The sequence below is a fragment of the Providencia sp. PROV197 genome (assembly GCF_028479625.1).
Taxonomy (GTDB): Bacteria; Pseudomonadota; Gammaproteobacteria; order Enterobacterales; family Enterobacteriaceae; genus Providencia; species Providencia vermicola.
The window spans coordinates 1-57,671 of record NZ_JAMPNZ010000011.1 but is presented as its reverse complement, the minus strand read 5'-3'; the positions used below and the strand labels follow the sequence as shown (position 1 = coordinate 57,671).

The 57,671-nt window shown below is 43.5% G+C and carries 50 protein-coding genes and 1 pseudogene (1 of these 51 running past the window's edge); 37 read left to right on the top strand and 14 right to left on the bottom strand.

Going from position 1 to position 57,671, the window contains the following annotated elements; all coding sequences use genetic code 11:
• The 4 genes from PR808_RS05775 to PR808_RS05760 all read left to right on the top strand — a co-directional run.
• Positions 1–281: the 3' portion of a Tex family protein gene (locus PR808_RS05775; protein WP_206084994.1), read on the top strand. It extends 2,050 nt beyond the left edge of the window; 281 of the gene's 2,331 nt are visible here — the last part of the coding sequence; its start codon lies off the left edge, out of view; the stop codon is at positions 279–281.
• Between the two features lie 364 nt (positions 282–645).
• The gene (gene feoA, locus PR808_RS05770; protein WP_047756225.1) at positions 646–876 is read left to right on the top strand and encodes a ferrous iron transporter A; all 231 of its coding nucleotides are present in this window, start codon (positions 646–648) and stop codon (positions 874–876) included.
• Positions 877–905: 29 nt separating this feature from the next.
• The gene (gene feoB / locus PR808_RS05765; protein ID WP_206085001.1) at positions 906–3,224 is read left to right on the top strand and encodes a Fe(2+) transporter permease subunit FeoB; all 2,319 of its coding nucleotides are present in this window, start codon (positions 906–908) and stop codon (positions 3,222–3,224) included.
• Positions 3,225–3,234: 10 nt separating this feature from the next.
• Positions 3,235–3,468, top strand: a complete 234-nt coding sequence (locus PR808_RS05760; protein ID WP_206085003.1) for a FeoC-like transcriptional regulator — start codon at positions 3,235–3,237, stop codon at positions 3,466–3,468.
• Between the two features lie 26 nt (positions 3,469–3,494).
• Here PR808_RS05760 and bioH read toward each other — a convergent pair whose 3' ends face one another.
• Positions 3,495–4,271, bottom strand: coding sequence for a pimeloyl-ACP methyl ester esterase BioH (bioH, locus tag PR808_RS05755; protein ID WP_206085009.1), 777 nt, complete (start codon positions 4,269–4,271; stop codon positions 3,495–3,497).
• 47 nt (positions 4,272–4,318) lie between these two features.
• On the opposite strand from bioH, the gene PR808_RS05750 reads away from it, so the two are divergent.
• The 7 genes from PR808_RS05750 to PR808_RS05720 all read left to right on the top strand — a co-directional run bounded on the left by PR808_RS05750 (position 4,319) and on the right by PR808_RS05720 (position 11,352).
• Positions 4,319–5,002 carry a DNA utilization protein GntX gene (locus PR808_RS05750; protein ID WP_272538914.1) on the top strand — a complete coding sequence of 228 codons (684 nt, stop codon included), beginning with the start codon at positions 4,319–4,321 and terminating at the stop codon, positions 5,000–5,002.
• 63 nt (positions 5,003–5,065) lie between these two features.
• The gene (gene nfuA / locus PR808_RS05745) at positions 5,066–5,644 is read left to right on the top strand and encodes a Fe-S biogenesis protein NfuA (protein ID WP_206085013.1); all 579 of its coding nucleotides are present in this window, start codon (positions 5,066–5,068) and stop codon (positions 5,642–5,644) included.
• 87 nt (positions 5,645–5,731) lie between these two features.
• Positions 5,732–6,055 (top strand): thiosulfate sulfurtransferase GlpE, encoded by a 324-nt coding sequence (gene glpE, locus PR808_RS05740; protein ID WP_047756248.1) that lies wholly within the window; start codon positions 5,732–5,734, stop codon positions 6,053–6,055.
• A 16-nt stretch (positions 6,056–6,071) separates the two neighbouring features.
• A complete protein-coding gene (glpG, locus tag PR808_RS05735) occupies positions 6,072–6,920 on the top strand; it encodes a rhomboid family intramembrane serine protease GlpG (protein ID WP_272538913.1) in 849 nt (282 codons plus the stop codon).
• A 28-nt stretch (positions 6,921–6,948) separates the two neighbouring features.
• A complete protein-coding gene (locus PR808_RS05730) occupies positions 6,949–7,707 on the top strand; it encodes a DeoR/GlpR family transcriptional regulator (RefSeq protein ID WP_225820094.1) in 759 nt (252 codons plus the stop codon).
• Positions 7,708–7,998: 291 nt separating this feature from the next.
• Positions 7,999–9,489, top strand: coding sequence for a glycerol-3-phosphate dehydrogenase (gene glpD, locus PR808_RS05725; protein ID WP_272538912.1), 1,491 nt, complete (start codon positions 7,999–8,001; stop codon positions 9,487–9,489).
• A 291-nt stretch (positions 9,490–9,780) separates the two neighbouring features.
• The gene (locus PR808_RS05720; RefSeq protein WP_272538911.1) at positions 9,781–11,352 is read left to right on the top strand and encodes an ATP-binding cassette domain-containing protein; all 1,572 of its coding nucleotides are present in this window, start codon (positions 9,781–9,783) and stop codon (positions 11,350–11,352) included.
• Between the two features lie 35 nt (positions 11,353–11,387).
• Here the strand turns inward: PR808_RS05720 and PR808_RS05715 are convergent, their stop codons facing one another.
• The 3 genes from PR808_RS05715 to PR808_RS05705 are packed head-to-tail and all read right to left on the bottom strand — an operon-like array spanning position 11,388 to position 12,798.
• On the bottom strand, positions 11,388–11,909 hold the full coding sequence (locus PR808_RS05715) for a DUF2569 family protein (RefSeq protein ID WP_272538910.1): 522 nt from the start codon (positions 11,907–11,909) through the stop codon (positions 11,388–11,390).
• Positions 11,910–12,272, bottom strand: coding sequence for a DUF488 domain-containing protein (locus PR808_RS05710; protein WP_206085024.1), 363 nt, complete (start codon positions 12,270–12,272; stop codon positions 11,910–11,912).
• Between the two features lie 22 nt (positions 12,273–12,294).
• Positions 12,295–12,798 (bottom strand): DUF2569 domain-containing protein, encoded by a 504-nt coding sequence (locus PR808_RS05705; protein ID WP_206085026.1) that lies wholly within the window; start codon positions 12,796–12,798, stop codon positions 12,295–12,297.
• Positions 12,799–12,947: 149 nt separating this feature from the next.
• Here PR808_RS05705 and PR808_RS05700 point away from each other — a divergent pair, with 149 nt between their 5' ends.
• Positions 12,948–13,847, top strand: coding sequence for a DNA-3-methyladenine glycosylase family protein (locus tag PR808_RS05700; RefSeq protein ID WP_272538909.1), 900 nt, complete (start codon positions 12,948–12,950; stop codon positions 13,845–13,847).
• Positions 13,848–13,912: 65 nt separating this feature from the next.
• Here the strand turns inward: PR808_RS05700 and poxB are convergent, their stop codons facing one another.
• Both poxB and PR808_RS05690 read right to left on the bottom strand, forming a co-directional pair.
• Positions 13,913–15,637: a ubiquinone-dependent pyruvate dehydrogenase gene (poxB, locus tag PR808_RS05695; protein ID WP_206085035.1), complete on the bottom strand. Its 1,725-nt coding sequence runs from the start codon at positions 15,635–15,637 to the stop codon at positions 13,913–13,915.
• 328 nt (positions 15,638–15,965) lie between these two features.
• Entirely contained in the window at positions 15,966–17,036 is a 1,071-nt protein-coding gene (locus PR808_RS05690; RefSeq protein ID WP_272538908.1) for a 3-oxoacyl-[acyl-carrier-protein] synthase III C-terminal domain-containing protein, read from the bottom strand.
• Between the two features lie 383 nt (positions 17,037–17,419).
• On the opposite strand from PR808_RS05690, the gene proP reads away from it, so the two are divergent.
• Genes proP through PR808_RS05675 form a run of 3 tightly spaced genes read left to right on the top strand, consistent with a single transcriptional unit; the run spans position 17,420 to position 20,751 of the window.
• Complete coding sequence (gene proP, locus PR808_RS05685; RefSeq protein ID WP_206085039.1) at positions 17,420–18,922, top strand: glycine betaine/L-proline transporter ProP; 1,503 nt, start codon at positions 17,420–17,422, stop codon at positions 18,920–18,922.
• Positions 18,923–18,939: 17 nt separating this feature from the next.
• Positions 18,940–20,379, top strand: a complete 1,440-nt coding sequence (phrB, locus tag PR808_RS05680; protein ID WP_206085041.1) for a deoxyribodipyrimidine photo-lyase — start codon at positions 18,940–18,942, stop codon at positions 20,377–20,379.
• 60 nt (positions 20,380–20,439) lie between these two features.
• Positions 20,440–20,751 (top strand): monooxygenase, encoded by a 312-nt coding sequence (locus tag PR808_RS05675; protein WP_272538907.1) that lies wholly within the window; start codon positions 20,440–20,442, stop codon positions 20,749–20,751.
• Between the two features lie 4 nt (positions 20,752–20,755).
• Here the strand turns inward: PR808_RS05675 and PR808_RS05670 are convergent, their stop codons facing one another.
• A complete protein-coding gene (locus tag PR808_RS05670) occupies positions 20,756–21,565 on the bottom strand; it encodes a class I SAM-dependent methyltransferase (RefSeq protein WP_272516279.1) in 810 nt (269 codons plus the stop codon).
• Positions 21,566–21,613: 48 nt separating this feature from the next.
• Positions 21,614–23,677 (bottom strand): phenylacetic acid degradation bifunctional protein PaaZ, encoded by a 2,064-nt coding sequence (gene paaZ, locus PR808_RS05665; protein WP_272538906.1) that lies wholly within the window; start codon positions 23,675–23,677, stop codon positions 21,614–21,616.
• Positions 23,678–23,999: 322 nt separating this feature from the next.
• On the opposite strand from paaZ, the gene paaA reads away from it, so the two are divergent.
• From paaA to paaY, 13 genes are all read left to right on the top strand, one after another.
• On the top strand, positions 24,000–24,938 hold the full coding sequence (gene paaA / locus PR808_RS05660) for a 1,2-phenylacetyl-CoA epoxidase subunit PaaA (protein WP_206085054.1): 939 nt from the start codon (positions 24,000–24,002) through the stop codon (positions 24,936–24,938).
• A 33-nt stretch (positions 24,939–24,971) separates the two neighbouring features.
• Positions 24,972–25,259 (top strand): 1,2-phenylacetyl-CoA epoxidase subunit PaaB, encoded by a 288-nt coding sequence (gene paaB, locus PR808_RS05655; RefSeq protein WP_225820082.1) that lies wholly within the window; start codon positions 24,972–24,974, stop codon positions 25,257–25,259.
• Positions 25,260–25,269: 10 nt separating this feature from the next.
• On the top strand, positions 25,270–26,028 hold the full coding sequence (paaC, locus tag PR808_RS05650; RefSeq protein WP_272538905.1) for a 1,2-phenylacetyl-CoA epoxidase subunit PaaC: 759 nt from the start codon (positions 25,270–25,272) through the stop codon (positions 26,026–26,028).
• A 4-nt stretch (positions 26,029–26,032) separates the two neighbouring features.
• Complete coding sequence (paaD, locus tag PR808_RS05645; protein WP_206085071.1) at positions 26,033–26,542, top strand: 1,2-phenylacetyl-CoA epoxidase subunit PaaD; 510 nt, start codon at positions 26,033–26,035, stop codon at positions 26,540–26,542.
• 10 nt (positions 26,543–26,552) lie between these two features.
• Positions 26,553–27,611 (top strand): 1,2-phenylacetyl-CoA epoxidase subunit PaaE, encoded by a 1,059-nt coding sequence (paaE, locus tag PR808_RS05640; RefSeq protein ID WP_206085080.1) that lies wholly within the window; start codon positions 26,553–26,555, stop codon positions 27,609–27,611.
• A gap of 8 nt (positions 27,612–27,619) precedes the next feature.
• Positions 27,620–28,393: a 2,3-dehydroadipyl-CoA hydratase PaaF gene (gene paaF, locus PR808_RS05635; protein ID WP_206085082.1), complete on the top strand. Its 774-nt coding sequence runs from the start codon at positions 27,620–27,622 to the stop codon at positions 28,391–28,393.
• A gap of 2 nt (positions 28,394–28,395) precedes the next feature.
• Positions 28,396–29,190, top strand: a complete 795-nt coding sequence (gene paaG, locus PR808_RS05630; protein ID WP_206085086.1) for a 2-(1,2-epoxy-1,2-dihydrophenyl)acetyl-CoA isomerase PaaG — start codon at positions 28,396–28,398, stop codon at positions 29,188–29,190.
• Positions 29,191–29,192: 2 nt separating this feature from the next.
• Positions 29,193–30,743 carry a 3-hydroxyacyl-CoA dehydrogenase gene (locus PR808_RS05625; protein WP_272538904.1) on the top strand — a complete coding sequence of 517 codons (1,551 nt, stop codon included), beginning with the start codon at positions 29,193–29,195 and terminating at the stop codon, positions 30,741–30,743.
• Positions 30,740–31,183 carry a hydroxyphenylacetyl-CoA thioesterase PaaI gene (paaI, locus tag PR808_RS05620; protein WP_206085090.1) on the top strand — a complete coding sequence of 148 codons (444 nt, stop codon included), beginning with the start codon at positions 30,740–30,742 and terminating at the stop codon, positions 31,181–31,183. The genes PR808_RS05625 and paaI overlap by 4 nt, the downstream gene beginning before the upstream one ends.
• A complete protein-coding gene (gene pcaF, locus PR808_RS05615; protein ID WP_206085092.1) occupies positions 31,176–32,378 on the top strand; it encodes a 3-oxoadipyl-CoA thiolase in 1,203 nt (400 codons plus the stop codon). Before paaI ends, pcaF begins: the two co-directional genes overlap by 8 nt.
• A gap of 114 nt (positions 32,379–32,492) precedes the next feature.
• On the top strand, positions 32,493–33,803 hold the full coding sequence (gene paaK, locus PR808_RS05610) for a phenylacetate--CoA ligase PaaK (protein WP_206085099.1): 1,311 nt from the start codon (positions 32,493–32,495) through the stop codon (positions 33,801–33,803).
• Positions 33,804–33,953: 150 nt separating this feature from the next.
• Entirely contained in the window at positions 33,954–34,892 is a 939-nt protein-coding gene (gene paaX / locus PR808_RS05605) for a phenylacetic acid degradation operon negative regulatory protein PaaX (protein ID WP_272538903.1), read from the top strand.
• Between the two features lie 21 nt (positions 34,893–34,913).
• Positions 34,914–35,507 carry a phenylacetic acid degradation protein PaaY gene (paaY, locus tag PR808_RS05600; RefSeq protein ID WP_206085106.1) on the top strand — a complete coding sequence of 198 codons (594 nt, stop codon included), beginning with the start codon at positions 34,914–34,916 and terminating at the stop codon, positions 35,505–35,507.
• Between the two features lie 44 nt (positions 35,508–35,551).
• Here the strand turns inward: paaY and PR808_RS05595 are convergent, their stop codons facing one another.
• From PR808_RS05595 to PR808_RS05575, 5 genes and pseudogenes are all read right to left on the bottom strand, one after another.
• Positions 35,552–37,075: a DHA2 family efflux MFS transporter permease subunit gene (locus PR808_RS05595; RefSeq protein ID WP_206085107.1), complete on the bottom strand. Its 1,524-nt coding sequence runs from the start codon at positions 37,073–37,075 to the stop codon at positions 35,552–35,554.
• A gap of 16 nt (positions 37,076–37,091) precedes the next feature.
• Positions 37,092–38,264: a multidrug efflux MFS transporter periplasmic adaptor subunit EmrA gene (gene emrA, locus PR808_RS05590; protein WP_272538902.1), complete on the bottom strand. Its 1,173-nt coding sequence runs from the start codon at positions 38,262–38,264 to the stop codon at positions 37,092–37,094.
• Positions 38,265–38,913: 649 nt separating this feature from the next.
• A pseudogene (locus PR808_RS05585) lies at positions 38,914–39,139 on the bottom strand (type II toxin-antitoxin system Phd/YefM family antitoxin).
• Between the two features lie 108 nt (positions 39,140–39,247).
• Positions 39,248–42,334 (bottom strand): efflux RND transporter permease subunit, encoded by a 3,087-nt coding sequence (locus PR808_RS05580; protein ID WP_272538901.1) that lies wholly within the window; start codon positions 42,332–42,334, stop codon positions 39,248–39,250.
• Positions 42,331–43,413, bottom strand: a complete 1,083-nt coding sequence (locus PR808_RS05575; protein WP_272538900.1) for an efflux RND transporter periplasmic adaptor subunit — start codon at positions 43,411–43,413, stop codon at positions 42,331–42,333. Before PR808_RS05575 ends, PR808_RS05580 begins: the two co-directional genes overlap by 4 nt.
• Before the next feature lie 262 nt (positions 43,414–43,675).
• Here PR808_RS05575 and PR808_RS05570 point away from each other — a divergent pair, with 262 nt between their 5' ends.
• On the top strand, positions 43,676–45,724 hold the full coding sequence (locus PR808_RS05570) for a TonB-dependent receptor domain-containing protein (RefSeq protein WP_272538899.1): 2,049 nt from the start codon (positions 43,676–43,678) through the stop codon (positions 45,722–45,724).
• 152 nt (positions 45,725–45,876) lie between these two features.
• The gene (locus PR808_RS05565) at positions 45,877–46,734 is read left to right on the top strand and encodes an alpha/beta hydrolase (RefSeq protein ID WP_272538898.1); all 858 of its coding nucleotides are present in this window, start codon (positions 45,877–45,879) and stop codon (positions 46,732–46,734) included.
• 259 nt (positions 46,735–46,993) lie between these two features.
• Here the strand turns inward: PR808_RS05565 and PR808_RS05560 are convergent, their stop codons facing one another.
• Positions 46,994–47,929, bottom strand: coding sequence for a LysR substrate-binding domain-containing protein (locus PR808_RS05560; RefSeq protein WP_206085112.1), 936 nt, complete (start codon positions 47,927–47,929; stop codon positions 46,994–46,996).
• A gap of 600 nt (positions 47,930–48,529) precedes the next feature.
• Here PR808_RS05560 and PR808_RS05555 point away from each other — a divergent pair.
• The 7 genes from PR808_RS05555 to PR808_RS05525 all read left to right on the top strand — a co-directional run bounded on the left by PR808_RS05555 (position 48,530) and on the right by PR808_RS05525 (position 57,539).
• Positions 48,530–49,135, top strand: coding sequence for an ankyrin repeat domain-containing protein (locus PR808_RS05555; protein WP_206085113.1), 606 nt, complete (start codon positions 48,530–48,532; stop codon positions 49,133–49,135).
• Positions 49,136–49,283: 148 nt separating this feature from the next.
• Positions 49,284–50,207 carry a DUF2877 domain-containing protein gene (locus PR808_RS05550; protein WP_272538897.1) on the top strand — a complete coding sequence of 308 codons (924 nt, stop codon included), beginning with the start codon at positions 49,284–49,286 and terminating at the stop codon, positions 50,205–50,207.
• On the top strand, positions 50,197–51,747 hold the full coding sequence (fdrA, locus tag PR808_RS05545; RefSeq protein ID WP_272538896.1) for an acyl-CoA synthetase FdrA: 1,551 nt from the start codon (positions 50,197–50,199) through the stop codon (positions 51,745–51,747). The genes PR808_RS05550 and fdrA overlap by 11 nt, the downstream gene beginning before the upstream one ends.
• On the top strand, positions 51,747–53,162 hold the full coding sequence (locus PR808_RS05540) for a DUF1116 domain-containing protein (RefSeq protein WP_206085116.1): 1,416 nt from the start codon (positions 51,747–51,749) through the stop codon (positions 53,160–53,162). The genes fdrA and PR808_RS05540 overlap by 1 nt, the downstream gene beginning before the upstream one ends.
• Before the next feature lie 275 nt (positions 53,163–53,437).
• The gene (locus tag PR808_RS05535) at positions 53,438–55,000 is read left to right on the top strand and encodes a xanthine permease (RefSeq protein WP_206085117.1); all 1,563 of its coding nucleotides are present in this window, start codon (positions 53,438–53,440) and stop codon (positions 54,998–55,000) included.
• A 74-nt stretch (positions 55,001–55,074) separates the two neighbouring features.
• Positions 55,075–56,025 carry a carbamate kinase family protein gene (locus PR808_RS05530; RefSeq protein ID WP_206085118.1) on the top strand — a complete coding sequence of 317 codons (951 nt, stop codon included), beginning with the start codon at positions 55,075–55,077 and terminating at the stop codon, positions 56,023–56,025.
• A 125-nt stretch (positions 56,026–56,150) separates the two neighbouring features.
• Complete coding sequence (locus tag PR808_RS05525) at positions 56,151–57,539, top strand: amidohydrolase family protein (RefSeq protein WP_272538895.1); 1,389 nt, start codon at positions 56,151–56,153, stop codon at positions 57,537–57,539.
• The last annotated feature ends 132 nt before the right edge of the window (positions 57,540–57,671 follow it).

Here is a 57,671-nt window from a genome sequence, read left to right as displayed (position 1 = left end):
ATAGTTACGTCGAAGACCCACACAAAGTGGTGAAAGCGGGCGATATTGTGAAAGTGAAAGTGTTAGATGTGGATATTGCCCGCAAGCGTATTGCCCTCACCATGCGTTTGGACGAACAAGCAGGGGATTCTCACAGCGCACCTCGCAAAGCGGCACCAGCACAAGATAAAAACGCACGTAAAGCCCCTGCACCTCGTGGCAACTCACGCCAAAACGTGAATTCATCAGGTAACAGTGCTATGAGCGATGCGCTTGCCGCTGCGTTTGGCAAAAAAAAGTAGTCTGATTAAGCTAAATACCCCAATAAATTCATTGGGGTATTTAGTATTTTCTAGAAATATCTTCACTGCTAAATTAATAAACAAATCCAATATATTGTTCAAAAATCAACCCAGCCAATTCTTTTCGCCTTATTCCATCGCTATCTAAAAAACACCGCTAACTCCATGCTTCGTTGATCCACATCAAGTCAAATTGACGAAAAAAGAGGCTAAATATAACAAAAGGTGGATGATTATGATTCTCATTGTTAATTAGATTTATTTTTGTTTTACTCTGCGTTTTGCTTGTGGACACAAACTTTTCTAACAATAATTATCCGTATCATTATGAATTGAATCGTTAGGAAGATAATAGGAAGACACTATGGCTATACTTCCTCAATGCAGTTACAAAATTCTGGGCTTCTCCCCCGAAATAAGCCCTGCATACCGACAAAAATTATTGTCTCTCGGTTTATTACCGGGCTCCGTTTTTAAAGTGGTGCGTTTAGCGCCTTTTGGCGATCCTGTACAAATCGAAACTCACCGCGTCAGCTTAGTGCTACGCAAAAAGGACCTCGCCCTACTAAACCTTGATGAAGCGCCTACCGCTTAAGTCTTCTTTTTTGATTATTGGCAAACACTATGAAACGATTGACTATCGGCTTAATTGGTAACCCCAATGCAGGTAAAACAACCCTTTTTAACCAGCTAACAGGGTCAAGACAGCGCGTCGGTAACTGGGCTGGCGTCACCGTTGAGCGCAAGGTTGGCCGCTTTCACACGGATGACCACAAAATTGAGCTTGTCGACCTCCCTGGCACCTACTCGCTCACGACCATCTCGGAACAAACTTCCCTCGACGAACAAATCGCCTGCTACTTTATTTTAAGTGGCGAAGCTGACATGTTGATTAACGTCGTCGATGCGTCGAACCTAGAACGTAATCTCTATCTCACATTACAACTCGTTGAGTTAGGCGTCCCCTGTATTGTCGCCTTGAATATGTTGGACATCGCCCAAAGCCAACATATTGATATCGATATTGCTAAACTGGAAAAACAGCTGGGCTGCCCTGTGATCCCAATGGTTTCAACCCGTGCAACAGGTATCGATAAACTGAAAAAAACCATTGATACTCATCCAAAAAATAACCAAAAAGCCCTTGTTGAATATCCACCACAGCTATTACAAGCTGTTGATTCATTGTCTGAACAAATTTCAGCTCAACAATTTAGCCACCAACAACGCCGCTGGTTAGCCCTGCAAATTCTAGAAGGGGATATTTATAGTCGCCAACGTGCTGAAATTTCAGAAACGCAATTACAAGCCACTCGTCAGCAACTCACTGAAACATTAAATGAAGAACCTGAACTTCTGATTGCTGATGCGCGTTATCAATCTATTGCGACCATTTGCCAAGCGGCGATCAACAATAGTGCCGCTGAACCTAACCGACTGACGCAATCACTGGATAAATTTATCCTCAACCGTTGGCTAGGCGTCCCCATTTTCTTGTTTGTGATGTACCTGATGTTCGTCCTTGCCATCAATATTGGTGGGGCACTTCAGCCGTTCTTTGAAGGGGCCTCTGAGGCAATATTTATCCATGGTATTCAGTGGGTTGGTGCCTACTTTAGTTTCCCTGATTGGCTCACTATCTTCTTGGCTCAAGGTGTTGGTGGCGGTATTAATACCGTTCTGCCATTGGTACCGCAAATCGGGATGATGTACCTGTTCCTTTCCATCCTTGAAGACTCAGGCTATATGGCACGAGCCGCTTTCGTGATGGACAGATTGATGCAGGCGCTGGGCCTACCGGGCAAATCGTTTGTTCCATTAATCGTCGGCTTTGGTTGCAACGTCCCATCGATTATGGGCGCTCGTACCCTTGATGCCCCACGTGAAAGGCTGATTACCGTTCTGATGGCGCCGTTTATGTCTTGCGGCGCAAGGCTGGCAATCTTCGCGGTATTTGCCGCAGCTTTCTTTGGTAAAAATGGCGCGAGTGTCGTGTTCTCCCTGTATATTTTAGGGATTGTGGTCGCTATCCTCACGGGGCTTTTACTCAAACATACCCTCATGCGTGGTGAAGCATCGCCATTCGTGATGGAACTACCCGTGTATCACGTGCCGCACGTCAAAACGTTGTTAATTCAAACGTGGCAGCGCTTAAAAGGCTTCGTGGTGCGTGCAGGTAAAGTCATTGTTGTGGCGAGTATCTTTATCGGCGCACTCAATAGTTTCTCGTTCTCAGGTAAACCTGTTGATAACATTAATGACTCAGCTCTAGCTTCAGTCAGTAAAGTGATCACCCCTGCATTGCAGCCAATCGGTGTTCACGCCGACAACTGGCAAGCAACCGTGGGCTTGATTACGGGAGCGATGGCAAAAGAAGTGGTTGTTGGGACGTTGAATACCCTCTACACCGCCGAAGCGATTACCTCGGAACCGTTCGATGCAGAGTCCTTCAACTTATGGAATGAGCTGGAAGATGCAGTATCTGAAACATGGGATAGCTTAAAAGAAACCTTTACCCTAAGCGCGTTATCGAACCCAATCGAAGCTAGCAAAGGGGATGGCGAAATGGAATCAGGCTCAATGGGCACTATGGCCGCGAAATTTGGCTCAGGTATCGCCGCCTATAGCTACCTGATTTTTGTCTTACTGTATGTGCCTTGTGTGTCGGTCATGGGGGCAATTGCTCGCGAAACGAACAAAAGCTGGATGAGTTTCTCCATCTTCTGGGGACTGAATGTGGCCTATAGCCTGTCAGCACTGTTTTACCAAACCGCAACTTTCAGTGAGCACCCACAAAGTAGCTTAATGACTATTGTGGCTGTTGTGGTGTTTAATATTGCCCTGTTCATGTTCCTACGTCGCATGCGTAGCCGCGTGACGTTGAATATTAAAAGCAAAACCGCACAGCAGTGCTCTGGCTGCTCTAGCAATACCTGCCACTAAGGACTAAACGATGATCAGCTTGCTACAAGTGAGAGATTTGATTGCTTTATACGGGCAAGCTGACATCGCGTTACTTAGCGAGCAACTCAACACCCCAACGCCAATGATAAAAGCGATGGTGGAAAAGTTGGAAAGCTTAGGAAAAATTGAGCAGGTGGATATAAGCGCCTGCTTAACGGGCTCCAGCTGCAAAGGCTGCCCAGAAAGCACCGACTGCGCCCATTTTGTTTATAAGATGAAATAAGCCACAACCTCAGCGGCTTACTCGCTTTACTCTTCCAATCGGCTTTGAAAATCCAGTAAATATTCACAAAACTCATCGGGGTGCGAAATAAACGGTGCATGGGCACTATTGCGCATAATCACGGATGGAGAGTTTGGATAAAGCGCATCCAACATAGGCACTATTTTTCGCGGCACTAAACCATCAAGGTAACCATAAATCCGTAAGAACGGCACAGGTAAACTCTTCAATTCTTCACGTAAATCTTCTGTTCGCAATGATTCAAGCCCCGCATTTAACGTTTCCACCGTTGGAATAGGTTGTTCAAGCACCACTGATTTTAAAGTGCGCGCATCGGTGCGGGCGCTTTCGGTACCTAAAGTTTGCAACGCTAAAAAGCGCTCAACGGTTCGATGAAAATCCGCGGCAAGCTGTTGTTCAAAGCCCAATAATACTTCAGGCCGAATACCCGCCCAATCCTCATTGGCTCTAAAGCAAGGGGAGGATGCAACGGTAATCAGCCCTTGAACTTCATGAGGGTGATCCAGTGCAATTCGACTGGCAACTAGTCCACCCAGCGACCACCCTAACCAAATGGCGTTTTTCGGGGCGTGTTCCCACAAAATATCTGCCATGGATTGAATGTTCATTGGTGCAAAATCTTGGCTCCGCCCATAACCTGGCAAGTCAACGAGATGAACACGAAAATGCGGCGCGATTCGCACAATAATTGTTTGCCAAACTTGCGCATTCAACCCCCACCCGTGCAGCAACACAAGATCTTGTTTTCCTTCGCCGACGGTCTGCCAATATAGCTTTGCCATGGTTACACTCTCTTTATTCAATCAACATTTTTTAACGGAATATCATCATGCTATCAATGGAAGGGGCATGTTGGCTATGCCATCAATCACTCAATTTAAGCTGCCAAGGTATTTGCAGTTTTTGCCTGAAAAGCTTACCGACTATGCCAAAGTGCTGCCCACGCTGTGCACTGCCCAGTGAACTCGATACACTGCAATGCGGTCGTTGCTTAAAACAGCCCCCTGCTTGGCAACGTTTAATTACCGCCGCACCCTATCAAGCTCCATTACGTAAGCTTATTCATCACTTTAAGTTTAATCAACAATCGCAGCTCGCTTTTGCTTTAGCGCGCATTTTTGTTTTATTTTGGCTACAGGGTTACCGCGAAAATACATGGCAAAAACCCGACCTCATTATGACCATTCCCTTGCATCGTCATCGATTATGGTGGCGAGGATTTGACCACATGGCATTAATAGGCGAAAATTTATCCAGATGGTTAAATATCCCCTATTCGCAAAATTCATTACTCCGTAGTCGTGATACACTGGCGCAGATTACATTAAAACGTGAACATCGCCGAAAAAACCTAAAGGGAGCATTTACCTTAGAAACTACGGTTTCTGGCCTACATGTCGCCATTCTCGATGATGTTATTACGACAGGTTCGACAATGAATACAGCCGCACAATTGTTGATTTGTGCGGGAGCGCGCACTGTTGATGCGTGGTCACTCTGTCGCACCTTGTAGGAAAGGGGTAAATGGGCGTATTATAACCAACTAAAGCAGTCAACTATTATTGAGCAAATGATTATGATTAATATTACTGAAGCAGCACAGGCTCATTTTGCCAAGTTGTTGGAAAGTCAAGAGCCAGGAACCCAAATCCGTGTATTTGTCATCAACCCAGGTACACCAACAGCTGAGTGTGGCGTTTCATACTGCCCGCCAGGTGCCGTTGAAGCAACAGATAAGGAACTGAAGTTCGAAAAATTATCTGCTTATGTTGATGAAATTAGCGCGCCTTTCTTAGAAGAAGCCGAAATTGATTTCGTTACCGACCAACTGGGTTCACAACTGACGCTTAAAGCACCAAACGCAAAAATGCGCAAAGTCTCTGATGATGCACCATTAATCGAGCGCGTTGAGTACGTTTTACAGTCACAAATTAACCCACAATTAGCCAGCCACGGCGGCCGTGTTTCCCTAATGGAAATTACCGATGAAGGCTTTGCTATCCTGCAATTTGGTGGTGGTTGTAACGGTTGTTCTATGGTCGATGTCACCTTAAAAGAAGGTATCGAAAAAGAATTACTGAAAATGTTTGATGGTGAGTTAAAAGGCGTTAAAGACCTGACTGAACACCAACGTGGCGAGCACTCTTTCTACTAATTGCCACTGATATCTGGCACCTGTTTTTCTTCTTACAGGTGCCGTATTCGTTTTTTATGGGGTTTTCCCCGCTATATTCGGTATTTTATGGACCATTTTGAGACACTAACACCAGAGCAAGCTTATCAACATTGGTTGGAAAGCTCTGCCGTACTTGTTGATGTACGTGATCCACAAAGCTTCCGCGCAGGTCATGCTAGCGGTGCTTATCACCTCACCAATGAGTCGCTGAGTCAATTTTTAGAACAAACAGATTATGAACAACCCGTTATGGTAATGTGCTACCACGGGCACAGCAGCCAAGGCGCAGCACAATACCTGATAAACATCGGCTATGAATCTGTTTACAGCATTAATGGCGGGTTTGAAGCCTGGTTAAGGGAATATCCACAAGCCGTCACGGCGCTCTAGACGAGAAAACGCATTCATGATCCACATCACTTCCTTTGCTAACCCAAGAATGGCGCAAGCATTTGTTGACTATATGGCAGGGCAAAATATCCATTTAAGCCTTAAACCCTCCCAAGAACAAGCGCTGTATGAACTTTGGTTGGAAGATGACCAATTTCTTAATCAAGTCCGTCAAGAGCTTGATACTTTCCTGCAAAACCCAAATGACCCGCGCTACCTTGCTGCTAGCTGGCAAACAGGTAATACCGATGCGCAATTTCAATACCGCAATTTTCTCACTTGGGGTTACCTGAAAGAACAATCAGGGCCACTCACAATTGCTGTTATTCTGCTATCGATTATTGTATATCTTTGGGTAGAAATGACCGATGCTCGTGAAGTATTACGTTACTTAGCGTGGCCAATTGGAGACCAACAATCAGAACTTTGGCGTTGGATAAGCCCCGCCTTTGTGCATTTTTCACTGTCACATATTGGGTTTAACCTTGCGCTATGGTGGTTTTTAGCTGGTCAAGTTGAACGCAAGCTGGGAACAGGAAAGCTCTTTACTATTTTATTAGTCTCCGCCCTGTTTAGTAACTGGGGACAATCGCTGTTTAGCGAAAACAACTTTGGGGGCTTATCGGGTGTCGTTTATGCCCTAGTTAGCTACGTTTGGCTAACAGGTGAGCGCAACCCAGAAAGCGGCGTGAATGTTCCCCGAGGGTTAATGATTTTCTCAATTATCTGGCTCTTTTTTGGTTACTTCGATATTTTAGGGATGCATATTGCGAATGCCGCACACACTTCAGGGTTAATTATCGGCTTATTGATGGGAGTGTGGGATAATAGGCACAGCTTTATTAAACACCAGAGTTCCAGATAATACATTTTAATAATTAGAGGCTAACGCTGTGAAACAAACCCAGAGACATGATGCAATCGTTGAACTTGTGCGTCTTCAGGGATATGTCAGTACTGAAGAACTTGTCGAGCATTTTGAGGTTAGCCCTCAAACCATCCGACGAGACCTCAATGACCTCGCTGAACAAAATAAAATTCAGCGGCACCACGGTGGCGCAGCACTGCCTTCAAGCTCCGTAAACGCGGCATATCATGACCGCAAAATCATGTGGTCAGATGAAAAAGCCCGTATTGCGCAGCATGTCGCGAGCCAAATTCCTGATGGTGCGACGCTATTTATTGATATCGGAACCACGCCTGAAGCTGTGGCCCATGCGTTGGTTAACCATAAAAACCTGCGTGTTGTTACCAATAACCTAAACGTCGCCACGTTACTCATGCCAAAAGAAGACTTCCGCTTAATTTTAGCGGGGGGTGAAGTACGCTCGCGTGATGGTGGTATTGTGGGTGAAGCGACCCTCGATTTTATCTCTCAATTCAGGTTAGATTACGGCATTTTGGGCATTAGCGGCATTGATATGGACGGCTCGCTACTGGAGTTCGATTATCATGAAGTGCGTACAAAACGCGCCATTATTGAAAATTCACGTTGCGTGATGTTAGTCACCGATCACTCTAAGTTCGGCCGTAATGCAATGGTCAATCTCGGTAATATGAACTTAATCGACTATTTATTTACCGACAAACAGCCGCCAGACAGCATTCTCAAAGTGATTGAGCAACATAACGTTCAATTAGAGCTTTGTTAATCAATACGTTATTCTCATGGTGGTAGTGCTAACTACCACCACTCTTAATGATATCCCTTTTCTACTTTAACTTTCTAACTGTTATTTCCTTTTTCTTTTTCGCTCAAAAATGTTTTTTCCTGCCTATATACCATTATTTTATTTGTGGTTATTGAAAAAAAATTGTTACCAATATCACGCAGTTGTTATTTTTCTTATTAATAATAGTTGGCATCACTATTCATTTTGACTACAATCAAATGAGCGAAAACGAACATTATTGAAAGCGTTTCGAACATCTCAGGGGGATGCATGGAAACTAAAGACTTGATTGTCATCGGCGGCGGGATCAACGGCGCTGGTATTGCAGCTGACGCTGCAGGTCGTGGATTATCGGTATTGCTGCTCGAAGCTCAAGACTTAGCGAGTGCAACCTCATCAGCGAGTTCAAAGCTGATCCATGGTGGCTTACGCTACCTAGAACATTATGAATTCAGATTAGTCAGTGAAGCACTGGCTGAGCGCGAAGTCTTATTACGACTGGCACCGCACATTGCGTTTCCAATGCGCTTTCGTTTACCGCACCAACCTCATTTACGCCCTGCGTGGATGATCCGTATCGGTCTGTTCCTTTATGACCATTTAGGTAAACGTGTGAGCCTACCAAGCAGTAAAAGCTTAAAATTCGGCCAAAACTCTGTGCTGAAACCTGAATTAACCAAAGGGTTTGAGTACTCAGATTGTTGGGTTGATGATGCGCGTTTGGTTGTTCTAAACGCTCAAGAAGTGGTACGTAAGCATGGTGAAGTTCGCACTCGCACAAAAGTGACTCGTGCTTATCGTGAAAATGGCTTATGGGTTGTTGAAGCACAAGACTTACGTACAGGCGAAACTCTCACTTGGAAAGCGAAAGGACTGGTGAATGCAACGGGTCCATGGGTGAAAGAATTCTTCGACGATGGCTTGAAATTAAAATCGCCATACGGCATTCGCTTAATTAAAGGTAGCCATATCGTTGTTCCACGCGCTCACGATGAACCACAAGCTTACATCCTGCAAAACGAGGATAACCGTATTGTCTTTGTTATTCCGTGGATGGATGAGTTCTCAATCATCGGTACAACAGATGTGGAATACAAAGGCGATCCAAAAGACGTCAAAATTGATGACAAAGAAGTCAGCTATTTACTCAAAGTGTACAACGATCACTTCAAAAAACAGTTAACCGTTGAAGACGTGGTATGGGATTACTCAGGCGTTCGCCCACTGTGTGATGATGAGTCTGACTCACCGCAAGCAATTACCCGTGACTACACATTAGATATTCACGATGAGCAAGGCCAAGCACCGTTACTGTCTGTATTCGGCGGTAAATTAACCACTTATCGTAAACTAGCTGAAGCTGCTGTGAATAAGCTCGCCACTTATTACCCGAACGCAGGTAGCCCGTGGACGAAAAATGGTCAATTACCAGGTGGTGATATCGAAGGTTGCGACCGTGATGGCTATGCTCGCGTATTACGCCAACATTATCAATGGCTTCCTGAAGGGATCGCGCTGCGTTATGCAAGAACTTACGGCAGTAACAGCAAGCTGATTTTGGATGGCGCAAACTCGCTCAGTGATCTCGGCGAATCATTCGGTGCCAACGTCTATGAAGCCGAACTACGTTACTTAGTGGAAAATGAGTGGGTAACAGAATTGGATGATGCTATCTGGCGTCGTACTAAATTGGGCATGTGGCTGAATGATTCAGAAAAACAGCGCATTGCACAATGGTTGTCAGAGCACACCTCTGCATAATCGTAAAAATCTCGTTGTTAGTACAAAGCCAGTCAACTTGAATTGACTGGCTTTTTTATATTTTAAGTCTATATGTTGCTTAAATTGATTTTCTTTGTCTATAATATGCACGGCTTTTATCCCATCACTTAACTTAGCAGGTACTCCCTACGATGAATTAAGCACTGCCAGAAAATATTTTCCAATACCACCTTGGTATTCATTTTTCTGTTCCTGGCAGGCAACGCTATTCATCGACGCTTCTTGATAAGTCAACGACGTTGTCTGCACTCTTTATTTTTGGAGGTGCCTATGACAATTGCGTGTCACTTTTCACAACTGAATATCGAATTTAACCAAACGGCCCTGTTCCCCCCTCTAAGCGGGACATTCTCTTGTCAAAAAAATGCCTTAATTGGCCATAATGGTCGAGGTAAATCCGTACTCATGCAGTTACTGGCTCAAGTATTCGTGCCAACACAAGGTGATGTACATTGGAATATGCCTTTTATCCATGTTAATCAACTCACCCGCTTAACAGGAGAAACTCTCGTCGATGCCTTAGGTATTACCTCGCTCTATCATGCCTTTTCTCGTATTGAAGCGGGTAATGGAACTCAACCCGATTTTGAGTTAGTCGACGACAAATGGCATTTACCGTCTCAATGGCAAAATTTGCTAGATTCCGCACGGTTGCCCGTTTCGATGGAAACCCCTATCGCCCATCTCAGTGGTGGCGAGCGCACGCGCCTTGCTCTATGTCGTGCCTTTTTACAGCAAGATAGCTTTCTACTGCTTGATGAACCAGATAACCACTTAGACACCAGAAGCCGTCAATGGCTAAGCCAAAAACTGACTGAGCACAGAGCAGGTAGCCTTGTTATCTCTCATAACAGAGCATTGCTGGGTGAAATGGCAACGATTTTTGAACTCACCGAGAAAGGTTTACAAGAATATGGGGGAAATTATGCGTTATATGACACGCAGAAGAATTTCGAAATCGCGGCGATTGATGCCCAAGCTGCGCGTTTAGAAAAACGTATTAACCAAGAAAAAAAGCAACTACAAACCACGTTACAAAAAGCCGCTCAACGGAAAAAACAAGGAGAAAAAATCCGTTATGGTGGCTCTCAGTCCTTACTGCTACTCGATATGCAGAAAAACCGTGCGGAAAAAAGGCAGTCTAATGTTGCCGACCGCCATCAACGGGTGATGGATAATTTGCAAGGACAACAACAAGAACACCAAGAGAAAATACACCATATCAAGCAGCAAAAAATGGTCATTGCCTACCAGTGTGAGGGGAAAAAAGTGACGATTTTCGCTTCCGATCTTTGCTTGCCCTATGGCCATTTATCACCTCTATCATTCACCGTATACAGTGGGGAGCATTGGCATATTCAAGGTGATAATGGTTGTGGTAAATCCACCTTACTTAAAGTACTTGCAGGGCACCTGAAAGCCCAATCGGGCGAATCCCGCCTAAGTGGATGTTTTTGCTATTTAGACCAACACCTAAACTTACTCGATAAAACGCTACCCGTTGGCGAGGCACTCCACCAACACCAGCCCATATTTACGGTTGAACAATGGCGGACACAACTAGGCATGTTACGGATTCGAGGCGATAAATCCTTGCTACCACTACAACAACTGAGTGGGGGCGAACAGCTCAAAGCCACATTATTAGCGCTGACCCATAGCCCGAATCCACCTGCGATTTTGTTACTCGACGAGCCAGATAACCATCTGGATTTAGAATCGAAGCAATTACTGGAGGATGTATTAAACAATTACCAAGGTACATTGCTATTGGTTTCCCATGATAACGCCTTTATTGAGCGCTGCAATATTACCCATACATTGAATCTTTCTAACGAATAGAATAATTAACCACCTTCGAAAGAGGTGGTTAATTATTAGCGAATAAACGTGTTTTTAACGCGGTTAGAAACTAAAAAATACGGAATCCATAACACACAATAGAAGCTGCCATTAATCGCAGTGATAACGTTTGAGTAATTAATTTCCATACCGAATGTATAAGGGAATACAAAGCGGGCAACAAACACCATCAAGGTATATAGCAACATGGTTATGATAAACAACCACTTCGCACTTTTTTTCCATTTAACTGCTGCAATAAAAGTCCACAATAGTAATGCAATGATAACCCCATAACCCGTTTGCAATAGGTAATAACCCATTGAAAAACCAGGCACATAAAAGTCAGAGCCCACTTGTGTAGCAAGCGGCCAAACCGTTTTTACTTGAGAGACTTCTTGCATTAACATCATGACCATTTTATACAACATATAAAACAGCCCAATAACTGGCCAAATCAACCAACCACCGAGTCCTTCAAGCATTTTTTTCGGGGCCTGCGGGACGACTTGAGCGACAACCTGCTCTAATTGAACCGTGGATTGAGAATTCTCCATTTAACAAACCTTTGTATTCTGTATTTTTTCTTCAATGTATTTTTTGAGTACAGTCGCTTGATTATGTTCTGTATTTTTTGCGCTATACAATAATGTCACATGACCTTGCTCCGCCTGCTCAACTAACCTTTGCCAAGCCTCGGTGTTATTCAATTCTTCGCAATAGCGCTGCACAAATTGCTCGAATTGATCGGTATGTTGATGGAACCATTTTCGTAACTCATTAGAGGGAGCCACTTCTTTATTCCACTCATCACACTGTAAATCGATTTTTTTAATCCCTCGAGGCCATAGCCTATCGACTAAGACACGATAGCCATCATTCTTAGTCACAGGGTCATACACTCTTTTGCAATAAATCATCACTTCACCTCAATGACGGTATTTAATTCACAAAAGTATTTTTTACCCGCTTAGAAACCAAAAAATACGGTATCCAAATTGCGCAGCCAATCAGGGCACGAAAAATGTCGCGAATATCCGATGCTTCAACCTCTAAATCTAATAATGTTCCTGCCAATATAATATCTGAAATAGTCAGCACTAAAGCAAATAGCTGGAAGAAAATGTAAATTTTGATCGTGAGCTTTTTCTTCGTAAAAAAGACGTAACACAAGAAAAGCAATAAAGTATATAAAATCGCATTCCCTAAAAGCTCAAAATAGATAAGTTCTTTAAATAAGGGTATAAATGTATCGGATTGGGAGTTCGTTAACTCATCCCAATACTCAATAACCTGGATATTTTGCCCGTAAATTGCAAATGGAAGAATAATAACGGATAGCACGATCCCTAACATGGGTAAAATCAGCCAACCACCTATCCCTGTTAGTTCAGGCTTAGGAGAGGCTGGAGGGTTATGAGATGAACTGCGATCTTCAGTTTTCATTTCACTTCCTTATTCGCTGTAAACACCATGTCAGTGACGAAATAATCCATCTTACTAAGATAACATATTTGTTCACTAAAATATGAGTTACCTAATGCACCAATACACAATATATTTGGATTAAAGAAAAATCTTATCAGGCCATCATAATGCAAACATTCACTGTTAATTTACCTCTTCCACAACCTTATCGCTCTGCGGATTTTTTTGCCTTCCATTTAAGAGACCAACAAAATGTGGCAGAGATTGTTGTCGACAATTGTTTGCAAAAAGGCCTAATTTGGCAAAATCATCCCGCCAACATTCAGCTAGCCATTGAAAACCAGCATGCAACAATTTCTTTGGATATTGATTCTTCGAATATTTCCCCAACTGAAACAGAACTCAGCACCCTTGGGAAACACTTATTGGGTTTACATCAACCCGTTAATGAATTTGAAATGCACTACCTAACAGACCCAGTGCTTGGTCAACTCATTGAAAAACAAAAGGGATTAAGAATTTATCAATCCTCTAATGCTTTCGAGGCTTTAGTATGGGCGATTATTGGGCAACAAATTAGTGTCCATGCCGCTATCGCTATCCGTCGGCGCTTTATACAAGCCGTGGGCACACAGCACTCATCAGGAATTTGGTGTTTTCCTGATATCCAACAAGTGGGTTTAGTCAGTGATGATACACTCAGACAAACAGGGTTTTCATTAGGGAAAATTGTTGCTCTTAGAGCGTTATGTGAAGCAATTAAAACCCAACAGATTGATTTATCTGTACAAGTGACCCATGACAATGCCGATGTGGTAACAGAACAACTGCTCAAAATTAAAGGAATTGGCCCTTGGACGGTCAGTTATGCACTCTTGCGGGGCTTTAATTATCTCAATGGCTCTTTGCATGGCGATGTCGCGGTAAGGCGTAATTTACAAACCTTATTAAACAGCCAAGAACAACCGACCGCGAAAGAGACAGAGAAATGGTTAGCGCAATATTCCCCATGGCGGGCACTTGTCGCTGCTCATTTGTGGCGTAGTCAATCTGCAGCAGGCTATTAATTTATGGTCGATAAAAAGAAAGCCCAATCAATTGATTAGGCTTCTTTATGAACGAACAACAGGTATTAACGTAGCCAGTTAGTTTTCACCAATTGCACCACTTCATCACCGCGCCCGCTCATAATGGCTTTTAGCATATATAAGCTAAAACCTTTGGCTTCCTGAGCAGCAATTTCTGGTGGCATTGAAAGCTCTTGTTTTGCAGTTAAGACATCCACCACCACAGGGCCATCATGGGCAAAAGCCTCTTTAAGTGCGCTGTCGAGATCTTCACTTTTTTCCACACGAATACCTTTGATACCTGCAGCGTTCGCAATTGCAGCAAAATTCGGATTATGCAAATCTGTTCCTGCTGTTAAGAAACCCGCGACTTTCATTTCCATTGCTACAAAGCCCAATACCCCATTATTATGAATAATGATTTTTACTGGCAATTGCATTTGTGAAAGAGAAATAAAATCCCCCATTAACATGCTAAATCCACCATCACCACACATGGCAACCACTTGGCGTGTTTTATCAACAGCCTGCGCACCAATTGCTTGTGGCATCGCATTCGCCATAGAACCATGATTAAACGAGCCAATTAAACGGCGCTTACCATTCATTTTCAAATAGCGTGCTGCCCAGACCGTTGGCGTACCCACATCACAAGTGAAGATTGCATCATCATCGGCCAGTTCACTAATTTTAGTTGCCAAGTACTGTGGATGGATGAGCCCTTCATGCCCTGGTTTTGCGAGATCATCTAACCCTTTACGCGCTTCCTCATAATGCTTCAATGCGTTCTCAAGGTGCTTTTTATCTTGTTTAGTTTGTAGATGCGGCTGCAAGGCATCCAGAGTTGCTTTAATATCACCAATCAGCCCCATATCGATATGGCAATGAGAACCTAAGCTCCCTGCATTAATATCAACTTGAATAATTTTTGCATCATTTGGGTAGAAAGGACGATATGGAAATTGCGTTCCGAGTAAAACAACCGTATCGGCGTTCATCATTGCATGGTAACCCGATGAAAAGCCGATTAAACCTGTCATTCCCACGCTGTACGGGTTATCCCACTCAATATGTTCTTTACCGCGCAGTGCATGAACTACAGGTGCTTTTAGCGTTTCTGCCAGTTTGACCACTTCATCATGTGCCCCTGCACAACCATTACCACAAAATAATGTAACATTTTTGGCTTCATTTAAAGCTTGCGCTAATTGTTCGATTTCAGAGCGCTGTGGCATGATCAATGGGGCTTGAGGCTGATACCATGTTTCTTTGGCGGTCTCTGGTGCATCTTTTAATGCAATATCCCCTGGAATGACAACAACGGATACCCCTTTGTTCAGAATTGCTTTACGCATTGCAATGCCAAGCACCTGTGGGATTTGTTCTGGGTTAGAGACCATCTCACAATAGTGGCTACATTCACGAAATAGTTCTGTTGGGTGGGTTTCTTGGAAATAATTGCTGCCAATTTCACTTGATGGAATATGTGCTGCAATCGCCAATACAGGTACTCTGTTACGATGACAATCATATAGTCCATTGATAAGATGCATATTTCCAGGCCCACAAGAGCCTGCACAAACGGCTAGTTGCCCAGTAAGCTGGGCCTCTGAGCCCGCAGCAAATGCCGCCACTTCCTCGTGACGAGTGCCTAACCATTCAATTGCCCCTTGACGGCGCAAACTGTCGGTTAAGCCATTCAATGAATCTCCAGTAACGCCCCAAATACGTTTAACACCTGCGTTATCAAGTACTTTTGCAATATAGGATGCAACACTCTGTTTTTTCATAATGGCACTCTTCTCAGTCGGAGGTCATACACGCTTGATAAAATACAGCGCGTATTCTTTTAGAGTTTGGTAAAATTCATTTTAAATCTTACTCTACTCTCTGATTATCAAACTTATTTAAAATCATTTATTTGATTGTAACCAAGTCAATTATTCATTCCTACTTATCAAATCCATTATAAAACAGAACGACACAATCCTCCGTTATTATCAAAAGAAGATGATGATAACGGAATAAATTAAGAGACTATTGTTAATATTAATCACTGCCATATAGATATCGTAAAATGATTAGCATAATTACCTAATCAATTTGAGAATGATTAAGTTATACTTTCCACAGTAAAACACCTGTTTGATACCCAGCACCAAATGACCAAAATACAATAATATCACCTTCATGAAGTAACCCTTTTTTCAAACGATGTGCATAGGCAACTAATGGGCTATTTCCGCCTGTATAACCATACTCATCACCAATATATTCAATCTGCTCCCAGGAAAGATTTAATGCATTTTTAATCATTCCAATATAATTTCTTGATAATTGAGAAAAGAAAAAACAAGAAACATCATTCAATTTTAAATGATGTTTTTCCAACTGGAATTGAATGGCTTCTATCGCAAAGGGCACACAGAGCTCTCCTGTAAAATTATCCCAGTGAAATTTCTCTTCTTGCATATTTTGGCTATGCGACAATCCATAGTGTGGAAATACAATCGTATCGGCATACTGACTATCAGTGTAATATTGACTATCGATGAGCCCAGCGCCTGAGTTGTCCTTTACTTTATCGAGTATCATTGCAACCGCCGCATCCCCAAATAAAGCCTCAGGGAAAAACTCATGTGGTTTTGCATATCGAGAAACTTGATCTGTAGAGATAATCAATGCTCTGCAATAGGACGCTTTTAATTTCAGCATCATGGCCGCTTGTTCAAGAACTGCCAGCATACTTAAACAATTTATATTCATATCGATACAAATACAATTGTGTTTAATATTGAACTTTCGATGAATAAATAATGCGTGAGTTGGCGATAAATACTCTACCGTCGTTGATGCGAAAATAATAATATCAATATTACTATCATCCTCTATCGGCTCTGCTGATTTAAATGCCATCGTTAATACATTTTCACTTTCAAGGTCAGAAACATAACGCTGTCGCTTACCTAATGATTCAAATAGATTATTAATATTTTTAATATCGCCATGCTTTTTGATAAAATATTCATTCCCCCTAATTTTTGCAGGATGATAAACATTAATCGCTGATATTTTCACGGAATTGTTCATATTACCCCCTATATTCATGGAGTATTTAGCATAGTTCAAATCAGCAAAATAAAATACAACATATTGATTGTTATGGTTTTTATTATATATAATCAACATTGTTAGCCTAATGCATTATTGATATAAGTAACATGTTGTTATAAACCTAACCCGCTAAAATAAAACGCTAAAAATTCTTTTTTTTCGGCATTAAAAGCCAAGTATTTTACATTCTAGCGATATTAATGTATTATTGGTAACTAGTTTGATTATTCTCAGGTGGTTATTTTGCTCTATTTACAAAAAAAAGTGCTCTCTATTTCTCTCTCTAACTCTACTGTATTACTCCATTATCTAGCTCAATTTTAAATTTTAAAAACTGAACAAAAATTCATACAGCGACTATTATAAATGATAGGACTTTACACGTTGTTTAAGTATGAAAACCCACACCTTAAATGTGATTTATCTCGTTGTTGAAATTCAAATAAGAGGATGGTTTCATGAAATTCAAGAAGAAAAAAGAAAAACCATTAAATATTAATGACATTACAATCATTGATGATGGTAAATTAAAAAAAGCAATTACCGCTGCTTCACTGGGTAATGCGATGGAATGGTTTGACTTTGGTGTATATGGCTTCTTAGCTTACGTATTAGGTCAAGTTTTCTTTCCAGACGCATCACCGAGCGTCCAGATGATTGCTGCACTAGCGACATTCTCCGTGCCCTTCTTAGTTAGGCCATTAGGGGGAGTGGTATTTGGTATCTTAGGTGATAAGTATGGTCGACAAAAAGTGTTGTCGATGACCATTATCATTATGGCGATAAGTACGTTCTGTATTGGTTTGATCCCATCATATGAAAGCATCGGTATTTGGGCACCAATCTTGTTATTAATTGCTAAATTAGCACAGGGCTTCTCTGTCGGTGGGGAATATTCAGGGGCTGCAATTTTTGTTGCCGAATATTCACCTGACCGTAAGCGTGGCTTTATGGGCAGTTGGTTAGACTTTGGTTCTATCGCAGGTTTCGTGCTAGGTGCAGGTGTAGTCGTGCTAATTTCCAGTATCGTTGGAGAGGCAAACTTCCATGATTGGGGCTGGAGAATTCCGTTCTTCTTAGCCTTACCTTTAGGGATCATTGGATTATATCTTCGCCATTCCCTTGAAGAAACGCCCGCTTTCCAACAGCACGTTGAGTCACTGGAAAAACAAGACAAAGCCAATATTCAAAATCCACCCAAAGTTTCAGTACGCGAAGTGGCATCGAAGCATTGGAAAAGCTTATTAATTTGTGTTGGCTTAGTGATTGCAACTAATGTCACGTATTACATGTTGCTGACTTACATGCCAAGTTATTTATCACATAACCTAAATTATTCAACTGACCATGGTGTGCTAATAATTATCGCCATTATGATTGGGATGCTATTTGTTCAACCCGTGATTGGCTTAACCAGTGATAAAATTGGCCGTCGCCCATTTGTTATTATCGGTAGCGTAGGTTTAGTGCTATTGGCTTACCCTGCTTTTATGCTAATTAACAGCGGCTCAGTTGGGTTAATTTTTGTAGGATTACTGATCCTTGCGATATTGCTAAACTGTTTTACTGGAGTCATGGCATCAATTTTACCCGCGATTTTCCCAACGCATATTCGTTACAGTGCCTTAGCCATTGCCTTTAATATCTCAGTATTAATTGCAGGTGCTACCCCAACTGTTGCAGCTTGGTTAGTCGAATCAACCACAGATTTATACATGCCAGCCTATTACTTGATGGTGATTGCATTGATTGGCTTATACACAGGTATTCGCATGCCAGAAACAGCCAATAAACCGTTGCGGGGTGCAACACCAGCGGCGTCGGATAAAGCCGAGGCGAAAGAAATCTTGAGTGAACATTTTGACAATATTGAGCAAAAAGTTGAAGATATTGACCAACAAATTGCTGAACTTGAGAAAAAACGCCAGTCGTTAATTAACCAGCATCCTAAATTAGATTAACGCCTAGGAGGAAAGCGGTGGCAGCCAAGCATCTTATCTGGTTTCGTCATGATTTACGCGTCACAGATAATAAAGCCCTTTCCTCGGCCTGCGCTGACCCGCAGGCCAATGTCATCGCCCTCTATACCGCCACACCCGAACAGTGGAAACAGCATGATGTCTCTGTACGGCAAATCGCCTTTATTCATCAAAACCTTGTCGAATTACAACATTCCCTTGCTGAGTTAGGTATCCCACTCATTTGCCATACTGTGGATAATTTTGTAGATGCCGCTAAATGGGTACTAAATTACGCCAAAGAACAGCAGGCGGATGCCTTGTTTTTCAATCGGCAGTATGAATGGAATGAAAAGAAACGTGATGAGTGGTTGATAGAACACGCATCACCAATGCATGTCCATACTTTTGATGATGCGCTGTTGCTCCCACCTGGCGCAGTAACAAATCAAAAAGGTGAGATGTACCAAGTTTATACCCCATTTCGCCGTGCTTTTCTAACCCAACTCACTGTCACAGACTACCGTTCCTTACGTGCCCCTGCTCAGCGCTCAAAGCCGTTAGAGATTAAAACAATCCTGCCGCTATTTCCTCATGAGGATCAAAACATCGCGCAATCTTTCCCTGCAGGTGAACAAGCTGCCTTAAAGCAGCTCAGGCAGTTTTGCGCTAAAAAAGTTACAGATTACCAACATGATAGAGATTTCCCCTCCATTAATGGCACTAGCCAGCTATCGCCATACCTCGCGATTGGAGTGTTATCCCCTCGCCAGTGCATCAATCGTTTGCAAGCTGAAAACCCACAATTTCTTGACTACCCTGATAGCGGCGCATTCACTTGGTTAAATGAATTAATTTGGCGTGAATTTTATACCCACCTTTTAGTGGCATTTCCTCGCCTGTGCCGCCACCAGCCCTTTATTCATTGGACACAATATATTCATTGGAATGATTCACCTACCGATTTTGAGGCATGGAAAATCGGACAAACGGGCTACCCAATTGTTGATGCAGCCATGCGGCAGCTGAATACCACAGGCTGGATGCATAATCGGTTACGAATGATTGTGGCGAGTTTCTTAGTCAAAGATTTACTCATTGATTGGCGGGAAGGGGAAAAATACTTTATGACCCAGCTGATTGATGGGAGTTTAGCGGCGAATAACGGCGGCTGGCAATGGTCAGCCTCTACAGGTGTGGATGCCTCCCCTTGGTTTCGTATTTTCAACCCGACCACACAAGGGAAAAAGTTTGATGCTCAGGGCACGTTTATCCGCTATTGGCTCCCTGAATTAAATGGCGTCCCTGATAAATATATCCATACCCCCCATGAATGGGCAGAAGAAAACAATATAGCCATTGATTATCCGAAACCTATCGTTGATCACAAACAGGCGCGTTTAAACACACTGGATGCGTTTGAAGCAGGTAAACGCAATAGTCTTAAATACGATAAATAGCAAAGTTATTATTTGTGTTAAGGGTTATTATGCAAGCCTAATGATAAGGAGATGCAATCGATGAGCGTAATTTTACAGGTAGACTTCCCATACCAAGGCCCATGGGGCGAAGAAATGACGGCGGCAATGAATGATTTAGCTCAGTCAATCAACCAAGAACCTGGTTTTATCTGGAAGATTTGGACTGAAAACCAACAAACTCAAATGGCAGGTGGAGTTTACTTGTTTGCTTCTGAGCAAGAGGCAAACGCATATTTAACCAAACACAGTGCGCGTTTAAAAGCCTTTGGTGTGCCTGATGTCCGAGGGGAAATTTTTGCCGTGAACACCGCACTCAGCCAACTTAACCAAGCGCAGTTTATCGCAAAATAAGCACTTATTGGCGATGAAATTCAAATAGCATCACATCAGAGGTAAATGAGCCATCTGCTTGTAATGCAAAATGGTGTTTCACTTCATCACTGAGCGTGTTTTGAAATTGGCGAATTGCCTCAACTAAAGGTTGTGGCGTTCGCATCCGTTCAACCCAACTGGTAAATTCAAGGGGCAAACGGAAACTTTGAACACCACTAACAAATAGCCCTGCATTGTTGAACATCCCTGCCCATTCCCCTGCGGAATAATCGCGAATATGCGATGTATCCCTTAAAACTTCAACGGTTTGCAGATAAATGTCCAACAATGGGTGACCTGGTGAAACCACATCAATAAAAATGCCTTTTCCACCCACTTTTAATACACGGCGGACTTCACGCAGCGCTTTTTCAACATCATGCCAATGGTGTGCAGAATAGCGGCTAATCACCCGATCAAAATGATTATCTGCAAACGGCAGTTGTTCAGCTGTGCCTTTGCAGGTCGCGATATTGGTTAATTGGCGCTCTTGCGCGTTTTTCGCCACAACACTCAGCATCGAGTCGGACAGATCATATGCTGTGACAGATTTAACCCATGGCGCGGTATAAAAACTCGCATGCCCTGCACCACAGCCAAGGTCAAGGACATCCTCAGCTTGGCAACCCTGTAGCAACCTCTGCAAGGCGAGTAAATCTTCACCTTGCGCATGAACTTGACTGGTTAAATAGGCGTTGGCTTGCTCATCAAATTGCTGATAAACCGCTTGATGGTGCGTTTTCATTTCTGTTTCCTGACATTTTGTTAGCGATTTCCCATCACAACAGAAAATGATTGAAAAAGCACCTATTTGTTTGTAACCGTTTCATCACAATCATGGTTAATGAAAATCCCCATGACGGCGTTCCACCAGCGTCAAAATGCTATAAAGTGCCACGGCTGTATCGTCTTGGTTAAAGACTTGCACATCCCATTCAACAACACCATTTGGTTTATCTTCGGCTAATTTCTGTGGTTTTTTTATCTTTTTCTTGCACGTTAGACGAACTTGTATCGTATCGCCAATTTTTACGGGTTCGATAAAACGCAAATTTTCCATGCCATAATTTGCGATAACTGGCCCAACGCCTGCATCAACAAACAGACCTGCTGCGGCTGAAACCACAAAATACCCATGGGCAATACGTTCACCAAACAGTGATTGTGCCGCCCCGATTTTATCCACGTGCACATAGAAATTATCACCACTGAGGCAAGCAAAATTAGCAATATCGGCCTCCGTCACCGTACGCCTTGCTGTGAGCAACGTATCGCCTATCACTAAGTCTTCAAAATGTTTTCGAAATGGATGAACAACATCAGTTACCATCTCCGCACCACGGATCCACTGCTGGCTAATCGCGGTTAACATCGATGGGCTCCCCTGAATGGCTGTGCGCTGCATATAATGCTTCACCGCTCTCAATCCACCCAGTTCTTCACCGCCACCTGCACGCCCAGGCCCACCATGCACTAGTAGAGGTAGTGGTGAGCCGTGTCCTGTTGATTCTGCCGACGATGCCTCATTTAATACCAACATGCGTCCATGTGCGCGTGCACTTGCTCGGATCACTGATTGAGCGACCTGTGCATCCGCTGTCACTAATGTGCCCGCCAAGCTACCGCCCCCGAGAATGGCAAGTTGCACCGCTTGTTCAAGGCTTTCATAACTCATTAACGTCGCAACAGGGCCAAATGCTTCAGTTTCATGGACGGCCGAAGATTTAAATGGCTCTGCGCAGTACAATAATGTCGGTGGATAAAAGGCACCGTTTTGGCTATCAGCACCGATGACCGCTAATTGTTCAAACTGCCCACCACAGAGTACTTCACAGCCATTGTTTCGTAGATAATCCACTTTCGTCTGCACATCTTGGCGCTGTTCTAAATTAATCAACGCCCCCATGCGTACCCCATCAACTGCGGGGTCACCAACTGTCGTCGCCGATAACCGTTTAAGCAGTGCTTGTTTAACATTGTCTAACTGATTTTTCGGTACAATAATACGACGAATGGCCGTGCATTTTTGCCCTGCCTTTGCGGTCATTTCACCGGTCACTTCTTTAATAAACAATGCAAATTCAGGCTGTTCTGGCTGCACATCATTCCCTAAGATCGCACAGTTCAGTGAGTCGGCTTCCATGGTGAAAGGCACTGATTTTTCTATGATACGCGGATGGGATTTAAGTTTTTGCCCTGTGGAGGCTGACCCTGTGAACGTGACGACATCCTCAAAATCAAGGTGATCAAACATATCCCCGACGCCACCACAAATCAGCTGAATAGCCCCCGCAGGTACCAAACCACTGTCGACCATCAGCTTGACCATCGCTTGGGTGACTTGAGCCGATGCTGTCGCAGGCTTGATAATGGCAGGCATACCCGCTAGCCATGTAGGTGCCAGTTTCTCTAGCATTCCCCAACAAGGAAAATTAAAAGCATTGATATGCAGCGCCACGCCACGGCGAGAGGTCAAAATATGATGGCCAATAAATTGCCCCTGCTTAGACAAAGGAACCGTGTCACCTTCAGGCCAAATGGTGTCATCGGGGAGCTCTCTACTTGCCAAACCTGAATAGGCAAATAACGTCCCAATACCCCCTTCAATATCCACCCAGCTATCTGCTTTTGTTGCCCCTGTTTGCGCTGAAATCGCATAGAGTTCCGCCTTATGCTCCAACAAATACTTGGCCACCGCTTTAAGCATCTGCCCCCGTTGCTGGAATGACATAGCAGATAGCGCCTCCCCTCCAACTTCTCGCCCATAGGCCAGACTGTCAGATAAAGGAAGCCCCTCGGTTGTCACCGCGTATAAAGCCTGATTAGTAAGTGCATGATAGATCGCCCGCTCTTTACCATTACCCTGTACCCACTTCCCCATAATGTAACTTGTTAAATGCTGCATATCTCACTCCAGAAATAAAGGAAATAAACAAAACCAATATTTAAATATGTATCATAAAAATAATCATAGATGCTAATTTAAATTTAACAAATTAAAAACAAATTTGCATAAATCGAAGTTCCCACTCAAATCCATACAAAAAACAATGAATATATATTATTGATTTTATTCTATTTACAATAAAACCTTGTGAAGTACCTCGCAGAATCAAGTTAATGAACATTGATCTTTATGTTAAATATTCCTAGCATCAATGTTAAATATAAATGATTCATTATTTTAAATTAAAAAATATTTTTCGAATCACTTAATGGAAAAATCAATGAACGAGAAAAATCAGGCTAACTTCGAGGCCAAAATCGAAGCGGATATTTCCATCGAGCCCAAAGACTGGATGCCCGATGCCTATCGGCAGAACCTTATTCGCCAGATCGGCCAACATGCCCACTCCGAAGTCGTGGGAATGCTCCCGGAAGCCAATTGGCTCACCCGCGCACCGACGCTGCGCCGTAAAGCTATTTTACTCGCCAAAATTCAAGATGAGGCTGGCCATGGCCTTTATCTATACAGCGCAGCAGAAACCCTTGGCTGTTCTCGCCAAGATATCTACCAAAAGCTGCTTGATGAAAAAATGAAGTATTCCTCGATATTTAATTACCCCACGTTGAGTTGGGCTGATGTAGGCGTAGTTGGCTGGTTAGTCGATGGAGCCGCGATTGTGAACCAAGTCGCGCTATGCCGTGCATCCTACGGCCCTTATGCACGTGCAATGGTGAAAATTTGTAAAGAAGAAAGTTTCCACCAACGCCAAGGTTATGAAGCCGTGATGGCCCTAGCAGAAGGCACTGAAGCACAAAAGGCGATGTTACAAGATGCAATAAATCGCTTCTGGTGGCCTGTTCTCACCATGTTTGGCCCGAATGACTCCGATTCTCCGCACAGTGCACAAAGTATGGCGTGGAAAATCAAACGCTTTAGTAATGACGAACTCCGTCAAAAATTTATCGATAACACTGTGCCCCAAGTCGAAGCACTCGGTATGACCATTCCTGATCCTGATCTCATGTGGGATGACGAGCTGGGTCACTACCGCTTCGGGGAAATTGATTGGGCAGAGTTTTACCAAGTGATTAAAGGTAACGGCATTTGTAACCATGAGCGCCTGGGTGCAAAGCGTAAAGGCTGGGAAGACGGAGCATGGGTACGCGAAGGTGCCATGGCACATAGTCGCAAACAAAAGTCCATAAAATCCGCAGCGTAGTTTACTGACCAATGCTCAGAAAAGGAAAATACCATGAATAACCAAGATTGGCCTTTATATGAAGTTTTTATTCGCAGTAAACAAGGTTTGGCTCACCGCCATGTCGGAAGCTTACATGCCGCAGACGACCAAATGGCGCTAGAAAACGCCCGTGATGCCTACACTAGACGCAGCGAAGGTTGCTCGATTTGGGTCGTCAAAGCTGCCCATTTAATTGCATCGCAGCCTGAAGATAAAAGCACATTCTTTGACCCTGCGGACACCAAGGTTTACCGCCATCCAACTTTTTACACCATCCCTGATGGCATTAAAAACATGTAAGGAGCACCTCATGAATCATCAAGAACAGCTCCATCATTACGCATTACGGCTCGGTGACTCGCCATTAATTCTTGCACAACGTCTGTGTGAGTGGTGTGGGCATGCACCTGAAATCGAAATTGATCTCGCACTCTCTAATATTGGCCTGGATTTACTGGGGCAAGCACGCAATTTTTTAAGCTACGCCGCCCAGCTAAAAGGCACCGATTATGATGAAGATAAGCTGGCCTTTTTACGTGATGAACGAGAATTCAGCAATCTATTACTCGCTGAACAGCCAAATAACGGCTTTGATGACACACTGGTACGCCAATTTTTTATGGACGCTTATCACGTTCCACTCTACCAAGCCCTGATCCATAGCCGCGATGAACAACTTTCGGCTATTGCAGAAAAATCCCTCAAAGAGGCAATTTACCACCTGCGCTTTAGCCGTAATTGGATGATCCGTTTAGGGGATGGTACAGAGGAAAGTCATCGACGAATGCAAGATTCTGTTAATGCATTATGGCGCTTTACTGGTGAACTTTTTCACGCAGATAACATTGAAATTGCCCTCAGCGAAGCGGGTTTTGCCGTTGATCCTCGTTCTTTGAAAGACACATGGTTAAACACCATCAATGAAACCTTTGATGAAGCCACGCTTAGCGTACCTGAGAAAGACGCTTATCGTTTAGGGGGTAAGCAAGGCAGCCATACTGAACATCTCGGCCTGCTGTTAACGCAATTGCAATTTATGCAACGCACTTACCCAAATAGCCAGTGGTGATGCTATGGAACAGAGACTGCAATTCAACGAGCTTCAATCACCCCAAGTTCATCAGATCTGGCAACAGCTGCACCAAATTTCCGATCCTGAGCTGCCTGCACTCTCTATTACTGATCTTGGCATGATCCGCAAAGTGCTTCCAGATAACCAGGGTTGGAAAGTCATTTTTACACCGACCTATTCGGGTTGCCCTGCAACCGAATTTTTAATCAATGAAATTAAAACGGTTTTGGGCAATGCGGGTTTTGAACAGGTTGATATTGAAGTCATGTTAGCTCCTGCTTGGACCACCGATTGGATGAGCCAAGATGCCAAAAGGCGCTTACGTGAATTTGGTATTGCGCCGCCACAAGGCACTTCTTGCGAGCACCCTGAGCACAAGGGAGCCATTCGTTGTCCACGCTGTGATAGCGAACAGACTGAAAAAATTAGCGAATTCGGTTCAACCGCATGCAAAGCATTGTATAAGTGCGCCGAATGCTTAGAGCCATTTGATTACTTTAAATGTATTTAGGGGCACTCATATGACTGTATTTCATCGTTTAAGTATTGCTGCCATTGAGCGCGACACCCCTGACGCCGTTGCGGTGACGTTCGATATTCCTGATGCCTTACGCGAACAATATCGTTACCGTCCAGGGCAGCATCTCACCTTAAAAGCCTTAATTAATGGTGAAAATTTGCGCCGCTGCTACTCCATTTGTAGTTCACCTGACGAAGAGACACTAAAAATTGGCGTAAAAGCCATTTATGAAGGACGCTTTTCTAATTTTATCAACCAACAACTGAATGTCGGCGATAGTCTCGATGTAATGATCCCACAAGGGCAGTTTGGCTACCAGCCTGAAACGCATACCCATGCACACTACCTTGCCGTTGCTGCGGGCTCTGGGATCACCCCACTGCTTTCAATCATTAAAGCCACATTGCAAACAGAGCTTAAAAGCCATTTTGTGTTGATTTATGGTAATCGTAATAGCCGTTCTGTGATGTTTAAAGAGAGTATTTCAGACTTAAAAAACCGCTTTGCTGAGCGTTTCCAAGTGCTTTATCTGTTTAGCCAAGAGCTTCAAGACAGTGAACTCCTTAGCGGGCGTATTAGCCAGCAACAGCTTTTGGCATTAGGTAACACACTATTAAATTTTAAACAATTTGACCACGCGTTTATCTGCGGCCCTGAAAGTATGATGGATGAGGTGCATGACACCCTCGTGAGTTACGGCATACCAAAAGAATTCGTACACACTGAGCGTTTCAACACATCAGGAGCAAAATTTAAACCCACTGCCGCCAAGTCCAATGAAACTCGCCAAGTCAGTATTCACCTTGATGGTCGCACTTTGAATATCAGCATGGACAGTCAAGATGACAGCATTTTGGATGCGGCATTACGCCAAGGCGCTGACCTGCCATATGCCTGTAAAGGGGGCGTGTGTGCAACCTGTAAATGCAAATTGCGTTCAGGAGAAGTGGAAATGGGCGTCAATTACAGTCTTGAACCAGACCAGATTGCCGATGGTTACATCCTGAGTTGCCAAGCCTGGCCAAAGGGTGATGGCGTTGTTTTAGACTTTGACGTATAGGAAGCGCAATGAAAAACCCCTGGATTTTATCTCAGCAAAATCAGCGTGTTCTTACTCTAACGTTGAATCGCCCCGAAGTGCGTAACGCGCTTAGCACCCAATGCCTTGAGTTGCTGGTACAACATCTTGAATCCGCTGATAACAATGAGGAAATCGGTGCGATAGTCATCGCTGGCAACCCGCGTTTCTTCGCTGCTGGCGCGGATCTTAAAGAGCTACAACAGCAAACTGTCGCTAACGCGATAACGGATAAACGCCCTCAAGTATGGCGTCGTTTATCCATGATATCAAAGCCAATTATCGCTGCCACCAATGGGTATGCACTCGGGGCAGGCTTCGAGCTACTACTCGCCAGTGACATGGTGATTGCAGGGGAATCCGCCCGTTTTGGGTTACCCGAAATTACCCTCGGTTTAATGCCTGGAGCGGGCGGTACACAGCGTTTGATCCGCGCTGTAGGCAAATCTTTAGCGATGCAAATGGTGCTGACAGGGGAACCGATTAGTGCCAAACACGCACTCCAAGTGGGCTTAATCAGTGAAATTTGCGTTGACGATTTAGTGGTCGAACGTGCTCAACGACTTGCACAACGCATTACAGAGCATGCGCCTTTAGCCGTGCGTGCGGCAAAGGCAGCCTTAGTCCACGCCCAAGATAACCACCTTACTGAGGGACTAAAACTAGAGCGCCAATATTTTGTGGCCTTAGCAGGCACGCAAGATCGGCAAGAAGGGATCGCAGCCTTCTTTGAAAAACGCCCACCTCAGTTTACAGGACAATAACCATGACAAACGAAGCGATGATCCTCACCGCACTGGAAAATGGGGTTCTTACGGTAACCTTAAACCGCCCTGATAGGCTCAATAGTTTCAATGATGAAATGCATCGTCAGTTGAGTGATGCCATCAAAATTGCAGAACGTGACGACACGGTGCGTTGCTTAGTGATCACAGGGGCTGGCCGTGGTTTTTGTGCAGGTCAAGATCTCAACGATCGTAATGTCAACGTCGGTAGCGAAGCGCCTGATCTCGGTTTTTCTGTAGAAACCTATTATAACCCACTGATCCGCCGTCTTACGGCCTTACCAAAACCCATTATTTGCGCAGTCAATGGTGTCGCGGCAGGCGCTGGTGCAGCTATCGCATTAGCTGGAGATATTGTTATCGCCGCCAAAAGTGCCAGTTTTATTCAGTCATTTTGCCGCCTGGGTTTAGTTCCCGATTCAGGGGGAAGCTGGTTTTTGCCCCAGCTAGCTGGGCACGCCAGAGCGATGGGCATGGCATTATTGGGGGACAAAATCAGCGCAGAGCAAGCATTGCAATGGGGAATGATTTGGCAAGTTACTGAAAATGAAGCACTCACAGACACTGTTCAGCAACTAGCTCAACACCTTGCGACACAACCTACCTACGGTCTCGGCCTAATCAAAAAAGCCATTTACTGCGCAGCAACCAATACCCTAGATGAACAACTAGACCTTGAGCGCGATTTGCAGCGTTTAGGTGGACGTAGCGAAGATTACCGCGAAGGGGTAAGTGCTTTTTTAAACAAACGCGAACCGCAGTTTAAGGGGCGATAACCATGACACTCCCTACAACTTCTACCATCACGACAATTGCGGTTATCGGCGCTGGCACTATGGGTATTGGTATTGCGCAGGTAGCTGCCACCGCAGGGCTTACCGTTTTACTGTTTGATATTAACCAAGATGTATTAACCCGTTCATTAGACACGATGACGCAACGCTTACGTAAACGTGTGGAACAAGGAAAGGCTGAGTCAAAAACGATAGAAACACTGATCACTAACATTCATGTCGCTCAACACTTGTCTGAGTTGTCTAGTGCCCAACTTGTCATAGAAGCTGTTGCAGAAAAATTAGCAATAAAACAGTCTATCTTCGGTGAACTTGAAGGCATTTGTCATAAATCAACAATATTTGCGAGTAACACATCGTCATTGTCGATTACAGCGATTGGTTGCCAATTGAAATACCCTGAACGGCTTGCTGGCTTACACTTTTTTAACCCAGCTCCCGTGATGAAATTGGTTGAGGTGATTCGTGGCCTAGAAACATCACCTGAAGTTATTGAACAATTGAAAGCATTGACTCTCTCATGGGGTAAGGTACCCGTTATTTGCCGCTCAACACCTGGGTTTATTGTCAATCGCGTAGCAAGGCCTTTTTATGCAGAGACCTTACGCGCCCTCGAAGAGCAAGTGGGCTCCCCAGCCACGTTAGATAGTGTGCTGCGGGATGCAGGAGGCTTTGCAATGGGGCCATTGCAACTCACTGATCTCATTGGCCATGACGTCAACTATGCTGTGACTGAATCCGTATTTCAGGCCTTCGGTTATGACCCACGCTTTCAAACCTCATTAATGCAATTGGAATTAGTGCAAGCAGGGCATTTTGGTCGAAAATCAAAACAAGGTTTCTATCATTATGATGATAATAAACCACAACCCACTGCGTCATTTGCCGCAAAAGTTCATCTTAACCACCCCCAAACTGTAAAAGTTGGTGGCGATTGGCAGATATTTCCTGAGTTTGCGCAGCTTTTATCTGAAAATGGGATCTCACTCGAAGGATTAGCACAACAGCCAAATCAATCTCCCACCCTCCTTGTTAATGACGTTATGATTATGTTAACAAATGGTGAATTGGCATCATTTCATGCACAGCGATCAGGGCAGGCGGTGGTTTTATTTGATTTATCGGCAAATTATCTTTCCGCAAGCGCCATCACGCTCACCTGCGCAACGCAAAACAATACGCAACAAAACCAACACGCGATCGCCTTTTTTCAGTCTCTTGGGAAAAACGTGATTGTACTACCTGATTACCCTGCGCTGTTAACGATGAGAACGGTTGCGATGTTATGTAATGAAGCACTCGATGTCGTGAATAAAGGGGTTGCTACTGTACAAGATACCGATAATGCCATGCGCTTTGGGGTGAATTATCCCAAAGGCCCATTAACTTGGGGAGCTCAACTCGGTTGGCCGCGTATGTTATCGGTACTTGAGCAACTTGCGCAGTTTTATGGGGATAGCCGTTATCGTCCCAACCCATTACTTAGGCAGTTAGCTGCAGGTTATCAGTCTTTATCTTTCAAGGAGTTGCTATGATTTCTGTGCCGAATATCACGACTGCTCAACAATCCGCTCATATTATGTATCGTGATGATGCATGTGCAAAGGCAATGGGTATGTCGATTGAGAAAGTCGAAGATGGCTTTGCGCAATTAAAAATGCCAATCACTGCAAATATGCTTAATGGCCATAAGACCTGCCATGGTGGGCAACTCTTTAGCCTTGCCGATACCGCATTTGCCTACGCCTGTAATAGCCAAGGGTATGCTGCTGTTGCGTCTATGTGTTCCATTGATTTCATCCGTCCAGGCTTTGAAGGGGATTTACTCACTGCCACCGCAAAAGTGAAATATCAAGGTAAACGTAACGGGCTCTATGACGTCGAAATAACTAACCAAGATGGCAAAACACTTGCCTTATTCCAAGGGCGCTCTCATCGTTTAGGGCACCGCTTAGAGGAGGCTTGCCATGATTGATGCGTATATTTGTGATGGTGTGCGTACTCCGATAGGCCGTTATGGTGGTGCTCTTTCTTCCCTGCGTCCTGACGATCTCGCGACTTTACCCTTAAAAGCATTAATGGCAAGGAACCCGCAGTTAGATTGGTCACTGACTGATGACATTATTTTAGGTTGCGCAAACCAAGCGGGTGAAGACAACCGTAACGTGGCTCGCATGGCGGGTTTGCTGTCTGGCTTGCCCATTTCGGTTTCAGGCACAACTATTAACCGCTTATGCGGTTCTGGGCTAGATGCAATCGCGCTTGCCGCGAGAAGTATTAAAGCAGGTGAATCAGGGTTAATGATTGCAGGGGGCGTTGAGTCAATGAGCCGCGCACCGTTTGTTATGGGGAAACAAGAATCTGCTTTCTCACGCCAAGCCCAAGTCTTTGATACTACAATCGGTTGGCGGTTCATCAACCCATTAATGGAACAACAATGCGGTACTGATTCCATGCCTGAAACGGCTGAAAATGTGGCAGAAACCTACCAGATCAACCGTGCAGACCAAGATGCATTTGCACTACGCAGCCAGCAGCGCACTGAACGGGCTAAAGTTAACGGTATATTTGCGCAAGAAATTGTCCCTGTCACCATTAAACAACGCAAAAATGAAATCGTGGTCACTGAAGATGAACATCCTCGTGCAGAAACCACCTTTGAGCAACTGCAAAAGCTGAAAACACCGTTTCGTGAAAATGGCACTGTCACTGCAGGAAACGCCTCTGGCGTAAATGATGGCGCCGCTGCGCTAATTATTGCATCCAAAACAATTGCGAAACAGCAAGGTTTAACCCCACGCGCCCGTATTGTTGCCACTGCTACTTGTGGTGTTGAGCCTCGATTGATGGGGATTGGCCCGCTCCCTGCCTCACAAAAAGTATTGAAAATGGCGGGTTTAACTATCGACCAAATGGATGTTATTGAGCTAAATGAAGCCTTTGCAGCACAAGCTCTCGCCGTATTGAGGGGGTTAGGTTTACCCGATGACGCTTCGCACGTAAACCCCAATGGTGGCGCGATTTCCTTAGGTCACCCATTAGGGATGAGCGGTGCAAGACTCGCCATTGCCGCGATGAATGAACTTCATCGCAAACAAGGTCGCTACGCCCTATGTACCATGTGTATTGGCGTAGGGCAAGGCATCGCCATGATTATCGAACGAGTCTGAAAAAACGCATTCATATCAATAATAACCGCCTGAAATCCGACACCTGCTCAGGCGAAAACCAGCAACGTCATCAACGAAAACTGGTTAACATAATAATTATGAGGAATGGCAATTATGAGCATGATACAAAATAGCATCGACCCAATTGAATTTGCCTCACGTGATGAAATCGAGTCATTACAGTATTCTCGAATGAAGTGGACACTCACTCACGCCTATGAAAATGTACCAATGTACCGTAAAAAGTTTGATGACGCGGGTGTACACCCTGATGATTTTAAACAATTAAGTGATATCGAAAAATTCCCCTATACCACTAAGCAGGATTTACGGGAAAACTACCCATTCAGTACCTTCGCCGTCCCTATGGATCAAATCATTCGTATTCATGCCTCTTCAGGTACCACTGGGCGTCCAACCGTTGTCGGCTACACACAACGTGATATTGATAATTGGGCGGATTTGATTGCACGCAGTTTACGCTCTGCGGGGACAGTACGTGGCGATAAAGTCCATGTAGCTTATGGTTATGGCTTGTTTACAGGTGGCTTAGGGGCGCATTACGGTGCTGAGCGCCTTGGTGCCGCCGTTATTCCAATGTCAGGTGGGCAAACAGAAAAACAAGCACAATTAATTGCCGATTTTAAGCCTGATGTCATTATGGTGACGCCATCCTATTGCCTAAGTATTATTGATGAACTTGAGAAAATCATGGGTGGTGATGCTAGTAAGTGCTCACTTAGATTAGGCGTATTCGGTGCTGAGCCTTGGACAGAATCTCTACGCACTGAAATCGAAACTCGCCTTGGTATCAAAGCATTAGATATCTACGGATTATCAGAGGTGATGGGGCCTGGTGTTGCTATGGAGTGTGCTGACTCAGGTTCTAGCGGCCCAACTATCTGGGAAGACCACTTTTACCCTGAAATTATTTCCCCCGAAACCCTCAAAACATTAGGGGATGGTGAACATGGTGAGTTAGTGTTTACTACTCTGACAAAAGAGGCAATGCCTGTAATTCGTTATCGTACGCGGGATTTAACCCACCTAATGAAGGGCGTCAATCGCAACATGCGTCGAATTGGCAAAATCACGGGTCGTTCTGATGACATGATGATCATTCGCGGCGTAAATGTGTTCCCTTCTCAAATTGAAGAACAAATTATGCAGTTCAAAGAACTCTCACCGCACTATCAGCTCGAAATCGGTCGCCAAGGCAATATGGATAACTTATCAGTCCGCGTTGAGCTCAAACACCCAGAGCAACTCACTTACGATGAGCGCTGTAATATCTGCCATCATTTAAAACACCGTATCAAATCCATGGTTGGGATCAGCACGCGGATCAGTATCGTGAATTGTGGTGATATTCCACGTTCACAAGGTAAAGCCGAGCGGGTCATTGATACCCGAATTGCAATTTAATCAACGAATTAAGGCATATTAAGAATGGGTTACCTAATATGCCATCCTAATGCAACACGCTTTAATAAAAAACGATACGAGACAATATTCACTTTTATGTCTACTATTCAGGAAGAATTCTGATACAAAAAATTTATGGATGAAACATAAATGAATACCAAGCTCGACCAATTTATTCAACATGCTATCGCCAGTCAGCCCATTAGTGGTACGTCGCTCATTAGTTCCTTATACGGTGATGCACTACATCACCGAGGAGGCGAGGTTTGGTTAGGTAGCCTAACTAAATTATTAGAACCCATGGGGTTTACTGACCGCTTTGTGCGTACCTCTGTTTTCCGCTTACAAAAAGAGGGGTGGTTAGATGTCGAAAAAATTGGCCGACGCAGCTACTACCGAATCTCAGCCCGTGGGCAAAGTCGGTTTCGGCGGGCAGAGCAAAAAATTTACCTCGCAGAGCAACCTGATTGGGATGGAAAGTGGGACTTATTGTTATTAGAAGCGGCAGATAAAGAAGAAAAAGTTCGATTAAAAAAAGAGCTTAGCTGGCTAGGATTCGGGCAGTTTAATACATCCTTAATGGCAGCACCAAGTTGTGCACAAAGTGATGTACCAGCGTTATTAAATGAGCTCAATGCGACTGAGCAAGCCATTTATTTTCATGCAGACTACCCCTATAGCCGCTCAGAAAAAAACCTGAAAGACCTCGTGTCTCAGGCATGGTCTTTGCAAGATATTTCAGAGCATTATCACCAATTTATTTCCTTATTCAGGCCATTGGCCTTGTTACTCAAGGATAATGCAGGAACACACATCAGCCCTGAGCATTGTTTTCAGTTACGGCTGCTTTTAATTCACTTTTATCGTCGCGTCACGCTCAAAGACCCGCTATTGCCTGACGAACTTTTACCGCCTCAATGGGAAGGGCATATTGCGCGTCATTTGTGCACCAATATTTATCAACGTATCGACCAAGCTGCAACGCAATATGTTTCAGAAAATAGCGAAACGACAGTGGGTGAGCTTCCTCAACCTTCCAGTGCCTATTATCGGCGTTTTGGTGGGGTACTGAGGGAAATCGCCGCCTAAATTAACCGTTAAGGAGCCCTTATGCCTTTTTATCAAATCGATGGTATCACGCCTGTTGTTAGTCCAGATAGTTTTGTCCACCCCACTGCGGTCGTTATTGGTGATGTCGTAATTGGTAAAAATGTTTATATTGGCCCTAATGCCAGCTTACGGGGCGATTTTGGGCGGTTAATTATTAAAGATGGGGCTAACGTGCAAGATAATTGCGTGATGCATGGGTTCCCACAGTTCGACACCATTATTGAAGAAGATGGGCATATCGGACACGGGGCTATCTTGCATGGCTGCCATATCAAACGTAATGCTTTAGTTGGGATGAATAGCGTGATTATGGATGGTGCGGTGATTGGGGAAAATTCGATTGTTGGCGCATGTGCATTTGTTAAAGCGGAGGCCATATTTGCACAAAATAGCCTAATCGTGGGTACCCCAGCAAAAGTGTTACGAACACTATCAGAAAAGGAAATTGAGTGGAAAAGTAACGGTACCAAAGACTACCAGAACCTCGTTACTCGCTGTTTAAATACATTAAAAGAAATTGAGCCATTAACCGAAATAGAGGCCAACCGCCCTGTACTTCAGTTTGATAATATTATCCCAAAATCTCAGCTATAAAATGATTGGGAAGCCCCACAACAGCGCTTCCCAATCATTGACTATTACTTCGCATTATTACCAAATGGCGGTTTAGCAAACCAAACGGTAATGATCAGCACAATAAATACCCAACCACATAGCCAGAAAATTTCATTCGCCGCGATGATTAACCCTTGGCTAGTAATTTGCTGTGCAATAAAACCTGAAGTTTGCTCTGTGCTTAAGCCATGAGCAGCCATGCCTTGGTACATTGCTAAAGATTCAGGATTATAATCCGTAATAAACTCAGTGAGTTGGCTATGATGCACAGACTCACGGTCGCTCCACATCGTGGTCGTGATTGATGTACCAATTGAGCCAGCGAGCGTTCGGAAAAAGTTTGCCAAACTGGAAGCCGATGCTAGTTTTTCAGGGGGAAGTCCCGATAAGGTCAATGTTGTCAATGGCATAAAGAAACAAGCAACCGCCATGCCCTGCACCAGTTGCGGCCAAACTACCGCGGAGAACCCCATGCTCGGCTCAAAGGTATACGCTCGCCAGAAGAAACAAATGGCATAAAAAACAAAACTAAAGGTCACTATCCAGCGGATATCCAAAAAGTCGGATAATTTTGCCACTGGCGCTGAAAATAAAACAGGTAACAAGCCAATCGGCGCAAGTGCAAGCCCCGCCCACGTTGCGGTATAACCATACACCTCTTGCAGCAATTGAGGTAATAACACTATCGCACCAAAATACGCCATATAGGCCAAACTGACCGAAATAGTGCCAATAGTAAAATTGCGCGATTTAAACAAAGACAGCTCGACAATCGGGTTTTTATCCGTTAGTTCCCAAATCACGAGGAACACTAAAGCGATAGCAGAAACAACGGCTAAAACCACAATCTCATTTGAAGCTAACCACCCCAGCTCTTTCCCTTTATCCAGTAGTACTTGTAAACAACCAACCCCCACGGATAATAACGCCAGGCCAATGACATTGAACGGCACTTTGACCACCGTCGATTCCATTCCTTTAAGGATAATCGAACCCACGATAATGACGAAAATGCCGAGAGGTACGTTCATAAAGAATATCCAACCCCAATGGAAGTTATCACTAATATAACCACCAAAAATGGGGCCAAATACAGGTGCTAAAATGATGGTCATCGACCAAAAAGCCAATGCCATATTCTGCATTTTCGGTGGGTAACACCGCATAATCAAACTTTGGGATAAAGGAATAACAGGCCCTGCAACAGCACCTTGTAAAACGCGATATAAAATCAACATTCCAAGGCTATCCGAGAAGCCACAAAGTAATGAAAATAAAGTAAAAAGTGCCGTCGCCCATAAGAAAACGCGAATTTCACCAAAACGCTTAGCAAGATACCCCGAAATAGCAATCGAAATGGCGTTCGACACCCCAAACGAGGTAATCACCCATGTCCCTTGCGAGACGGAAACACCAAGGTTACCCGCAATTGTCGGGATAGCGACGTTTGCGATGGTGGAGTCGAGCACTTGCATAAAAGTCGCAAGAGATAATGCAATGGTAGCCCAAACTAGCTTCGCACCTTTTAGGGGTTGGATATCTGCCACAATCACTCCTTACGAGCTAGTCCGCATTATCACTGATAATGCTATCGATAATGTGGTCGACATCTGCCAATTTTAGCACTAACACATCACTTTCAAACGCGGGCGTTGTACGCTGAACTTCGGCTAACACAGGGCCATTTTGGTCTTTAATATCAATGGTGACATTCATTGATAAGCCAATACGCAATGGGTGTTTTGCCACCTGCTCAGGGTCAAGCTCTACCCTTACAGGCAAGCGTTGAACCACTTTGATCCAGTTCCCCGTCGCATTTTGCGCGGGCAATAATGAAAATGCGCTTCCTGTTCCCATATCTAAGCCAACTACTGTGCCGTTATACACGATGTCATCACCATAAAAATCACTGTTAAGGGTAACAGGCTGCCCAATGCGTACTTTTTCCAGCTGGGTTTCTTTGAAGTTAGCATCCACCCAAACAGGTTGAACAGGCACAATCGCCATTAAAGAGCTTTGTGGGCTGACTTGGGAACCCACTTGCACATTTCGGCGCGAAACGTAGCCTGTCATTGGGCTTTTAATTTCAGTACGTTGTAAATTGATCCACGCACTGCGCACACTATCAGCGGCTTGCTGAATGGCAGGCTGTTTTCTTAATGAGGTATTGCGCAATAACGCACGGTTTGCGTTGTATTGCTGAATGGAAATATCCAATGCCGCTTGTGCGAGTTGCACTGCTTCTTGGGAATGTTGCAAATCTTCTTTTGAAATTGTTCCGCTGCGCCCAAGTGCAGCACGGCGTTGGTAATCTTTCTGAGCTTGCGCAAGTGAGATACGGTTTTTCTGTATTTGCGCCTGATACTCATCACCGTTGATATAGAGCTCTTTGGTTTTGCGTACCGTGATCGCTAAATCGTGCTTAGCTTGTTCGAATGCCAGTTGAGCGTTGGTTTTATCCAACACCACCAGAACATCCCCTGCTTTCACCAAATCAGTATTTTCAAAATTGACTTGGGTAACATTGCCTGTTGTTTGCGCAATAATAGGGATTTGCAAACCCGAGACATAAGCATCGTCGGTATATTCTTGAAAACGCAAAACTAAAAACCAATACACACCATAGGCTACAAATAATAAAAGAATAATTATTGTCGCAATGGTCATCCATATTGTTCGGCGTTTTTCATTTTTCGTTTTTTGATTATTTGTTTCTGAATGGGTTGATTGACTCATAATAACTCTCAGGGTCTAAAATCAATATTAATCCTCCCCCTATATTCAGGAAGTAAATACAATAAAGCAAGGGCTAATATTTTACAAATAAAACAATCACCATAAAAAATAAATAATTCATTGATAAATATCAAATAAATAAAAAAATAACAACTTATTATAATAGATTCATTTTATGATTAATTTAAATGAAATTAGTCATAATTAGATAACTTTCATTCAATTTGCATAAAATCAATATCAATTAAATATATTGAATACATTAGTTCGATAATAACCCTTCTTTTTTTGATGCATTTTAAATATGACTAAAATATTTAGCGCTCTATCATTCGATTAAATAATAATCTCATCATATCTTGACGTTGAGGAATGATGGCATGGGATATCATCGTATTTTCGGCTATTTCATACGTATAGAGGATTGTATAGTTTTCTGGTGATAAGTATCCTCTATACCTTGAGACACCAATATCTTGAAGATATTCAGGTATTGAACAACACTCTGGAAATGGGGATAAATGTTTCTCGTATTTATCAAGGAGTAAATTAGCCTGTTTTCTCCCGATACCTAATTCCTTTAACGAGCTAATAAACGTTTCTGTATACTTAAAATTAACTATCATCCAATCGTTCCAATCATGGTCGTTTAGAGCCTATCCAATAATTGGCCACGTGAATATAATTTATCTTCTTTACTATCTTTTTCTGAAATAGAAAGTAATTTAAGTAATGCAATTGCCTCATCCTTTTTTTCTATCTTCATAAGATTCAATGACATATGCAGGAATGCCATTTTGAGTTACTAAAATAGGCTCTGATAATTCAAGTCCTGCAGCATGCTTTTTAATATAGCTAATAGCCTCTATTTTCATGGTCTACTCCTAATCAATACGACACTCAAGAACTAAATATAGGCCAGCGGCAATTTTCCAGCAATCTCAATGTTTAAAGCAATAACCGGCACATTGGCCGGCTTTTATTTACCACTGTTTAATATTGCGGTCTTCTTGCGTCACAGAGGTGAGTTTTGCCAATTGCGGTAATAATTTATGTTTTAAATCATCCATCAAACTGTAAATCACCGGCACAAATAACAGACTCAAAATTGTCGAACTCAATAAGCCACCAATCACCGCAATCGCCATTGGTGCCCTAAACCCTGCATCCGCACCGCTGGTTAATACCAAGGGGATCATCCCTGCAATCATAGCAAATGTCGTCATGATAATTGGTCGAATACGCTCCTGACCTGCCTCTATGATTGCTGCTTCTTTTGGCATTCCCGAGCGCTGCTTTTCAAGAATAAACTCCACCAGCAAAATCGAGTTTTTGGTCACAATCCCCATCAGCATCAAAATACCGATAATCACAGGTAAATCGATCATCGCACCATATAAAACAAGGGCGATGATGGCACCGCCAATAGAAAACGGTAGCGCGACAAGTATGGTGATTGGCTGCATAAAGTCCTTAAACAACACAATTAAGATGGCAAAGACTAACAAAATACTCAATACCATTGTGGTACCAAAGCGCTCGAACATATCAATCATATATTCCATATCGCCATATTCCACTTGTGAAACGCTGTGGGGTAATTGTTGGTATTCAGGGAGTTGCACCACAATTTCCAATGCCTCACCAAGTGTTAGCCCTTCTAAATTGGCTTCTATCGACATTTGTCTTTGTCGATTAATCCGCTCGATTTGTGAAGGCCCATCACTGGAGTCGATTTTAGCAACCGATTTTAACGGTACAGCTTGCTCCCCTGTGCTATTCACATATAAATTATTCAGTACATCAATATTATTTTGTTGATGCTCAGGTAAAATAACCTGCACCGCCAATTGCCTATCGGGTAAATTAAATTTGGCACTACGTGAGTTAGCCTCCCCCATGGTCGCAATACGTAATGTATTGGCGATCTCCTCAACATTGACACCCGTTCGGCCAATATCCACTAAATTGGGCTTAACAATTAGCTCTTTACGTAATAGCGGTTTCATGACCTGAACATTTTTCAACCCTTCCACTTTGGCCATGGCATCACGCAGTTTTTGCATTGATGCTTCAAGCTCTTGAGGATCCGTCCCTGTAAACATTAAGGAGAACTCTTTGCCACCATTACTGTTGCTAAAGGTATAACGTGCATCTGTTTTTTCACTTAGCCACTTCCCTATTTCAAGCTCAAATTGCTTTTGTGATAATTCACGTTCACTTGGTTCAACCAAAGTGAGGATCATTTCGCCTTTGTGTTGAGCAACCCCTTCTGAGTCGTCCGCTATCCCTGCCACTGTATAAGTTGAAATAATTTCAGGTCTATCTTTTAACTGTTTTGTTATTTCATTCATTTTTTGCTGCGTTTGCTCAACCGGCGTACCTGGTGGCAGCTCAATATTGATTTGGCTGATACTGATATCACCATCTGGCATAAAACCGACAGGTAACAAGCTAGTCACTGCGACTGAACCAATTAAAAAGCCCCCCGCCAATGCAGATGCTAATTTTCGGTGTTTTAACGTGAGTAATAAAAACCGCGTATAACGCGCTATCCAATTTGGAATTTTTACGCCGTCGTGTGCGCCTTTTTGCGGTAGCAGCACATAAGCCGCCATTAACGGCGTCACCAATCTAGCCACTAACAATGAACAGAGCACAGCCGCTGAAACTGTCACACCAAATGGCACAAAATATTGCCCAACAAACCCCCCAATAAAACTGACAGGCAAGAACACCGCCACAATGGTTAATGTGATTGCCACAATTGCAAAACCGATGGCATCAGATGCTTTTAGTGCCGCTAAATAGGGGCGTTCGCCACGTTCGATATATTTTTGGATATTTTCAATTTCAACAATGGCATCATCTACCAATATCCCAATAACCAATGTCAAAGCCAGCAACGTAATACTGTTCAAGCTGTAATCAAACAGAGCTAATACAAAGAAGGTCGGCAATATCGATAACGGCAATGCCACTGCCGCCACCAACGTTGCACGCCAGCTTTTCAAAAAGAAAAAGACGATAATGACGGTAAGAAAAGCCCCTTCTAATAAGGTCTGAATGGTTAAAAAGAAGCTCGATTCTGTATATTTAACCGTTGAGGAAATCAGGCGAATATCAATATCTGGATTCGCTTTTTGTAATTTTTCGACCGCTTCAGCGACGCCTTGCTCCACCTTGGTATCACTGGAGCCTTTGGCACGATAAACCGCAAAACCCACCACGTCCTGACCATTGAACTGCGAAATAGATTTCACATTCTTATGGCCATCATAAATATTGGCAATTTCGCCTAACCGTACCGATTGCTGATTATCAACGGGTAACATGATGTTTTTAATCTCATCCGCGGTCGATTTTTCACCTAATACGCGGATGGTATGCAGCAACGAGTTATATTTTGAGTTACCACCCGCTGAGTTCTGGTGATTATTTTTCAGTAATTCATTAATACTGGCTATGGAGATTTGCATCGCAGCTAATTTGTTCGCATCGGGTTCAATGCGGATCACGCGTTCGGTATCCCCTAAGCGACTGACTTTTTGCACCCCTGGAACCGTGATCAATTGCTTACTCACAGTGTCATCCACAAACCAAGACAAATCCGCGAGAGATTCAGTTTCCGACGAAACGGCATAACGTAGAATAGCCCCACCCTCGACATCGACGCGGTTAATCAATGGCTCATCTATTGTTTGGGGTAGCTCTCCACGGATTTGCCCCATCTTTTCGCGCACATCATTGGTAGCCACGTGGGCATCGACACTAAGATCGAATTCGATAGTCGTGGTCGATGCACCTTCACTAATGGAAGAGGTAATATGGCGAATACCAGGTATTCCAGATACTGCGCGCTCAACCCGCTTTGTTACTGCATTTTCCAGCTCTGTTGGCGAAGAACCATCTTGTGTTACGGTGACAGTGACAATCGGAAACGTCACCACAGGGTTGGCAGTTACAGGTAATTGATTAAAGGAGAATAACCCTGCGATAGTTAATGCCAAAAACATCACTATTGTCGGAATCGGCCGAGTAATGGCCCAAGAAGATAGCTGTAATTTCATTGGCTATCCTTTACAGGCACAATAATGTCATCATCTGATAAAAAAGCTTGTGCATAAGCCACAACATCTAAACTCGGCGCTAATGGTGTTAACACTTCCACTCGCCCTTGCTGAATTTTGCCAATTTGTATTTTTTGTTTCGCCACTTTGCCGTCTGTCACAGTAAAAATATAACGTTCGCCATTGGGTTCTGTACGAATGGCACTATAAGGTAGCGATAGCTGTTCACAGGGTGAATTTCTGTACACCATGGTGCCCGTTTCACCTAGACGCACTTGTTTAGTCGGCTCTGTAAGCGCCACACGGATTTTTCCAAGTTGGGTTAATGCATCTATTTTTGGCGACAAATAACGTAATCTCCCCAATGCTGATTGGTTTTCATCAAGGTTAATCACCACGGGATTACTGCCCACAATGCGAGAAAGTTCGGAAGGGTGAGCTTGCGCTTCAAACTCTAATTCATTATTTTCAATCAACTTAAATAACAAGCTGTTATCTGACAGCGTACCATTCATGGCGTGACGTTCACTGATCACCCCCGAAACAGGGGCAATAATTTTCGATTTGTCTTCTTGGCTTTGTTCACGCATTAACTGGGCTTTGAGTTGGCGCAGCTCTGCACGGCTTGCTGTTAACAATGCGCTCTGTGCGGCTGCTTCTGATTTGGCTTTGCCAAATTCATTCGCCGAAATCACCCCTGTTTTTGCCAGCGGTGATAAGCGTTGCAGCTCTTGTTGAGATTGAGCGCTGAGTGCTTCTTGTTGTTTAATGTATGCCGCAGCTTTATCAATTTCTGCTTTTAATTGATTAACCCCTGCACTTTGGATCGGTGATTCCAACGTCGCGAGCAATTGCCCTTTTTCAACCCATTCCCCTTCTTCCACAAACACTGCGGTAACCATTTGCTGTTGCAATGGAGAACCAATCGAAATTTCGTTTTTTGCCACAAATTTGCCAGGAATGCTGACGACATCAACCGCCATCACATTTTTTGGGTTTGTGACGCTTAGGCGAATTTCCTCTGCCTGCATATTCAAGCAGATGAAAAATAATGAAATGGCTAAAAAAATGTGTTTCATAAGTCATAAAATTCCCGAGTAGACGCTCGCGCTACTGTAATTTCGCTTAACCCTAAACTCCATAAACCAAAGTTAAACCTTAATTTTTCGTTAAGCTTGGCAAAAATCATCAAGTGCATTTTTGCCATACGGGAAAATTATTAACTGAGATCAAATATCGACCATAAATTAGCTAGCCAATTATTTATTTCCGATATGTTTTAGTGATACTATTCGCAAACAATATAATTATCATTCTCATTTACATTTGCTAGGGATTACTATGACTAAGCAACATCACTACACACTTGTCGCCGCAGGTATTTGCGCGGCTTTGGCTTCATTTAGTACGACAGCAGCAGAAGATTCAGACAAACTTATCGTCACCGCATCAGGTTATTCACAACAATTACGCGATGCCCCTGCCAGTATTACGGTGATCACCGCCGAACAGTTACAAAACAAACCTGTGCGCGACCTTGCTGATGCGGTTAAAGACGTAGAAGGTGTCAGCATTGTGGGTTCAGCCAATAAACAAGATATTAATATCCGTGGCTTACCCGGTGAATACACCTTAATACTGGTTGATGGCCGTCGCCAAAACAGCCGTGAGTCACGCCCAAATGGCAGCGGTGGTTTTGAAGCGGGCTTTATGCCGCCCGTCGAAGCCATTGAGCGCATTGAAGTGATCCGTGGACCAATGTCTTCCCTGTATGGTTCCGATGCAATGGGTGGTGTTATCAATATCATCACCAAGAAGGTAACTAATGAATGGCACGGTAGCGTAACAACAGGCACGATTATCCAAGAAAACAGTGATAGCGGTAATTCCACCGACGGTAACTTCTATCTGTCAGGCCCACTCGTTAAAGATAAATTAGGCTTGCAGTTATACGGCGGTGGTGATTATCGTCAGGAAGATAAAATTACAGATGGCCACTACAAAAAAGACAACAAAAGTCTCACCGCTAAGCTAAGTTTTACACCAACTGAAAATCAAACCTTCCTTTTAGAAGCAGGTAGAACACTGCAAGAAAGAGAAGAAACCCCGGGCAAATCCCTTGCTGAATATGAAATGCGCGGACAATCAAAACAATATAATAAAAAAACCGAACTCTACAATAACCGAAACCACGCCGCGCTGACTTATAAAGGTGAATGGGATTCGTTTAATACAGAGTTAAGTGTCTATCAAGAAAGTACGAAGAAAAAAACCAAAACAGAAATTAAAGATGCCATCACTAAGCTGACTGAATACCGCTATGAAGACCGTGTACCTGAAATTACTAATACAGTGGTAGATGGTAAAGTTGTTGCGTTCTTACCTGACAACATCTTAACAGTCGGTGGTCAATACCAATACTCAAAACTCAAAGACAGCTCATTGGTTTCAAAAGGAAAATTTGAAAATAGCAGCATGAGTGTCGACCAATCTGCTTTATTCGTTGAAAACGAATTTACTGCAACTGATGACCTCATTCTAACGGGTGGATTACGTTTAGATCACCATGAAACTTACGGTAACCACTGGAACCCTCGCGGTTACGCGGTTTATTATCTAACTGACGAAATCACCATTAAAGGTGGCGTGTCATCTGCATTCCGTGCGCCAACACTACGTGAGGTCAGTAAAGGTTATGGCACTTCTACAGAAGGTGGAAATGGGATTATTTATGGTAATCCAGACCTGAAACCTGAAAAAAGTGTTAGTGAAGAAATCAGCATTGCCTATAACCATGAGTCGGGCTTTGATGCCAGCCTGACCCTATTTAATACTGACTTTAAAAACAAGTTAACCAGCTATAACACTGGCAATCCAGACCCGCTTTCAAACCTAAATCTCTATACTTATGACAATGTCGGTAAGGCAAATGTTAAAGGAGTTGAAATCGCAACAGGTATTCCAATTGCTAAAGACTGGAAATTCAGCGCCAACTACACCTACACTGATTCAGAGCGTAAAAGTGATGATGAAAAACTCGGTAATGGTATTTCACTTAAAGGCTATCCATTGGATAAAACACCAAAACATATGGCTAATGCGAAATTAGATTGGCAGTTTAACGAAGATCTCAATTTGTATACACGTGCACAATATACTGGTGAACAAGTATGGGCAGCACAGCGCAACGGTTCAAAAGTTCCTCGTTACCGTAGCGGCTATACCACCATGGATGTGGGCGCAACTTATCAAGTATTAAAAAATACCAAGTTGAACTTTGCGGTGCTCAATATTGGTAATGAAAAAGGCCCTAAAATTGATAAAGTAGATGGAAACTGGGATGTGGAAGATGGACGCCGTTATTGGGCGAACATTAACGTCAGTTTCTAATTTTAATTTTTGTAGGCTACCTATTCGATACTCTAAATCATTCAAGTTGCATGTAGGCGACAAGAGAAGATATCCCGATGAGCATACAAAAGTATGTGATTCGGGTAGCCGAGCGTAGTCAACAACCATGCAGCTTGAAGGATGACGAGTATATGAACAAATTATTCACCGCTAGCTTATTGCTCTGTATCGCCAGTAATGCCATTGCTCGCCCTAGCCAAAGTATTCCGCCTTTGGATGATAACGTCGCACAATTTTACGATATTAAACAGACGGATATGGCTTATGGCGACCGAGCACTACGCATCTACAGTGCCGTGCCGTATAACGTCACGGCCAAGCGCCCTGTACTGTATATGCTTGATGGAAATGGGTTATATCCAAAAGTCGTCAACCGTGCCGTGGAAACACTCAATAAAGACTCACTACCCATTATTATCGGCATCGGTTACCCCGTTGATGAGGCCTTTCCAAAGGCTTTACGCACCTATGACTATACTCCGCCCGTGTCTGGGGAAGACTTTAGCCATGGTGGGGGAGCACCTGCATTGTACCAGTTTATAAGCCAAACACTGCGCCCTTGGGCTGAACAACAATTTCCTATTGATAAGCAAAAACAAACCTTATTCGGCCATTCATTTGGTGGGTTATTCACCTTAATGGCTTATCAACAAAAACCCGATGATTTTCAGTACTATGTTTCAGCAAGTCCGTCATTGTGGTGGGGGAAAGGTGAAATGGTGCAACTAGCGAAACTCACTGAAAAACAAGCCACAGCACCTATTTTTGTCACTTTGGGTGGCTTAGAAGAGACCCCTGATTTGTCCAAGTTAACGGCAGAACAAGTCCAAAACTACCAAAACCGCAAAAGTTGGATCAGTCCCCGCCAAGTGTGCACTGAAATTCAAACCCATCAGCGAGTATGTGAATTCACTTTATTTGAGGGTAAAAGCCACGGAAGCGTGATCCCCGATGCCATCAATAAAGCGTTGGCGGTTGCCACGCACTAGGGGTTGTTTATCTTTGATGGTCAATTTTCATTTGAATTAAAGCCATTTTAGGCAAGGCGAGAGGGTCGCCGCCTAGTCAATTAGGCAAGGGCCTCTCAACGTAGCATCAAATGAGTGAAACGAGCTTTAATCGAACCCGTAGGGCAGCCTTTAAGCACAGTTTTGAGCACAAATCTCGACTTACACATTCATCCATTTTTGGGATTGTTTTTTGACCTTTTAGTGGTGAAAATCCGTGGCAAAGATAAACACCCCCTACCTACCCACTAATGGGTTTTAGCAGGTCACTGTAAAGATCGGCTAAAACCCCATTTTCCGTGAATGATTTGCGTATCCACTGAGTCACTTGCCCTGTTGCTGAATGCTGTGTGGCTAATAGCATATTAGAATCTTGCCGCGGGTTTTGAATATTTTTGACCACTAATCGGCCACTCTTAGCGTGCTCTTTCACCATATAGTCTGGCAAAAATCCGATCCCCTCGCCCAATATTTGGCACTGGCATTTGGTATTAAAGTCTGGCACCTGTATCGCTTCTTGCCCATGCAGTAACCATCCAACTCGTTTATTTATCGTATCTGCGGTGTCTTCCACCATGATATTGGGATAAAGACGCAACTGGCTTTCAGCAATCGGCTCTGGCATTAATGCGAGTGGGTGTGTTGCCGCAATGGCAAACTGCCAATGAATCGCGCCTATTTCCGTATAATCTATTCCACCGCCATCCATTAATGTCCCCGGTGCGCCAATCGCAATATCTGCATGGTTATTAATAATTGCATCCCATACACCGTTATACACCTCGGTCGTCACAGTAATTTGGCAAGTAGCAAATTGTTTCTTTAATATTTGCAGTAACTTAGCCGTATGGTAAGGGGTATATAAAAGTTGGTTAATACAGATGCGCACCCGCGCTTCAATACCTTGTTCAATAGAATAAATACTTTTTTGAATGGAATGAAAGTTATTCAGTAAGTCCGTTGCCTTACGATAAAAATAATAACCCGCTTCCGTTAATTCAATATTGCGAGTATCACGTATAAACAACGCGACATCCAAATAAGTTTCAATACGCTTAATAGTATAACTCACGGCCGATGTGGTAATACCTAATGCTTCTGCGGCTTTACTGAAGCTCGCAAATTTAGCTGCGGTAGTGTAGGTCAATAAATTTTCTTCAGTAAAAATTGAGTTCATACTCGCCTTCCCAAAGTGTTTTAATTTTAATCAAATTGGCTTTTTATGTGAATATTATTCAATAGATTGAAAACCAGGCTATTTTTCAACCGATTTATTGATAGCTTAACAGAATAATTGCCAAGAAGAAGTGTTTTAATCTCATTTGTCTTAAGCTGTCATTTTAACCACAAAAGCTGAGAGACTATTAATAATCAAAATACTTAATATTATTGAATTAAATACCCAAACCAAGTATTAACATTTACCCTGACCGCGATCAAATTAATCACAAATTTAACAATCATAAAACCTTCAATTTGATGTACGTCACAGAACAGAATAATGACGTCTCACCGTTCTCTATTAATTAAAAATAATCGATAAAAACGAGTAAAAAACAGGCAAAAAACGTCAAAAAAGGATGAAAAATAATGCGTACACGCACAAAAAAGGCTGATTATTGAATTTTATTCAACAATAGAGCCTCCCATTGATGAATTAAATTTAAATGGATTCTTTTTATTAATCGCAATTGGTATGCTCTAACCATCATAAATAATCTTTAAATTGTCTTTATCTATGTTGGCAATATCAATAAGCCAACCTAAGGGGAAAATAATGACCGCCAGCACACTTTCTCAAGAATTTTTAACCGCTGCTGAAAAAGGGCAATTAGATTTATTAAAAGGTTGCCTTGAAAAAGGTGTGGATATCAACACAACCAACCGCCAAGGCCGTACCGCTATTGTGAATGCAAGTCTCAATAAACATTATGAATGTGTTTCTTTTCTAATTAATGCAGGCGCAGACATCGATAAACAAGACCAAACATGTTTTAACCCATTTTTATTAAGCTGCTTGAATAACGACTTAACATTATTACGCCTAGTGTTACCGGCAAAACCAAATTTAGATTTATTAACACGTTTTGGTGGTGTGGGGATCACGCCAGCAAGTGAAAAAGGCCACGTTGAGATAGTCCGTGAACTGCTCGAAAAAACAGAAATTAACGTCAACCACACCAACTTTGTGGGCTGGACTCCGCTCCTTGAAGCTATCGTCTTAAATGACGGTGGCGAGAAGCAACAGCAAATCGTTAAGCTGCTATTAGAACATGGTGCAAACCCGCATATGACGGATAAATATGGCAAAAAACCGTTAGAACTTGCACGTGAGAAAGGCTATCACGAAATTGCTGAACTACTGGTTGCCGCGGGCGCGTAACTAAACCATATACTCTAAATAATTCAAATTGCATGTAGGCGACAAGCGAAGATAGTTCGATGAGCATACATAAGTATATGATTCGGCTAGCTCAGTGCAGTCAACACCCATGCAACTTGAAGTATGACGAGTAGAGATAAGGAGGCATGTGAACGCATCCATATCCCATCGGCAAATATTATACGGGCTCACGGCTGATAACCATTTTCTCAACCTTTTACATCAGCCGCAGTCTTTAGGAAAAGTAGAGCAGGTATTCAATAAAGCGATTAATTTTACGGTAGAGAATACCCTTTATTCATTACTTTGCTCTTCGTTAGATAATGCACCAAATAGTTGCCGATTAATAAATACTGACTTTTCTCTTTTAAAATTAAAAGCAGGAGACCCTATTTATCTCTCAAATAAAGAATGGAATATTGGTGAAAATTACACAATTTCGTTTTCTTTATGTAAACACTGGCAACCATTAAAAATTAATTTTGATTCTAAAAAATTAATTAACGAAAACTATTTGTTATATATAACAAACCAAATTAAAAGTTTAGATTTTATTTTACAGGATAACTCAAGCTCTCTATTTAATTATCAGGGAGATAACTTATTTTATCTAACCGTATCAAAACAATTGGTTCAATTACGTCTAAATCTAATTGAATCATTAATTAACAAAGACCAACAAAGTATTACCAAGGTTATTAAGCAATTTGTTGGGTTAGGTATTGGGCTTACGCCTTCTGGTGATGATTATTTAGTTGGGTTAATGGCATTTTTGTTATTAAAAGGTCACCCTGCTTGCACTTTATTCCCTGCTTTTTATCAAGGGATAACACAAAGCAAAAGCCAAACGACCCCCATTAGCGCCATCACGTTAGAAAAGGCCTTAAACCAAGAATATCGCGAAAACATGCAGCAATTAATTCAATCATTAGTTGATGCGCAAGAGACAAATATTTATCCACAATTTTTAGAGATTTTAAATATCGGGTCGAGTTCAGGCAGCGACATGCTATTTGGCCTTCGCGACGCTTTGTATCTCACTCACTATTTCGGAGAAAGACATGTCGACTAAAGTTGTCATAAAGAAAAATACCTATTTTGATTCCGTGTCACTGATGTCTATTTCGACTAAAGCCAATCAGCTCGATAATGTTGAGCAAGCTTTTGTCGCGATGGCAACGGAGATGAATAAAGGTGTTCTGCGTAATTTAGGGTTATTAACTGCTGAGTTAGAAGAAGCCAAAAATGGCGATTTAATGATTGTGATTAAAGGGCCAAGTGATGAAGCCAACGATGCAACATTAATTGCTATCGAAGAATTATTTAATAAGAAAAATCAAGGTGGCGGATCCCATGAAGCAAAATACGCCACTATCAATTCCGCGAAAACACACATTCCAGATGCCAACTTAGCGGTGATTTCTGTCAATGGGCAATTTGCTGCTCGTGAAGCGCGTATTGCGTTAGAAAATGACCTTAACGTCATGTTGTTCTCAGATAACGTCTCCATTGAAGATGAATTGGCTCTGAAACAACTTGCCAGTAAAAAAGGCTTATTAATGATGGGCCCTGACTGCGGAACCGCGATTATCAATGGCACCGCACTGTGCTTTGGTAACAATGTACGCCGTGGCAGTATTGGGATTATTGGTGCGTCGGGTACAGGTAGCCAAGAGCTGAGCGTGCGTATCCATGAGTTCGGCGCTGGCGTCTCTCAATTAATCGGTACAGGCGGTCGCGATTTAAGTGAAAAAATCGGCGGTATCATGATGATTGATGCCCTGAAGATGCTTGATGCGGATGAAGAAACGAAAGTTATCGCGTTAATTTCTAAGCCACCAGCACCAGCGGTTGCAAAAAAAGTGCTGGAGCAAGCTGAAAAATGCCATAAACCCGTTGTTGTCTGTTTCTTAGGTAGCCAGCCACTACCAGAAGATAAACCAGGACTAACCTTTGCACAAGGCACCAAAGAGGCGGCACTGAAAGCGGTTCTGCTAACAGGGATTCGTAAAGAAGATTTAGACCTGCACCCACTGAACCTGCCATTAATCGATGAAGTACGAGCTAAACTCAAACCTGAGCAAAAATACATTCGCGGCCTGTTCTGTGGCGGTACACTGTGTGATGAAGCCATGTTTGCGGCTCTGGAAAAATATGACGATGTTTACAGCAATATCCAGCCAAACCCTGAATATCGCTTAAAAGATTTAAACAAAAGTATTGCCCACACGTTCCTCGACTTTGGTGATGATGACTTTACCAATGGTAAACCACACCCAATGATCGACCCAACAAACCGTATTGAGCGTTTACTGCAAGAAGCCCGCGACCCAGAAGTTGGCGTCATCATGATGGACTTTGTCCTTGGCTTTGGTTCTCACGAAGACCCTGTTGGCGTAATGATTGACGCTATCAAAGAAGCCAAAAATATCGTCAAGAAAGATGGCCGTGAATTAGAAATTTTAGGATATGTGCTAGGTACAGACCAAGACACACCAAATATGGATGCACAGGTCAAAATGCTGACTGATGCAGGCGTGATTTGGGCAAGCAGCAGCACCAATACTGGGTTATTAGGACGTGAGTTTGTGTGGAAAGGGGAGAATGCATAATGACGACATTATTTAAGCAACCATTAAGTGTCATCAATGTGGGTATTGAGATGTTCAGTGATGACCTGAAAAAACAACATGTTCCAGTGACGCATTTAACATGGACACCACCTGGACAAGGCAACGTTGCGGTTATTCGCGCTCTCGACCAAATCGAAGGAAATGCCGCGCTGCAAGAAAAAATTGAAGCCGCTAACGCACAAGCTCTTGAACGTATTATTCAGTCCCAACCTGTATTAATCGGCTACGACCAAGCGATTAACGTTGTGCCAGGGATGACAAAAAACACCATTTTACACGCAGGCCCGCCAGTGGAATGGAAAGACATGTGCGGCGCAATGAAAGGTGCGGTAACAGGTGCTCTGGTCTTTGAAGGCCTTGCGAAAGATTTAGCGGATGCTGAGCGAGTTGCGGCATCAGGTGAGATTATTTTCTCTCCGTGCCATGAGCACGATTGTGTGGGCTCCATGGCTGGAGTGACGTCTGCATCGATGTTTATGCATATCGTTGAAAACAAGACTTATGGTAACCGCGCATTCACGAACCTGAGTGAGCAAATGGCCAAAATTCTGCGCATGGGTGCAAACGACCAAAGCGTGATTGACCGCTTAAATTGGATGCGTGATGTCTTGGGCCCAATGCTACGCGACGCCATGAAAATTGTTGGTGAAATTGACCTGCGTTTGATGTTAGCACAAGCGCTGCATATGGGGGATGAGTGTCATAACCGTAATAACGCGGGCACTACATTGCTCATTCAAGCGCTAACCACTGGGATTATCCAAACCGATTTCTCTGTCGCACAGCAAAAAGACGTGTTTGATTTCGTCGCAAGCAGTGATTATTTCTCAGGCCCAACATGGATGGCCATGTGTAAAGCGTCAATGGATGCGGCACACGGCATTGAGTACAGCACTGTGGTCACGACGATGGCGCGTAACGGTTATGAGTTTGGCTTGCGTATCAGTGGCTTACCAGGTCATTGGTTTACAGGCCCTTCACAGCAAGTTATCGGCCCAATGTTCGCAGGTTATAAACCTGAAGATTCGGGCTTAGATATTGGTGACTCAGCAATCACTGAAACCTATGGTATCGGCGGCTTCGCAATGGCAACGGCCCCCGCAATCGTCGCATTAGTCGGCGGTACAGTAGAAGAAGCGGTGGATTTCTCTCGTCAAATGCGCGAAATCACATTAGGCGAAAACCCGAATGTGACTATCCCATTACTCGGCTTTATGGGGATCCCAACCGCCATTGATATTACGAAAGTTTCAGCTAGCGGTATTTTACCTGTCATCAATACAGCAATTGCCCATAAAGATGCAGGTATCGGCATGATTGGCGCAGGTATCGTTCACCCGCCGTTTGATTGCTTTGAAAAAGCCATGTTGGCCTACGCACAGAAATACGCTTAGTTTCCAGTAATAAAAAATAACGCCCGACTAAAGTCGGGCAATAATAAAACATCAATACCCAAGTTATTAGCATACCAAAGTGAAATAAAACCAACTCAGTTGCGACTTAAAATAAGTAAGCTATTACCCAAAGTAATTTAAGTTGCAACAAGGCGGCAAGCAAGGATATCTCAGGGAGCATACATCAGTATGTGACCTGAGTAGCCGAGAGCAGCCAACGCAGTTGCAGCTTAAAGTATGAAGGGTAATGACGGGTATACAGGGGAATACTTAAAATGAGTATACTTAACATCAAATGGAAACGTGGGGATTTAGCCGCCTATTTTGGCCTAATGACCAATAACTTAACCAACCTCCTCACCATGATGGGCTTATTAATTTTCGTCGTTGGGATCCCATCCGAAATTGTTTACGGCCGCATCGCTCCCGCTTTTGGCTTCGCTGTTTTACTCGCCAGCATCAGTTATGCCTACTTTGGTCAGCAAATGATCAAACAAACGGGTCGTAATGATGTGACCGCACTGCCTTCTGGCCCAAGTGCGCCGTCCATCTTCACCGTGACGTTCTTAGTTATTATGCCCGTGTACCAAACCACGCAGAATGCCGAGTTTGCCATTCAAATCGCCTTGGTTTGGTGTTTTGTAGAATCGATGATTTTAGTCGGTGGTTCATTCTTAGGTGAAACCATCCGTAAGATGATCCCACGTACCGTGCTGTTATCTTGTTTGTCTGGCTTAGGTTTACTGCTTCTGGCGATGAACCCAATGCTGCAAGCATTTGAAGCACCGACCGTTTCTTTTGTGGTTTTACTGTTAATCTTCATTAACTGGTTCGGTAAAAAGCCTATCTTTGCTCGCGTTCCAACAGGTTTGCTGCTGTTGATCGCAGGTACCGTATTGGCATGGGTTTCTGGCTTACAAAGTGCCGAAGCAATTAAAGATTCTATGGCGTCATTTGGTTTTAACCCTCCTGGTATCCACATTGATAGCTTCTTCCAAGGCTTACCACACGCGCTGCCATACTTAGCATCTGCGGTACCATTGGGCTTAGCAAACTATATCTTTGACCTTGAAAACATTGAAAGTGCGCACGCCGCAGGTGATGAATACAACACACGTAAAGTCATGTTAGCGAACGGTTTATCTTCCACAGTTGGTTGCTTTATGGGTAACCCATTCCCTGTCACTGTTTACGTGGGCCACGCAGGTTGGAAAGCAATGGGCGCAAGCGTGGGCTATACCTTAGCATCCGGTATCACCATGTTTATCGTGCCATTATTCGGTATTGGTGCATTTATGTTAGCTATCATCCCAATGACCGCTATCGTGCCAATTCTGGTGTTTATTGGGGTTGTTACTGCTAACCAGGTGGTGCGAGAAACGCCAAAAGTGGAAGTCCCTGTCATCTTTATCTGTTTGTTCCCATGGATTGCCAACTGGGCGCTTACCATGGTGAACAGTGTGATGGGAGCTGCAGGCACCTCTGCAAGTGCGATTGGTACTGAAGTTCTATTACATAAAGGCGTTTATTACCAAGGACTTGTTCATTTAGGTAACGGCGCACCATTAGCGAGTATGTTGTGGGGTTGTATTGCTATCTTCGCCATCCTCAATCAACCATTACGTGGTGCGATTGCCGCAGCTGCAGGTGCAATATTAGTATTCTTTGGAATTATTCACTCCCCAGCGGTAGGAATTGCAACGGGTTCAACCTTGATGTTTGTTTACGCTTACCTCATGATGGCGGCTTTATTTGTACTCAAGCATTTTTTAGATAGCCGTAAATCGGTTGAAGAACAACAAGCTGAAAAGTCTGAGAAGCTCAGCAAGTCAGTGTAATGCAGCCAACCTTGCCTAGTAGGTGTGCGCTGTACACCTACTATCCGAACTCTCTGTATCAGGAAATATTAACAATGAAAGAACTCGTGGTTGTTGCCATCGGGGGCAACAGTATTATCAAAGATAACAACAGCCAGTCTATCGAAGCTCAAGAAAAAGCCGTCCAAGAAGTCGCACACCATATTAGTGACATGCTTGAAGGTGACTACAACATTGTTTTGACTCATGGAAATGGACCTCAAGTTGGGCTGGATTTACGTCGTGCTGAAATCGCCCACGAAACCGAAGGCTTACCATTAACACCGCTCGCTAACTGCGTTGCAGACACACAAGGTGGGATCGGTTATTTAGTTCAGCAAGCACTCACTAACGTCCTTGCAAAGCGCCATAATCGCCAAGCGATAACGGTTGTCACGCAAGTGGAAGTGGATAAAAACGACCCGAACTTTAGTGCACCAACAAAGCCAATCGGTGCATTCTTCACGCAAGAACAAGCCAACGAACTGCAACAAACCAACCCAACGTGGCATTTTGTGGAAGACTCTGGCCGCGGTTACCGCCGTGTTGTTGCCTCTCCAGAACCAAAGCGAGTGATTGAATCAAAAGCCATACGCACCTTAACAGAGCACGATTATGTGGTCGTTGCTGCTGGCGGAGGGGGTATTCCTGTTATTGATAATGGAAATGGTGGATACAAAAGCGTTGATGCGGTAATTGATAAAGACTTATCAACCACATTGCTCGCCAAAGAACTGAATGCCGATATTTTGATTATCACCACAGGTGTCGAAAAGGTATGCATACACTTCGGTAAACCAGAGCAAAAAACCCTCGGAGAAACGTCCACCAGCGATATGCAACGCTATATGGAAGAAGGCCATTTCCCTGCAGGTAGTATGTTGCCAAAAATTGAAGCAAGCCTGTCGTTTATTGCCAACGGCGGCAAGCGTGTAATTATCACTACCCCTGAAAAATTACCTGAGGCCTTACGCGGCGAAACAGGTACCCACATCGTTAAAGGGTAAATGTTAGATTCGCAGATCTTCTTATCAAGATCCGCGAATGTCTTATCCGTCTCGCAGTTTAATAATCTCCCAGATCGTTTGAACATGATCTGGGCGGTTAAGTGCCATCCCAAAAAGGAGTTTCTATGACAGCAGAAAGACCATCCGGCAGAAGAGAGTTCCTATCCACAGGTGCAAAAGTGGCTGCCGCTTGCACCTTGTTTGGCGCGATGTCGAGTATCGCCAATGCACAAAACGAACCCGCTGGGCAATCCGCTATTTCAAGTATCACCGACAAGCACTACTATCTCGATGATGTGTTACTGGAAACAGGGTTTAACTTCCGTGATTCAACAGTAATCGGCACGAAAACAGCCTTACAAACCATTGAAATCGATCAGGGCAAAATTGTTGCGGTTTTACCGAATAAACAACATACCAATAGCGCCTTAAATACCTATAGCGCACAAGGCAAACTAATGTTGCCTGCGTTTCGCGATATGCATATTCACCTCGATAAAACCTTCTACGGTGGCCCATGGCAAGCCCCTGCATCTCGTGAAGGTAAAACAATTATGGATATGATCGCACTTGAGCAAAAAATGTTGCCCGAGTTGCAACCTTTCACCGAAGAAAGAGCGCACGCGCTGATCAACTTGATCCAATCCCAAGGATCCACCATTGCACGCAGCCACTGCAATATCGAACCTGTTTCTGGATTGAAAAATTTAGAAGCGCTACAAAAAGTACTGGGCGAACATCAACAAGATTTGACCTGCGAAATTGTCGCGTTCCCGCAACATGGGTTATTACTCTCTAAATCAGTGCCATTAATGCGTGAAGCCATGCAAGCAGGCGCTCATTACGTCGGTGGCTTAGACCCAACCAATGTCGATGGCGCGATGGAAAAATCCCTTGATGCTATGTTCCAAATCGCCTTGGATTACAATAAAGGCGTGGATATTCATCTACATGAAACCAGCCCAGCAGGTTTTGCTGCTATCGAGTATATGATTAAAACTGTGGATGAAAACCGCAGCTTACGTGGAAAAGTCACCATCAGCCATGCCTTTGCACTGGCAACATTAAGCCCTGAACAAGCTGAAAAAACGGCAAAGCAGCTAGCAGAACAACAAATCACCATTGCCTCAACCGTACCGATTGGCACACTGCATATGCCACTGAAAACACTCAATAAAAATGGTGTATTTGTGATGACTGGAACAGATAGCGTGGTTGACCATTGGTCGCCATTTGGCCTTGGGGATATGCTGGAAAAAGCCAATTTATACGCACAGCTTTATACCCGCCCTGACGAACTTTCGTTATCACGTTCACTGGCAATCGCGACTGGCAATATTCTGCCGCTAGATGAAAAAGGAACGCAGGTGTGGCCTGCAAAAGGGGATGATGCAAGTTTTGTGTTGGTTGATGCGTCTTGCTCCGCAGAAGCCGTTGCACGTATTTCACCAAGACATGCAAGCTTCCATAAAGGTAACCTTGCCCATGGTGTTATGCAAAAATCGGTTGCATAACACTCATGCAAAGTAGCGCCGATCGGCGCTATGAGGTTGTTGACAAAGCAGGATAAAAGCGTGGTTTTTCCTGCTTTGTGTTATCAGCCGAAAATCAATGAATTGATTTTCCTCGTCTATTTTCAAAACCAA

Bases quoted from the DNA above. Each gene is read 5' to 3' on its own strand.
- feoA (WP_047756225.1), top strand. From the start codon at position 646: ATGGCTATACTTCCTCAATGCAGTTACAAAATTCTGGGCTTCTCCCCC.
- feoB (WP_206085001.1), top strand. From the start codon at position 906: ATGAAACGATTGACTATCGGCTTAATTGGTAACCCCAATGCAGGTAAA.
- PR808_RS05760 (WP_206085003.1), top strand. From the start codon at position 3,235: ATGATCAGCTTGCTACAAGTGAGAGATTTGATTGCTTTATACGGGCAA.
- bioH (WP_206085009.1), bottom strand. From the start codon at position 4,271: ATGGCAAAGCTATATTGGCAGACCGTCGGCGAAGGAAAACAAGATCTT.
- PR808_RS05750 (WP_272538914.1), top strand. From the start codon at position 4,319: ATGCTATCAATGGAAGGGGCATGTTGGCTATGCCATCAATCACTCAAT.
- nfuA (WP_206085013.1), top strand. From the start codon at position 5,066: ATGATTAATATTACTGAAGCAGCACAGGCTCATTTTGCCAAGTTGTTG.
- glpE (WP_047756248.1), top strand. From the start codon at position 5,732: ATGGACCATTTTGAGACACTAACACCAGAGCAAGCTTATCAACATTGG.
- glpG (WP_272538913.1), top strand. From the start codon at position 6,072: ATGATCCACATCACTTCCTTTGCTAACCCAAGAATGGCGCAAGCATTT.
- glpD (WP_272538912.1), top strand. From the start codon at position 7,999: ATGGAAACTAAAGACTTGATTGTCATCGGCGGCGGGATCAACGGCGCT.
- PR808_RS05720 (WP_272538911.1), top strand. From the start codon at position 9,781: ATGACAATTGCGTGTCACTTTTCACAACTGAATATCGAATTTAACCAA.
- PR808_RS05715 (WP_272538910.1), bottom strand. From the start codon at position 11,909: ATGGAGAATTCTCAATCCACGGTTCAATTAGAGCAGGTTGTCGCTCAA.
- PR808_RS05710 (WP_206085024.1), bottom strand. From the start codon at position 12,272: ATGATTTATTGCAAAAGAGTGTATGACCCTGTGACTAAGAATGATGGC.
- PR808_RS05705 (WP_206085026.1), bottom strand. From the start codon at position 12,798: ATGAAAACTGAAGATCGCAGTTCATCTCATAACCCTCCAGCCTCTCCT.
- PR808_RS05700 (WP_272538909.1), top strand. From the start codon at position 12,948: ATGCAAACATTCACTGTTAATTTACCTCTTCCACAACCTTATCGCTCT.
- poxB (WP_206085035.1), bottom strand. From the start codon at position 15,637: ATGAAAAAACAGAGTGTTGCATCCTATATTGCAAAAGTACTTGATAAC.
- PR808_RS05690 (WP_272538908.1), bottom strand. From the start codon at position 17,036: ATGTTGATTATATATAATAAAAACCATAACAATCAATATGTTGTATTT.
- proP (WP_206085039.1), top strand. From the start codon at position 17,420: ATGAAATTCAAGAAGAAAAAAGAAAAACCATTAAATATTAATGACATT.
- PR808_RS05675 (WP_272538907.1), top strand. From the start codon at position 20,440: ATGAGCGTAATTTTACAGGTAGACTTCCCATACCAAGGCCCATGGGGC.
- paaZ (WP_272538906.1), bottom strand. From the start codon at position 23,677: ATGCAGCATTTAACAAGTTACATTATGGGGAAGTGGGTACAGGGTAAT.
- paaA (WP_206085054.1), top strand. From the start codon at position 24,000: ATGAACGAGAAAAATCAGGCTAACTTCGAGGCCAAAATCGAAGCGGAT.
- paaB (WP_225820082.1), top strand. From the start codon at position 24,972: ATGAATAACCAAGATTGGCCTTTATATGAAGTTTTTATTCGCAGTAAA.
- paaC (WP_272538905.1), top strand. From the start codon at position 25,270: ATGAATCATCAAGAACAGCTCCATCATTACGCATTACGGCTCGGTGAC.
- paaD (WP_206085071.1), top strand. From the start codon at position 26,033: ATGGAACAGAGACTGCAATTCAACGAGCTTCAATCACCCCAAGTTCAT.
- paaE (WP_206085080.1), top strand. From the start codon at position 26,553: ATGACTGTATTTCATCGTTTAAGTATTGCTGCCATTGAGCGCGACACC.
- paaF (WP_206085082.1), top strand. From the start codon at position 27,620: ATGAAAAACCCCTGGATTTTATCTCAGCAAAATCAGCGTGTTCTTACT.
- paaG (WP_206085086.1), top strand. From the start codon at position 28,396: ATGACAAACGAAGCGATGATCCTCACCGCACTGGAAAATGGGGTTCTT.
- PR808_RS05625 (WP_272538904.1), top strand. From the start codon at position 29,193: ATGACACTCCCTACAACTTCTACCATCACGACAATTGCGGTTATCGGC.
- paaI (WP_206085090.1), top strand. From the start codon at position 30,740: ATGATTTCTGTGCCGAATATCACGACTGCTCAACAATCCGCTCATATT.
- pcaF (WP_206085092.1), top strand. From the start codon at position 31,176: ATGATTGATGCGTATATTTGTGATGGTGTGCGTACTCCGATAGGCCGT.
- paaK (WP_206085099.1), top strand. From the start codon at position 32,493: ATGAGCATGATACAAAATAGCATCGACCCAATTGAATTTGCCTCACGT.
- paaX (WP_272538903.1), top strand. From the start codon at position 33,954: ATGAATACCAAGCTCGACCAATTTATTCAACATGCTATCGCCAGTCAG.
- paaY (WP_206085106.1), top strand. From the start codon at position 34,914: ATGCCTTTTTATCAAATCGATGGTATCACGCCTGTTGTTAGTCCAGAT.
- emrA (WP_272538902.1), bottom strand. From the start codon at position 38,264: ATGAGTCAATCAACCCATTCAGAAACAAATAATCAAAAAACGAAAAAT.
- PR808_RS05580 (WP_272538901.1), bottom strand. From the start codon at position 42,334: ATGAAATTACAGCTATCTTCTTGGGCCATTACTCGGCCGATTCCGACA.
- PR808_RS05575 (WP_272538900.1), bottom strand. From the start codon at position 43,413: ATGAAACACATTTTTTTAGCCATTTCATTATTTTTCATCTGCTTGAAT.
- PR808_RS05570 (WP_272538899.1), top strand. From the start codon at position 43,676: ATGACTAAGCAACATCACTACACACTTGTCGCCGCAGGTATTTGCGCG.
- PR808_RS05565 (WP_272538898.1), top strand. From the start codon at position 45,877: ATGAACAAATTATTCACCGCTAGCTTATTGCTCTGTATCGCCAGTAAT.
- PR808_RS05560 (WP_206085112.1), bottom strand. From the start codon at position 47,929: ATGAACTCAATTTTTACTGAAGAAAATTTATTGACCTACACTACCGCA.
- PR808_RS05555 (WP_206085113.1), top strand. From the start codon at position 48,530: ATGACCGCCAGCACACTTTCTCAAGAATTTTTAACCGCTGCTGAAAAA.
- fdrA (WP_272538896.1), top strand. From the start codon at position 50,197: ATGTCGACTAAAGTTGTCATAAAGAAAAATACCTATTTTGATTCCGTG.
- PR808_RS05540 (WP_206085116.1), top strand. From the start codon at position 51,747: ATGACGACATTATTTAAGCAACCATTAAGTGTCATCAATGTGGGTATT.
- PR808_RS05535 (WP_206085117.1), top strand. From the start codon at position 53,438: ATGAGTATACTTAACATCAAATGGAAACGTGGGGATTTAGCCGCCTAT.
- PR808_RS05530 (WP_206085118.1), top strand. From the start codon at position 55,075: ATGAAAGAACTCGTGGTTGTTGCCATCGGGGGCAACAGTATTATCAAA.
- PR808_RS05525 (WP_272538895.1), top strand. From the start codon at position 56,151: ATGACAGCAGAAAGACCATCCGGCAGAAGAGAGTTCCTATCCACAGGT.